General features: G+C 71.2%; 49 protein-coding genes and 2 pseudogenes (1 of these 51 only partly in view). 43 read left to right on the forward strand and 8 right to left on the reverse strand.

Annotated elements, in window-relative coordinates; translation table 11 throughout:
- Positions 1-435 precede the first annotated feature (435 nt).
- Entirely contained in the window at positions 436-2973 is a 2538-nt protein-coding gene (locus tag LMU33_RS08755; protein ID WP_228618873.1) for a RelA/SpoT family protein, read from the forward strand.
- A gap of 89 nt (positions 2974-3062) precedes the next feature.
- Here the strand turns inward: LMU33_RS08755 and LMU33_RS08760 are convergent, their stop codons facing one another.
- Together LMU33_RS08760 and LMU33_RS08765 are read right to left on the reverse strand one after the other, a co-directional pair.
- Entirely contained in the window at positions 3063-4292 is a 1230-nt protein-coding gene (locus LMU33_RS08760) for a DUF349 domain-containing protein (RefSeq protein ID WP_228618874.1), read from the reverse strand.
- A 154-nt stretch (positions 4293-4446) separates the two neighbouring features.
- Positions 4447-5277, reverse strand: a complete 831-nt coding sequence (locus LMU33_RS08765; protein ID WP_228618876.1) for a peptidylprolyl isomerase — start codon at positions 5275-5277, stop codon at positions 4447-4449.
- 170 nt (positions 5278-5447) lie between these two features.
- Between LMU33_RS08765 and LMU33_RS08770 the strand changes: the two genes are divergently transcribed.
- Complete coding sequence (locus LMU33_RS08770; RefSeq protein ID WP_228618878.1) at positions 5448-6155, forward strand: MBL fold metallo-hydrolase; 708 nt, start codon at positions 5448-5450, stop codon at positions 6153-6155.
- Between the two features lie 14 nt (positions 6156-6169).
- Entirely contained in the window at positions 6170-7432 is a 1263-nt protein-coding gene (gene hisS / locus LMU33_RS08775; RefSeq protein ID WP_228618880.1) for a histidine--tRNA ligase, read from the forward strand.
- A gap of 108 nt (positions 7433-7540) precedes the next feature.
- Here hisS and LMU33_RS08780 read toward each other — a convergent pair.
- Positions 7541-8184: pseudogene (locus LMU33_RS08780) on the reverse strand (ABC transporter permease); the annotation flags it as partial.
- Between the two features lie 2 nt (positions 8185-8186).
- Positions 8187-8869 (reverse strand): annotated as a pseudogene (locus LMU33_RS08785) (ABC transporter ATP-binding protein); the annotation flags it as partial.
- A gap of 145 nt (positions 8870-9014) precedes the next feature.
- Between LMU33_RS08785 and LMU33_RS08790 the strand changes: the two are divergent.
- The 3 genes from LMU33_RS08790 to rpsD all read left to right on the forward strand — a co-directional run bounded on the left by LMU33_RS08790 (position 9015) and on the right by rpsD (position 11996).
- Positions 9015-9671, forward strand: a complete 657-nt coding sequence (locus tag LMU33_RS08790; RefSeq protein ID WP_228618881.1) for a vitamin K epoxide reductase family protein — start codon at positions 9015-9017, stop codon at positions 9669-9671.
- Between the two features lie 48 nt (positions 9672-9719).
- Positions 9720-11075 carry a replication-associated recombination protein A gene (locus LMU33_RS08795; RefSeq protein ID WP_228618883.1) on the forward strand — a complete coding sequence of 452 codons (1356 nt, stop codon included), beginning with the start codon at positions 9720-9722 and terminating at the stop codon, positions 11073-11075.
- A 306-nt stretch (positions 11076-11381) separates the two neighbouring features.
- The gene (gene rpsD / locus LMU33_RS08800) at positions 11382-11996 is read left to right on the forward strand and encodes a 30S ribosomal protein S4 (RefSeq protein WP_228618885.1); all 615 of its coding nucleotides are present in this window, start codon (positions 11382-11384) and stop codon (positions 11994-11996) included.
- Between the two features lie 159 nt (positions 11997-12155).
- Here rpsD and LMU33_RS08805 read toward each other — a convergent pair whose 3' ends face one another.
- Entirely contained in the window at positions 12156-14336 is a 2181-nt protein-coding gene (locus LMU33_RS08805; RefSeq protein WP_228618886.1) for an ATP-binding protein, read from the reverse strand.
- A 152-nt stretch (positions 14337-14488) separates the two neighbouring features.
- On the opposite strand from LMU33_RS08805, the gene LMU33_RS08810 reads away from it, so the two are divergent.
- The 13 genes from LMU33_RS08810 (at position 14489) to nusB (ending at position 27396) form a co-directional block, all read left to right on the forward strand.
- Positions 14489-14923, forward strand: coding sequence for a DUF948 domain-containing protein (locus LMU33_RS08810; protein WP_228618888.1), 435 nt, complete (start codon positions 14489-14491; stop codon positions 14921-14923).
- Between the two features lie 16 nt (positions 14924-14939).
- Complete coding sequence (locus tag LMU33_RS08815) at positions 14940-15314, forward strand: hypothetical protein (RefSeq protein WP_228618890.1); 375 nt, start codon at positions 14940-14942, stop codon at positions 15312-15314.
- On the forward strand, positions 15314-17986 hold the full coding sequence (gene alaS / locus LMU33_RS08820; RefSeq protein WP_228618891.1) for an alanine--tRNA ligase: 2673 nt from the start codon (positions 15314-15316) through the stop codon (positions 17984-17986). The genes LMU33_RS08815 and alaS overlap by 1 nt, the downstream gene beginning before the upstream one ends.
- Positions 17987-18035: 49 nt before the next feature.
- Positions 18036-18500 carry a Holliday junction resolvase RuvX gene (gene ruvX / locus LMU33_RS08825; RefSeq protein ID WP_228618893.1) on the forward strand — a complete coding sequence of 155 codons (465 nt, stop codon included), beginning with the start codon at positions 18036-18038 and terminating at the stop codon, positions 18498-18500.
- A 121-nt stretch (positions 18501-18621) separates the two neighbouring features.
- On the forward strand, positions 18622-20286 hold the full coding sequence (mltG, locus tag LMU33_RS08830; protein ID WP_228618894.1) for an endolytic transglycosylase MltG: 1665 nt from the start codon (positions 18622-18624) through the stop codon (positions 20284-20286).
- Positions 20267-21106, forward strand: coding sequence for a shikimate dehydrogenase (locus LMU33_RS08835; RefSeq protein ID WP_228618896.1), 840 nt, complete (start codon positions 20267-20269; stop codon positions 21104-21106). Before mltG ends, LMU33_RS08835 begins: the two co-directional genes overlap by 20 nt.
- 164 nt (positions 21107-21270) lie before the next feature.
- The gene (gene aroC, locus LMU33_RS08840; RefSeq protein WP_228618897.1) at positions 21271-22455 is read left to right on the forward strand and encodes a chorismate synthase; all 1185 of its coding nucleotides are present in this window, start codon (positions 21271-21273) and stop codon (positions 22453-22455) included.
- Between the two features lie 32 nt (positions 22456-22487).
- Positions 22488-22970, forward strand: a complete 483-nt coding sequence (locus LMU33_RS08845; protein WP_228619089.1) for a shikimate kinase — start codon at positions 22488-22490, stop codon at positions 22968-22970.
- A complete protein-coding gene (aroB, locus tag LMU33_RS08850; protein WP_228618898.1) occupies positions 22967-24058 on the forward strand; it encodes a 3-dehydroquinate synthase in 1092 nt (363 codons plus the stop codon). Before LMU33_RS08845 ends, aroB begins: the two co-directional genes overlap by 4 nt.
- A 176-nt stretch (positions 24059-24234) precedes the next feature.
- Positions 24235-25149 carry a Pro-rich N-terminal domain-containing protein gene (locus tag LMU33_RS08855; protein WP_228618900.1) on the forward strand — a complete coding sequence of 305 codons (915 nt, stop codon included), beginning with the start codon at positions 24235-24237 and terminating at the stop codon, positions 25147-25149.
- A 57-nt stretch (positions 25150-25206) separates the two neighbouring features.
- On the forward strand, positions 25207-26343 hold the full coding sequence (locus LMU33_RS08860; protein ID WP_228618902.1) for an aminopeptidase P family protein: 1137 nt from the start codon (positions 25207-25209) through the stop codon (positions 26341-26343).
- Between the two features lie 49 nt (positions 26344-26392).
- The gene (gene efp, locus LMU33_RS08865) at positions 26393-26959 is read left to right on the forward strand and encodes an elongation factor P (RefSeq protein WP_228618903.1); all 567 of its coding nucleotides are present in this window, start codon (positions 26393-26395) and stop codon (positions 26957-26959) included.
- A gap of 2 nt (positions 26960-26961) precedes the next feature.
- Positions 26962-27396 carry a transcription antitermination factor NusB gene (gene nusB, locus LMU33_RS08870; protein ID WP_228618905.1) on the forward strand — a complete coding sequence of 145 codons (435 nt, stop codon included), beginning with the start codon at positions 26962-26964 and terminating at the stop codon, positions 27394-27396.
- Between the two features lie 155 nt (positions 27397-27551).
- Here nusB and bldD read toward each other — a convergent pair whose 3' ends face one another.
- Positions 27552-28055: a transcriptional regulator BldD gene (gene bldD, locus LMU33_RS08875; RefSeq protein ID WP_014671524.1), complete on the reverse strand. Its 504-nt coding sequence runs from the start codon at positions 28053-28055 to the stop codon at positions 27552-27554.
- Between the two features lie 253 nt (positions 28056-28308).
- Here bldD and pyrR point away from each other — a divergent pair, with 253 nt between their 5' ends.
- The 14 genes from pyrR (at position 28309) to LMU33_RS08945 (ending at position 45069) form a co-directional block, all read left to right on the forward strand.
- Entirely contained in the window at positions 28309-28890 is a 582-nt protein-coding gene (pyrR, locus tag LMU33_RS08880; protein WP_228618906.1) for a bifunctional pyr operon transcriptional regulator/uracil phosphoribosyltransferase PyrR, read from the forward strand.
- A gap of 90 nt (positions 28891-28980) precedes the next feature.
- On the forward strand, positions 28981-29958 hold the full coding sequence (locus tag LMU33_RS08885; protein WP_228618908.1) for an aspartate carbamoyltransferase catalytic subunit: 978 nt from the start codon (positions 28981-28983) through the stop codon (positions 29956-29958).
- A 5-nt stretch (positions 29959-29963) separates the two neighbouring features.
- Positions 29964-31250, forward strand: coding sequence for a dihydroorotase (locus tag LMU33_RS08890; protein WP_228618910.1), 1287 nt, complete (start codon positions 29964-29966; stop codon positions 31248-31250).
- The gene (locus tag LMU33_RS08895) at positions 31247-31807 is read left to right on the forward strand and encodes a PH-like domain-containing protein (protein WP_228618912.1); all 561 of its coding nucleotides are present in this window, start codon (positions 31247-31249) and stop codon (positions 31805-31807) included. Before LMU33_RS08890 ends, LMU33_RS08895 begins: the two co-directional genes overlap by 4 nt.
- Positions 31804-32946, forward strand: coding sequence for a glutamine-hydrolyzing carbamoyl-phosphate synthase small subunit (carA, locus tag LMU33_RS08900; RefSeq protein ID WP_228618913.1), 1143 nt, complete (start codon positions 31804-31806; stop codon positions 32944-32946). The genes LMU33_RS08895 and carA overlap by 4 nt, the downstream gene beginning before the upstream one ends.
- Positions 32939-36247 carry a carbamoyl-phosphate synthase large subunit gene (gene carB / locus LMU33_RS08905; RefSeq protein ID WP_228618915.1) on the forward strand — a complete coding sequence of 1103 codons (3309 nt, stop codon included), beginning with the start codon at positions 32939-32941 and terminating at the stop codon, positions 36245-36247. Before carA ends, carB begins: the two co-directional genes overlap by 8 nt.
- A 57-nt stretch (positions 36248-36304) precedes the next feature.
- A complete protein-coding gene (locus tag LMU33_RS08910) occupies positions 36305-37411 on the forward strand; it encodes a quinone-dependent dihydroorotate dehydrogenase (RefSeq protein WP_228618917.1) in 1107 nt (368 codons plus the stop codon).
- Positions 37408-38253: an orotidine-5'-phosphate decarboxylase gene (pyrF, locus tag LMU33_RS08915; RefSeq protein WP_228618918.1), complete on the forward strand. Its 846-nt coding sequence runs from the start codon at positions 37408-37410 to the stop codon at positions 38251-38253. Before LMU33_RS08910 ends, pyrF begins: the two co-directional genes overlap by 4 nt.
- Positions 38254-38520: 267 nt before the next feature.
- Positions 38521-38844: an integration host factor gene (locus tag LMU33_RS08920; protein ID WP_003977346.1), complete on the forward strand. Its 324-nt coding sequence runs from the start codon at positions 38521-38523 to the stop codon at positions 38842-38844.
- A 59-nt stretch (positions 38845-38903) separates the two neighbouring features.
- A complete protein-coding gene (gene gmk, locus LMU33_RS08925) occupies positions 38904-39461 on the forward strand; it encodes a guanylate kinase (RefSeq protein ID WP_153544698.1) in 558 nt (185 codons plus the stop codon).
- Between the two features lie 52 nt (positions 39462-39513).
- Positions 39514-39786, forward strand: a complete 273-nt coding sequence (gene rpoZ, locus LMU33_RS08930) for a DNA-directed RNA polymerase subunit omega (protein ID WP_005319902.1) — start codon at positions 39514-39516, stop codon at positions 39784-39786.
- Positions 39787-39875: 89 nt separating this feature from the next.
- Entirely contained in the window at positions 39876-41078 is a 1203-nt protein-coding gene (gene coaBC / locus LMU33_RS08935) for a bifunctional phosphopantothenoylcysteine decarboxylase/phosphopantothenate--cysteine ligase CoaBC (protein ID WP_228619091.1), read from the forward strand.
- A gap of 240 nt (positions 41079-41318) precedes the next feature.
- Positions 41319-42527, forward strand: a complete 1209-nt coding sequence (gene metK, locus LMU33_RS08940; RefSeq protein WP_228618920.1) for a methionine adenosyltransferase — start codon at positions 41319-41321, stop codon at positions 42525-42527.
- 379 nt (positions 42528-42906) lie between these two features.
- Entirely contained in the window at positions 42907-45069 is a 2163-nt protein-coding gene (locus LMU33_RS08945; protein ID WP_228618922.1) for a primosomal protein N', read from the forward strand.
- Positions 45070-45284: 215 nt separating this feature from the next.
- Here the strand turns inward: LMU33_RS08945 and LMU33_RS08950 are convergent, their stop codons facing one another.
- Positions 45285-45833, reverse strand: coding sequence for a hypothetical protein (locus LMU33_RS08950; protein ID WP_228618923.1), 549 nt, complete (start codon positions 45831-45833; stop codon positions 45285-45287).
- 332 nt (positions 45834-46165) lie between these two features.
- Between LMU33_RS08950 and fmt the strand changes: the two genes are divergently transcribed.
- The 9 genes from fmt (at position 46166) to LMU33_RS08995 (ending at position 56340) form a co-directional block, all read left to right on the forward strand.
- Positions 46166-47098, forward strand: a complete 933-nt coding sequence (fmt, locus tag LMU33_RS08955) for a methionyl-tRNA formyltransferase (RefSeq protein WP_228618925.1) — start codon at positions 46166-46168, stop codon at positions 47096-47098.
- An 80-nt stretch (positions 47099-47178) separates the two neighbouring features.
- A complete protein-coding gene (locus LMU33_RS08960) occupies positions 47179-48597 on the forward strand; it encodes an RsmB/NOP family class I SAM-dependent RNA methyltransferase (protein ID WP_228618927.1) in 1419 nt (472 codons plus the stop codon).
- 136 nt (positions 48598-48733) lie between these two features.
- The gene (gene rpe, locus LMU33_RS08965) at positions 48734-49420 is read left to right on the forward strand and encodes a ribulose-phosphate 3-epimerase (RefSeq protein ID WP_228618929.1); all 687 of its coding nucleotides are present in this window, start codon (positions 48734-48736) and stop codon (positions 49418-49420) included.
- A gap of 90 nt (positions 49421-49510) precedes the next feature.
- On the forward strand, positions 49511-50554 hold the full coding sequence (locus LMU33_RS08970) for a sugar-binding transcriptional regulator (protein WP_228618930.1): 1044 nt from the start codon (positions 49511-49513) through the stop codon (positions 50552-50554).
- Between the two features lie 1109 nt (positions 50555-51663).
- Positions 51664-52119, forward strand: a complete 456-nt coding sequence (locus LMU33_RS08975; RefSeq protein WP_228618932.1) for a guanyl-specific ribonuclease — start codon at positions 51664-51666, stop codon at positions 52117-52119.
- Positions 52116-52430, forward strand: a complete 315-nt coding sequence (locus LMU33_RS08980) for a barstar family protein (protein ID WP_228618933.1) — start codon at positions 52116-52118, stop codon at positions 52428-52430. The genes LMU33_RS08975 and LMU33_RS08980 overlap by 4 nt, the downstream gene beginning before the upstream one ends.
- Before the next feature lie 132 nt (positions 52431-52562).
- Positions 52563-54005, forward strand: a complete 1443-nt coding sequence (locus LMU33_RS08985; protein ID WP_228618935.1) for a GuaB1 family IMP dehydrogenase-related protein — start codon at positions 52563-52565, stop codon at positions 54003-54005.
- Between the two features lie 367 nt (positions 54006-54372).
- Positions 54373-55860 carry an amino acid permease gene (locus LMU33_RS08990; protein WP_228618937.1) on the forward strand — a complete coding sequence of 496 codons (1488 nt, stop codon included), beginning with the start codon at positions 54373-54375 and terminating at the stop codon, positions 55858-55860.
- Positions 55861-55887: 27 nt separating this feature from the next.
- Entirely contained in the window at positions 55888-56340 is a 453-nt protein-coding gene (locus LMU33_RS08995; protein ID WP_031174468.1) for an Lrp/AsnC family transcriptional regulator, read from the forward strand.
- 93 nt (positions 56341-56433) lie between these two features.
- Here the strand turns inward: LMU33_RS08995 and LMU33_RS09000 are convergent, their stop codons facing one another.
- Positions 56434-57174, reverse strand: coding sequence for a GntR family transcriptional regulator (locus tag LMU33_RS09000; RefSeq protein WP_228618938.1), 741 nt, complete (start codon positions 57172-57174; stop codon positions 56434-56436).
- A 205-nt stretch (positions 57175-57379) separates the two neighbouring features.
- On the opposite strand from LMU33_RS09000, the gene LMU33_RS09005 reads away from it, so the two are divergent.
- A protein-coding gene (locus LMU33_RS09005; protein ID WP_228618940.1) for an ABC transporter substrate-binding protein crosses the window boundary here: on the forward strand, positions 57380-57671 show its beginning. The gene runs 869 nt beyond the window's last position; 292 of the gene's 1161 nt are visible here — the first part of the coding sequence; it begins with the start codon at positions 57380-57382; its stop codon lies beyond the right edge, outside the window.

The following is a 57671-nucleotide window of genomic DNA, read 5'->3' on the forward strand; positions in this document are numbered from 1 at the left end:
GCGGCCGCTGTCCCCGTCGGCCGCCGACCACGAAGGCGCTCCACCCAGGGCCACCCGCACGAGGCGACGAAAGCCGCACCGGTCCGGCCGCCGTCAGGCCCCTGACCCCGGCGGGCCGTCGTCGGGTTTCCGGCCCGCCCCTACCGCAGCCGAAGGCGGAGAATGTGCCCCACCAGGGACGAAAGCCGCACAGGTGGTGCGGGTGGGAAACGGAACCAGAACCGGCCGAAGGCGCAGCCGGGGTCACCGTCGGGACACCCCCCGCACGCCCCGCAACCACCCGGAATCCACCTCCCGGAATCCAGCGGTGACCCCCTGCGTTGCACAGGTAGACGGTCCTCACTTCCGCCTGAAGGCGATGACCAGCCGCAGGATCGCTACCATGGGGTCTCCGGAGCCTGACCGGGGGACCCGGATCGCGCACGAGGAGCCCTCTTGCCAGACGAGGCCCAGCACCTGACCGCCGCAAAGCCCGAGTCCGCCTCGGCCGCCGCGGCGAAGCCCGCGCCACACGTGTCCAACGCGAAGAACGACACCCGCGGGCCGATCGAGCACGCCCAGTCCGCGCCCGTCGAGAAGGCTGCCGAGGCCTCACGTCCCAAGCCGGCCCCGACCGAGCGCCCGGCCCAGCCGCCCGTGGTGCGACCGCCCGTCGTCCAGCCGGGCCGCACCGGCTCCTCCAACCGCGTCCGCGCCCGTCTGGCCCGCCTCGGCGTGCAGCGCGCCAACCCCTACAACCCGGTTCTCGAGCCACTACTGCGGATAGTGCGCAGCAATGATCCGAAGATCGAGAACTCGACGCTCCGCCAGATCGAGCGCGCCTATCAGGTCGCCGAGCGCTGGCACCGCGGGCAGAAGCGCAAGAGCGGCGACCCGTACATCACGCACCCGCTCGCCGTGACCACGATCCTCGCCGAGCTGGGCATGGATCCGGCCACGCTCATGGCGGGGCTGCTGCACGACACCGTCGAGGACACCGAGTACGGCCTCGAGCAGCTGCGCCGCGACTTCGGCGACACGGTCGCCCTGCTCGTCGACGGCGTCACCAAGCTGGACAAGGTCAAGTTCGGCGAGGCCGCGCAGGCCGAGACCGTGCGCAAGATGGTCGTGGCGATGGCCAAGGACCCGCGCGTCCTGGTCATCAAGCTCGCCGACCGCCTGCACAACATGCGCACCATGCGCTACCTCAAGCGCGAGAAGCAGGAGAAGAAGGCGCGCGAGACCCTCGAGATCTACGCGCCGCTCGCCCACCGCCTCGGCATGAACACCATCAAGTGGGAGCTGGAGGATCTCGCGTTCGCGATCCTCTACCCCAAGATGTACGACGAGATCGTACGGCTGGTGGCCGAAAGGGCGCCGAAGCGTGACGAGTACCTGGCCATAGTGACCGACGAGGTCCAGGCCGATCTGAGGGCCGCTCGGATCAAGGCGACCGTCACCGGCCGCCCGAAGCACTACTACAGCGTCTACCAGAAGATGATCGTGCGGGGCCGCGACTTCGCCGAGATCTACGACCTGGTGGGCATCCGCGTCCTCGTCGACACCGTCCGCGACTGTTACGCCGCCCTCGGCACCGTGCACGCGCGATGGAACCCGGTCCCCGGCCGGTTCAAGGACTACATCGCGATGCCCAAGTTCAACATGTACCAGTCGCTGCACACGACGGTCATCGGCCCCAACGGCAAGCCGGTCGAGCTGCAGATCCGCACCTTCGACATGCACCGCCGCGCCGAGTACGGCATCGCCGCGCACTGGAAGTACAAGCAGGAGGCCGTCGCCGGCACCTCCAAGGTCCGTACGGACGCGCCCAGGACGTCCGCGAAGGACAAGGACGCCATCAACGACATGGCGTGGCTGCGGCAGCTGCTGGACTGGCAGAAGGAGACCGAGGACCCGGGCGAGTTCCTGGAGTCCCTGCGCTTCGACCTGTCGCGCAACGAGGTCTTCGTCTTCACCCCCAAGGGCGATGTCATCGCCCTGCCCGCCGGGGCCACGCCCGTGGACTTCGCGTACGCCGTCCACACCGAGGTCGGCCACCGCACCATAGGAGCGCGGGTCAACGGCAGGCTCGTACCGCTCGAATCCACGCTGGACAACGGCGACTTGGTGGAGGTCTTCACCTCCAAGGCACCCGGCGCCGGACCGTCCCGCGACTGGCTCGGCTTCGTCAAGTCCCCGCGTGCCCGCAACAAGATCCGGGCCTGGTTCTCCAAGGAGCGCCGGGACGAGGCGATCGAGCAGGGCAAGGACGCGATCGTCCGGGCGATGCGCAAGCAGAACCTGCCGATCCAGCGCATCCTCACCGGCGACTCCCTCGTCACGCTCGCCCACGAGATGCGCTACTCGGACATCTCCGCGCTCTACGCGGCGATCGGCGAGGGGCATGTCTCCGCGCAGAACATCGTGCAGAAGCTCGTCCAGGCCCTGGGCGGCGAGGAAGCCGCCACCGAGGAGATCGACGAGACGGTCCCGCCGTCCCGCAGCCGCGGCCGCAAACGCCGCTCCAGTGCCGACCCGGGTGTCGTGGTCAAGGGCGTCGACGACGTGTGGGTCAAGCTGGCCCGCTGCTGCACGCCCGTACCGGGAGACCCGATTATCGGGTTCGTCACGCGCGGCAGCGGCGTATCGGTTCACCGCAGCGACTGCCTGAACGTCGAGTCGCTGTCCCGTGAGCCGGAGCGGATCCTCGACGTCGAGTGGGCGCCGACCCAGTCCTCGGTCTTCCTGGTCGCGATCCAGGTCGAGGCGCTGGACCGCTCCCGCCTGCTGTCGGACGTCACCCGTGTCCTGTCCGACCAGCACGTCAACATCCTCTCGGCGGCCGTCCAGACCTCCCGCGACCGGGTGGCCACCTCCCGGTTCACCTTCGAGATGGGCGACCCCAAGCACCTCGGCCACGTCCTGAAGGCCGTACGGGGCGTGGAGGGCGTGTACGACGTCTACCGCGTGACCTCGGGACGCACCCGGTCGTAGCCACGCGTCGGCAGAGGCCACCGCGATCAACGCAACTGGCCCCGGTCCAGACGGACCGGGGCCAGAACCGCACCATCTTCAGCTAGCTGCTAGCCGCCGAACTCCTGGAGGCCCTTCAGAGCCTGGTCCAGCAGAGCCTGGCGGCCCTCCAGCTCGCGCTCCAGCTTGTCGGCCTTGGAGGCATTGCCCTGGGCGCGGGCCTGCTCGATCTGCGCCCTCAGCTTGTCCACGGCGGCCTGCAGCTGACCGGTCAGACCCTCGGCACGCGCGCGTGCCTCCGGGTTCGTCCGGCGCCACTCGGCCTCCTCGGCCTCCTGGATCGCCCGCTCCACCGCGTGCATCCGGCCCTCGACCTTGGGACGCGCGTCCCGCGGGACGTGGCCGATGGCCTCCCAGCGCTCGTTGATCGAGCGGAAGGCGGCCCGCGCGGACTTCAGATCGCCGATCGGCAGGAGCTTCTCGGCCTCCCCGGCCAGCTCCTCCTTCAGCTTCAGGTTCTCCGACTGCTCCGCGTCCCGCTCGGCGAACACCGAGCTGCGAGCGGCGAAGAACACGTCCTGGGCGCCCCGGAAGCGGTTCCACAGGTCGTCCTCGTGCTCGCGCTGGGCGCGGCCCGCGGCCTTCCACTGCGCCATCAGCTCGCGGTAGCGGGCCGCCGTCGGGCCCCAGTCCGTCGAACCGGACAGCGCCTCGGCCTCGGCGACCAGCCGCTCCTTGGTCCGGCGTGCCTCCTCGCGCTGCGCGTCCAGCTGCGCGAAGTGCGCCTTGCGCCGCTTGGAGAACGCCGACCGGGCGTGCGAGAAGCGGTGCCACAGCTCGTCGTCCGACTTGCGGTCCAGGCGCGGCAGACCCTTCCAGGTGTCCACCAGCGCCCGCAGCCGCTCACCGGCCGCCCGCCACTGGTCGGACTGCGCCAGCTGCTCCGCCTCGGTGACCAGGTCCTCCTTGGCCCTGCGGGCCTCGTCGGACTGCTTGGCCCGCTGCTGCTTGCGCTCCTCGCGGCGTGCCTCGACGGTCTCCACCAGCTTGTCCAGCCGCTTGCGCAGCGCGTCCAGATCGCCGACCGCGTGGTGCGCGTCCACCTGCTCCCGCAGGTGGTCGATCGCGGCCATGGCGTCCTTCGCCGACAGGTCGGTGGTCTGTACTCGCTTCTCGAGGAGGCCGATCTCGACAACCAGGCCCTCGTACTTGCGCTCGAAGTAGGCCAACGCCTCCTCGGGGGAGCCGGCCGCCCAGGAACCGACGACCTGCTCGCCGTCGGCCGTACGCACGTACACGGTCCCCGTCTCGTCGACGCGGCCCCACGGGTCGCTGCTCACAGCGCCTCCTCCACATGATGCCTGCGGGGGGCCTCGGCACCCCCGGCATCGTCCACAGTTTCGTCACGGCCAACATAGGCGACCAGCGGGTTGCCTGTCCGCATCCAGCGCGACCGAAATTCCGCAGATGGCCGTCTTGGGCTGCAGGTCGCTGTCAGGACTTCGTCACCGTAGCCTTGTTGATCACCACGGTGGCGTTGGGAGCGGTGTTGCCCGAGGTCGGATCGGCAGCCTGGGCACCCGCGGCGGCGATCTTCTGCAGCACCTTCATGCCCGCGTCCGACACCGTGCCGAACGGCGTGTAGCTGGGCGGCAGCGGGCTGTCCTTGTAGACCAGGAAGAACTGGCTGCCGCCGGTGTGCTTCTGACCGGTGTTGGCCATCGCCACCGTGCCCGCCGGGTACGTGTTGCCCTTCAGGCTCTTGTCCTTCAGGTTCTCGTCCGGGAGCGTGTAGCCCGGCCCGCCCATGCCGGTGCCCTGCGGGTCGCCGCACTGGAGCACATAGATGCCGGTCGTGGTCAGCCGGTGGCACTTGGTGTGGTCGAGATAGCCCTGGCCCGCCAGGAAGTCGAACGAGTTCACCGTGTGCGGAGCCGCCGCCGTCTTCAGCGCGATGTCGATGTCACCGCACGTCGTGGCGAGCTTCATCGAGTACTTCGCCGACGTGTCGATCGTCATCGCCGGCTCCTTCTTCCAGCTCAGCTTCTTCACCGAGCCGGCCGCCGGCTTCGCGCACGGGTCCGGGGCCTTGCTGGTCGGCGTGGTGCTGGGCTTGACGTCGGCGGCGGTGTTGGTCTTCTTGCCGTCGCCCTTCAGCACATCGGTCGTGTACAGCACGACACTGCCGATCACGACCACGCCCAGTACCGACGCGATCACGGAGTTGCGCAAGCGGGCCTTGCGGCGCGCCTGCGTACGCCGCTGCTGCTGCCGCAAGAACTTCTCCCGGGCGAGCTGACGCCGCCGCTGCTCCTGGCTGACCACCGGGTTCTCTCCTCATGCGTGTCGTGTGTCGACCGGTACGCGTGCGTGCTCGTGAGCCGACCGCTGTGTGTAGCCCCGTACGGTATATGGGTTCGCTGAGGAAACGGCAGCGCCGGTAGGCTCAGGACCACAGCTTGTGGCCACCCGTATCGACACAACGAAGGACGATCGTGCTCATTGCCGGGTTCCCCGCCGGGGCCTGGGGGACGAACTGTTATCTCGTCGCCCCCGCCGCCGGTGAGGAGTGCGTGATCATCGACCCCGGCCACCAGGCCGCCGAAGGCGTCGAGGAAGCACTGAAGAAGCATCGGCTCAAGCCCGTCGCCGTCGTCCTCACCCACGGGCACATCGATCACGTGGCCTCGGTCGTCCCGGTCTGCGGCGCGCACGACGTGCCGGCCTGGATCCACCCCGAGGACCGCTACATGATGAGCGACCCCGGGAAGGCGCTCGGCCTGTCCGTCGGAACGCCCCTGATGGGCGAGCTGACCGTGGGGGAGCCGGACGACGTCCGCGAGCTGACGAACGGCACCACCCTCGAACTGGCCGGTCTGGAGTTCTCCGTCGCGCACGCGCCGGGCCATACCAAGGGGTCGGTGACCTTCCGGATGCCCGAGACCGCCGACATCCCGTCGGTTTTCTTCTCCGGGGATCTGCTGTTCGCCGGCTCCATCGGACGCACCGACCTGCCGGGCGGATCCATGGAGGACATGCTCGAGTCGCTGGCCCGCGTGTGCCTGCCGCTCGACGACTCCACCGTGGTGCTGTCCGGTCACGGTTCCCAGACGACCATCGGCCAGGAGCGCGCCACCAACCCGTATCTGCGGCAGGTGGCCGCCGGCCTGGGAGCCTCTCAGGCTCCCCGACGAGGAATGTGACGAGAGAGCTTTTCGTGAGTACCTTCCAGGCCCCCAAGGGCACCTACGACCTGATCCCGCCCCGTTCCGCGAAGTTCCTCGCCGTTCGCGAGGCGATCGCGACCCCGCTGCGCAACTCCGGCTACGGCTACATCGAGACCCCCGGATTCGAGAACGTCGAGCTGTTCGCGCGCGGCGTGGGAGAGTCCACCGACATCGTGACCAAGGAGATGTACGCCTTCGAGACCAAGGGCGGCGACAAGCTGGCCCTGCGCCCCGAGGGCACGGCCTCCGTCCTGCGCGCGGCTCTGGAGGCCAATCTGCACCGGCAGGGCAACCTCCCGGTCAAGCTCTGGTACTCGGGCTCGTACTACCGCTACGAGCAGCCGCAGGCGGGCCGCTACAGGCACTTCTCCCAGGTCGGCGCCGAGGCCATCGGTGCGGAGGACCCGGCGCTGGACGCCGAGCTGATCATCCTGGCGGACCAGGCGTACCGCTCGCTGGGGCTGCGTGACTTCCGGATCCTGCTGAACAGCCTCGGCGACAAGGAGTGCCGTCCGGTGTACCGGGCCGCGCTGCAGGAGTTCCTGCGCGGCCTCGACCTGGACGAGGACACCCGCCGGCGCGTCGACATCAACCCGCTGCGGGTCCTCGACGACAAGCGCGAGTCGGTGCAGAAGCAGCTGACCGGCGCCCCGCTGCTGCGCGACTACCTGTGCGACGCCTGCAAGGCGTACCACGAGGAGGTCCGTGAGCTGATCACGGCGGCGGGGGTCTCGTTCGAGGACGACCCGAAGCTGGTCCGCGGCCTGGACTACTACACCCGCACCACCTTCGAGTTCGTGCACGACGGTCTGGGCTCGCAGTCGGCGGTGGGCGGCGGCGGCCGCTACGACGGCCTGTCCGAGATGATCGGCGGCCCCGCGCTGCCGTCGGTCGGCTGGGCCCTCGGCGTCGACCGCACGGTGCTCGCCCTGGAGGCGGAGGGCGTGGAGCTGGACCTCCCGTCCACGACGTCGGTGTACGCCGTCCCCCTCGGCGAGGAGGCCCGCCGGGTGCTGTTCGCGAAGATCACCGAGCTGCGCAAGGTCGGTATCTCGGCGGACTTCTCCTACGGCGGCAAGGGCCTGAAGGGCGCCATGAAGAACGCCAACCGCAGCGGGGCGCGGTACGCGGTCGTGGCCGGCGAGCGCGACCTCGCCGAGGGCGTCGTCCAGCTGAAGGACATGGAGTCCGGCGAGCAGACGGCGATCGGTGTGAACGAGATCGTGGCGGAACTGGAGTCCCGCCTGGGCTGAGTTCAGCGACGACAAGAGGGCGCCGGGTATGTCCGGCGCCCTCTCACTGTTCCCGTGCCCGTACGAGCGAACGGTCCCAGGCGTGCGCTCCGCGGGCGCGGTCGCCCGTCACCCCTCGCACCGGTTCTTCCACCGGAAGGTCAGCAGGCACAGCGCCGATCCTCCGACGCGCCACGCGCCCAGCACCAGCGCGATCCGCCCGAACTCCCAGGCGTGCGCCTGTTCCAGGACCTTCGCCGAGGCGGGCAGGAACACGCCCCGCAGGCCCTGGCAGAGCCACTTCAGCGGGAACAGGGCGCCGATGTCGAGCATCCAGCCGGGAATGGTGTCGACGGCGGTGTAGACCCCGGACAGGAACTGGAGCACCAGGAAGGGCAGGACGACCACGGAGCTCGCGCTCTTCGCCGACTTCGGCACCGAGCTGATCGCGATGCCGAGCAGCGCGCACGCGGTGAGGCCCGGCACGAAGATCCACGCGAAGTCGAACCAGCGCCCTGGGTCGGACGGCAGACGGACGTCGTAGAACGCCGTGCCGGCGGCCGGCGGGATCGCGGTCTCCAGGGCGGCGGTGGACAGAACCAGCCAGATCTTGCCCAGAAGCAGGCCGCGGGCGGCATCGGGGTGCCGCGCAGCCGCCGCGGCACCATCTCGTCCCGTTCGACCGCGATCGAGATGCCGAGCGACCGGAAACTCGTCGGCATGATCCCGGAGGCCGTCATCGCGGGTACGTACAGCTGGGAGGCGGTGATCCCGGTGTGCCCGACGTGGTGCGCAGCTCGTCGTGTGTGCCCCCGGCGACGACCCGTCCCTCGGCGGCGATCGCGAGCCGGTCCGCGAGGGTTTCGGCCTCCTCCAGGTGGTGCGGGGTGAGCAGGATCGTCGTGCCCTCGCCGGCGAGCAGCCGGATCAACTCCCGGAACCGGCGCCGGGCGGCCGGGTCGAAGCCGGCGACCGGCTCGTCCAGGAGCAGCAGCTCGGGGCCGCCGATCACCCCGAGCGCCACGTCGAGGCGGCGCCGCCGGCCGCCGGAGAGCGCCTTGAGCCGGCAGTCCCTCTTCGCCTCGAGGCCGACCAGGCGGACGATCTCCTCGGGATCGCGCGGCCGCGGGTAGTAGCGGGCGAAGTGCCGCACCGTCTCGCCCACCGTCAACTCCGCGGGCGCCGATTCGTCCTGCCGGACGATTCCGACACGCGATCTCCACGCGCGTGTGCGCGTCGCCGGTTCCGCGCCGAGGACCGACACCTCGCCCCGTCCCGGTCCCGGTTGCCCCGAAGGATCTCGACCGTGGTGCTCTTGCCGGCGCCGTTGGGCCCGAGCAGGCCGAACACCTCACCGTGCCGAATGCCGAGATCGAGCCCGTCCACCGCGGTCACGCCCCCGTACCGCTTGCGCAGCCCCCGGACGTACACCGCGAGTTCGTTCGCCTGTGCTGTCATGCCCTCGATCGTCGGCCGGAACCGAACGATCCGTGACCACCGTGCGTACCTTCTTATGTCCGCCGAACGGTGGAGACACACGCGCGTACGGCACAATGAGCCGTGCCCGAAGATGGTCCAACTCTCAAGTGACGGAATCGGCGTGATGAGCAAGACGACAGTCAACGACGTCTCCACGGAGTCGGGTCCCGAACGTACCGCCGACGCCCCGCGCACGGTGGGCGGCAGCCGTGCCTTCGCCCTGCTGATGGTGATCACCGGCGCGGCCGGACTGCTGGCCGCCTGGGTCATCACGCTCGACAAGAACAAGATCCTCGAGGCGAAGCTCGCCGGGAAGACCTTCACGCCGGGCTGCAGCGTCAACCCGATCGTGTCCTGCGGCAGCGTCATGGAGAGCAAGCAGGCGGCGGCCTTCGGCTTCCCGAACCCCTGGCTCGGCCTGGTCTGCTACGGCATCGTGATCTGCGTCGGCATGAGCCTGCTGGCGAGCGCCCGCTTCCCGCGCTGGTACTGGCTGACCTTCAACTTCGGCACGCTCTTCGGCGTCTGCTTCGTCACCTGGCTGCAGTTCGAGTCCCTGTACCGGATCAACGCCCTGTGCCTGTGGTGCTCGCTGGCCTGGGTCGCCACGATCACCATGTTCTGGTACGTGACCTCGTTCAACGTCCGCAACGACTTCCTGCCGGCCCCGCGCTGGCTGAAGTCCTTCTTCGGCGAGTTCACCTGGGTGGTGCCGGTCACGCACTGCGGCATCATCGCCATGCTGATCCTGACCCGCTGGGGCAGCCAGCTCTGGGCCTGAGCCCCGGCCCCGGCCGCGTTGTCAGTGCGGTGATTTAGGGTTTTGGACGTGGAACCCGACCTCTTCACCGCCGCAGCAGAAGAACGCCAGGAGAAGGACCCGGCAGCCAGCCCCCTGGCGGTTCGGATGCGCCCGCGCACCCTCGACGAGGTCGTGGGCCAGCAGCATCTGCTGGGGCCCGGCTCCCCGCTGCGCCGGCTGGTCGGCGAGGGCTCCGGCGGCCCGGCCGGACCCTCCTCGGTGATCCTCTGGGGCCCGCCCGGCACCGGCAAGACCACCCTGGCGTACGTCGTCTCCAAGGCGACGAACAAGCGGTTCGTGGAGCTGTCCGCGATCACCGCGGGCGTCAAGGAGGTCCGCGCGGTCATCGACGGCGCCCGCCGCGCCACCGGCGGCTTCGGCAAGGAGACCGTCCTCTTCCTGGACGAGATCCACCGCTTCAGCAAGGCCCAGCAGGACTCCCTGCTCCCGGCGGTCGAGAACCGCTGGGTGACCCTGATCGCGGCCACCACCGAGAACCCGTACTTCTCGGTGATCTCCCCCCTGCTGTCCCGCTCGCTCCTGCTCACTCTCGAACCGCTCACCGACGGCGACATCCGCGGCCTGCTGGGGCGCGCCCTGGCCGACGAGCGCGGCCTGAAGGACGCCGTCATCCTCCCCGAGGACACCGAGGAGCACCTGGTACGCATCGCCGGCGGCGACGCCCGCCGGGCCCTGACCGCCCTGGAGGCCGCCGCCGGGGCCGCCCTGGACAAGGGCGAGAGCGAGATCAGCCTGCAGACGCTGGAGCAGACGGTCGACCGCGCGGCGGTGAAGTACGACCGCGACGGCGACCAGCACTACGACGTGGCCAGCGCCCTCATCAAGTCCATCCGCGGCTCCGACGTCGACGCCGCCCTGCACTACCTGGCCCGCATGATCGAGGCCGGCGAGGACCCCCGGTTCATCGCCCGCCGCCTGATGATCTCCGCCAGCGAGGACATCGGCCTGGCCGACCCGGGCGCCCTGCCGATCGCGGTCGCCGCGGCCCAGGCCGTCGCGATGATCGGCTTCCCCGAGGCCGCCCTCACCCTCAGCCACGCCACCATCGCCCTCGCGCTCGCCCCCAAGTCCAACTCGGCGACCACCGCCATCGGCGCCGCCATGGAGGACGTACGCAAGGGCCTCGCCGGCCCGGTCCCGCCGCATCTGCGCGACGGGCACTACAAGGGCGCCGCCAAGCTCGGCCACGCCCAGGGCTATGTGTACCCGCACGACCTGCCCGAGGGCATCGCCCAGCAGCAGTACGCCCCGGACGCCCTGAAGGACCGCGAGTACTACACCCCGGGCCGGCACGGCACCGAGGCGCGGTACGCGGACGCGGTGGAGTGGACCCGCAAGCACCTCGGTCGCAGGCGGTCGTGAGCGCCCTGTAGACTTGCCCGAAGTGCTGAGTCCCGTGCTGTCAGAGCGGGACAACCAGCCGGAACCCCATGGCCGCAAGGACACGAGGTTCCAGGAGCGTCGCGCACCGTCGAAGGTGTCGCGGGCAGCCCACCACCACCCGGAGCTCCGGGATGGTCGGTGGGCCACTCGCGTGCTGCACGTATGTGCCCAGACCAGGGAAACGGCTGCCCGGCAGGTCCCGCAAGGACCCGGCGGGTTTTCCCGGCTGCGGATGCGACCTCCCTAAACCCTGACGAGCCGAAGACTACGAAAGAGATTGAGACAGTGGCGAACCAGTCCCGCCCCAAGGTCAAGAAGTCGCGTGCCCTCGGCATCGCGCTGACCCCGAAGGCCGTCAAGTACTTCGAGGCCCGCCCCTACCCGCCGGGTGAGCACGGCCGCGGCCGCAAGCAGAACTCGGACTACAAGGTCCGTCTGCTGGAGAAGCAGCGTCTGCGCGCGCAGTACGACATCTCCGAGCGCCAGCTGGTCCGCGCCTACGAGCGCGCGTCCAAGGTTCAGGGCAAGACCGGTGAGGCCCTGATCGTGGAGCTCGAGCGCCGTCTCGACGCCCTGGTCCTGCGTTCGGGCATCGCCCGCACCATCTACCAGGCCCGTCAGATGGTCGTCCACGGCCACATCCAGGTCAACGGCCAGAAGGTCGACAAGCCGTCCTTCCGTGTCCGCCCGGACGACGTCGTGCAGGTCCGCGACCGCTCCAAGGACAAGACGCTCTTCCAGATCGCCCGCGAGGGTGGCTTCGCCCCCGAGGGTGAGACCCCGCGCTACCTGCAGGTGAACCTCAAGGCCCTGGCGTTCCGCCTGGACCGCGAGCCGAACCGCAAGGAAGTTCCGGTCATCTGCGACGAGCAGCTCGTCGTCGAGTACTACGCCCGCTGACCCCAGCCCCGGCGTAGCACCTCAGCCCGCCGTCTCTCCGCCCGGCCCTGCCGGGAGAGAGACGGCGGGTCTTTTCGTCTGCGGTCGTCCGGACAGCGCGGGCCGCAGGGGCAGGGCCCGGCCACGCGGCGGAGCCGCACGTCGATACGGCCCGACGCCCTACGGCGCGTGTGAACCCCGCGCGGAGTCGGCGGCGCGCCCGGTCGCCTCGGTGCGATGCGCGCCCCCGCCGCCCCGCGGCACCGGTCCCCGTGGACTCGGCAGCGCGCCCAGCGGACGTACCGCGTTCCGCCGCAGCGCCCGGTTCACGGCCGCCTCCCGGTCCAGCAGGCCCCCCTCCCGCACGCGCTCCTCGTAGCCGGCGTCCCCCAGCGCCTGCCGGGCGAGCGCCTCGCAGCGTTCGTGCGGGGCGTTGTAGTACGCCGAGCCGAACAGGGGCAGCCCCACGGAGGGCCACACCCGGCCCGCCGCACCCTGCAGGAGCGCCGCCTCGGCCGGATCGCCCTGGGCGGCCGTCACCAGTGCCAGCAACTCCAGCACCAGCACGGAACCCAGCAGGTCGTGGAAGGCGTGGGCGTTGCGCAGACAGTCCGCGAGCAGCTCCCGCGCGCCGTCCAGGGCGCCCTCCTGCCAGGCCGCGTACGCCAGCACGTACAGCGCGTAACTGCGGGCCCAGCGCTCCCCGTGGTCCTCGCAGACCCGGCGCACGTCCTCGCACAGCCGCACCGCGTCCGGCAGGTCCCCCTGGAAGGCCCGTGCCATCGCCAGCTCCACCTGGCCCATCAGCACATTGCTGTTGAGTTCGCCGATCTCCTGATAGCGGTCCAGCGCCGACCGCAGCAGTGTTTCTGCACGGGCCATGTCATCGGTGACCAGCGCCAGACAGCCGGTGCGGTGCTCGGCGTACGCCACCGCCGTCGGATCCGCGACCCGCTCGGCCTGCTCCCGGCACTCGCGCAGCACCGTCAGCGCAGGCACGGTGTCGCCCTGGAGGATGGCCACATAGCCGAGCACCCACAGCGCCTTCAGCCGCGACTGGTCGTACGCCGACTCCAGTTCCACGCTGCGCGCCAGCCAGCGGCGGCCCTCCGCGAGCCGCCCGCAGCCGACCCAGCAGAACCACAGCGACCCGGCGAGGTACTGGCCGAGATGCGCCTCCTCCGGCTCCGTCAGACAGCACTCCAGTGCCGCCCGCAGATTGGGCAGCTCCGCCTCGACCCGAGCGGCGACCTCGCCCTGCCGGGATGAGAACCAGTCCAGCTCGCACCAGGTCGCCAGGCCCAGGTACCAGTCCCGGTGCCGTCTGCGCAGCCGGCCCGCGTCCCCGATCCCCTCCAGCCACTCGGCGCCGTAGGCCCTGACCGTGTCCAGCATCCGGTAGCGCGGGCCGGCCGGGCTCTCCTCGCGGGTCACGACCGACTGGGCCACCAGCTCCGACAGCACGTCCAGGACGTCCTCGGCGGGCAGCCCGTCCCCGCTGCACACGTACTCGGCCGCCTCCAGGTCGAAGGTCTGCGCGAACACCGACAGCCGCGCCCACAACAGCCGCTCGGCGGGCGTGCACAGCTCGTGGCTCCAGCCGATCGCGGTGCGCAGCGTCTGGTGGCGCGCCGGGGGTCCCCCCGGGACGGAATGCGGGCCGGAGCCCGTCGTCAGCAGCCGGAACCGGTCGTCCAGCCGCTGCAGCAGCTGCGCCGGGGACAGCGCCCGCAGCCGCCCGGCCGCCAGCTCCAGCGCCAGCGGGATCCCCTCCAGCCGCCGGCACAGCTCGCGCACCCCGGGGCCGTCGGACACATCCAGGCCCTGCTCCCGGGCCCGGTCCGTGAACAGCTCCACCGCCTCGTCCTCGCCGAGCGGCGCCAGCGGGAACAGCCGCTCGCCCGCCAGCCCCAGCGGACGCCGGCCCACGGCCAGCACCCGCAGCTCCGGCAGCTTCCGCAGCAGCTCCGCCGTCAACTCCACGCAGGCGTCCAGCAGATGCTCGAAGCCGTCCAGCACCAGCAGGGCCGGACGGCCGGCGAGATGCTCCAGCAGCGTCTGCCGGGGCAGCCGGGCGGTGTGGTCGGTCAGCCCCAGCGCCTCCGCCACCGCGTACTCCACGAACTGCGGATCGCGCACCGGCGCCAGCTCGACCCGCCCGGCCCCGGACTCCCACCCGGTGGCGACCCGCGCGGCCAGCCGGGACTTGCCGACACCGCCGACCCCGGTCACGGTCACCAGCCGCGCCCGGCCGAGCGCGTCCCTCAGCTCGGCGAGTTCGGCCGAGCGCCCGACGAACGTGGTCAGTTCCAGGGGCGGATCGCCGTCGGAGAAGGGATCCGGGGGCTGAGAACCTCGCATGGGACACGGAGCGTACTGAACCGTGTTCACTGCGTACAATCGCTTCCCGCAACTCCGTACGCGCCGCCCGGTAATCCGGTACGGAGCCCCGGCCGTGGCGCGATAGGCTCGGACACGACTTTTTCGATGGTGAGGGACGTTTCAGGGAGCGGGTGCGCACAGTGTCCGGTGGAGAGGTGGCCGGGATCCTGGTGGCCGTCTTCTGGGCGATCCTGGTCTCCTTCCTCGCGGTGGCACTCGCGAGGCTGGCCCAGACGCTCAAGGCGACCACCAAGCTGGTGGCGGACGTGACCGACCAGGCCGTCCCGCTGCTCGCGGACGCCTCCGCCGCCGTGCGTTCCGCGCAGACCCAGATCGACCGCGTCGACGCGATCGCCTCCGACGTCCAGGAGGTCACCTCGAACGCCTCCGCGCTGTCGACCACGGTCGCCTCCACCTTCGGCGGCCCGCTGGTCAAGGTCGCGGCGTTCGGCTACGGCGTCCGGCGGGCGCTGGGCGGCCGCAAGGAGGACGTGCCCGCGAAGGCCCCCCGGCGTACCGTGATCGTGGGCCGCGCGGTCCCTGCCGCACGACGCAAGCGGAAGTAAGGACTGAGACCGAGCGATGTTCCGCCGTACGTTCTGGTTCACCACCGGTGTCGCCGCTGGTGTGTGGGCGACCACCAAGGTCAACCGCAAGCTCAGGCAGCTGACCCCGGAGAGCCTCGCCGCAACGGCGGCGAACAAGGCCCTGGAGACCGGTCACCGCCTGAAGGACCGCGCGGTGGGCTTCGCGCTCGACGTCCGCGACAACATGGCCCAGCGGGAGGCCGAGCTGGAGGAGGCCCTCGGGATCCACGAGAACCCCGAACTCCCCGCACCGAGGCGGCAGGCCGCCATCGGGGCCAACCCCAGCGACAACAGCAGCACACCGAAGTACATCGAAACGTCGTTTTCTTCGCAAGCGAAGCACTCGTACAACCGGAATGAGGACCACTGATGGAGTCGGCCGAGATTCGCCGCCGCTGGCTGAGCTTCTTCGAGGAGCGCGGGCACACCGTCGTCCCTTCGGCGTCGCTCATCGCGGACGACCCGACTCTGCTCCTCGTCCCCGCCGGCATGGTGCCCTTCAAGCCCTACTTCCTGGGTGAGGTCAAGCCGCCGTTCCCGCGCGCCACCAGCGTGCAGAAGTGCGTGCGCACGCCCGACATCGAAGAGGTCGGCAAGACCACGCGCCACGGCACGTTCTTCCAGATGTGCGGCAACTTCTCCTTCGGCGACTACTTCAAGGAAGGCGCCATCAAGTACGCCTGGGAGCTGCTCACCACGCCCCAGGACAAGGGCGGTTACGGCCTCGAGCCCGAGCGCCTGTGGATCACCGTCTACAAGGACGACGACGAGGCCGAGCGCATCTGGCACGAGGTCGTCGGCGTGCCCAAGGAGCGCATCCAGCGCCTCGGCATGAAGGACAACTACTGGTCCATGGGCGTCCCCGGCCCGTGCGGCCCCTGCTCCGAGATCAACTACGACCGCGGCCCCGAGTTCGGCGTCGAGGGCGGCCCGGCCGTCAACGACGAGCGGTACGTGGAGATCTGGAACCTCGTCTTCATGCAGTACGAGCGCGGCGAGGGCACCGGCAAGGACAACTTCGAGATCCTCGGGGACCTGCCGAGCAAGAACATCGACACGGGCCTCGGCATGGAGCGGCTCGCCATGATTCTGCAGGGCGTGCAGAACATGTACGAGATCGACACCTCCATGGCCGTGATCAACAAGGCCACCGAGCTGACCGGCGTGCGCTACGGCGACGCCCACGACTCGGACGTGTCCCTCCGCGTGGTCACCGACCACATGCGTACGGCCACGATGCTGATCGGCGACGGCGTCACCCCCGGCAACGAGGGCCGCGGATACGTCCTGCGGCGCATCATGCGCCGCGCCATCCGCAACATGCGCCTGCTGGGCGCCACCGGTCCGGTGGTCAAGGACCTCCTCGACACCGTGATCCAGATGATGGGTCAGCAGTACCCCGAGCTGGTCACCGACCGCGAGCGCATCGAGAAGGTCGCCATCGCGGAGGAGAACGCCTTCCTCAAGACGCTGAAGGCCGGCACCAACATCCTCGACACCGCCGTCACCGAGACCAAGCAGGCCGGCGGCAAGGTCCTCTCCGGCGACAAGGCCTTCCTGCTCCACGACACCTGGGGCTTCCCGATCGACCTCACCCTCGAGATGGCCGCCGAGCAGGGCCTGAGCGTGGACGAGGAGGGCTTCCGCCGCCTGATGAAGGAGCAGCGGGAGCGCGCCAAGGCCGACGCCCAGGCCAAGAAGACCGGCCACGCCGACATGGGCGCCTACCGCGAGATCGCCGACACCGCCGGCGAGACCGACTTCATCGGCTACAGCGACACCGAGGGCGAGAGCACGATCGTCGGCATCCTGGTCGACGGCGTGTCCTCCCCGGCCGCCACCGAGGGCGACGAGGTCGAGATCGTCCTCGACCGCACCCCGTTCTACGCCGAGGGCGGCGGCCAGATCGGCGACACCGGCCGGATCAAGGCCGACTCCGGTGCCGTCATCGAGATCCGCGACTGCCAGAAGCCGGTCCCGGGCGTGTACGTCCACAAGGGCGTCGTCCAGGTCGGCGAGGTGACCGTCGGTGCCAAGGCCCACGCCTCCATCGACAACCGCCGCCGCAAGGCCATCGCCCGCGCCCACTCGGCCACCCACCTGACCCACCAGGCCCTGCGCGACGCCCTCGGCCCGACGGCCGCCCAGGCCGGTTCCGAGAACCAGCCCGGCCGCTTCCGCTTCGACTTCGGCTCCCCGTCCGCCGTTCCGACGGCCGTGATGACCGACGTCGAGCAGAAGATCAACGAGGTGCTCGCCCGCGACCTGGACGTGCACGCCGAGATCATGGGGATCGACGAGGCCAAGAAGCAGGGCGCCATTGCCGAGTTCGGCGAGAAGTACGGCGAGCGGGTCCGCGTGGTGACCATCGGCGACTTCTCCAAGGAGCTGTGCGGCGGCACGCACGTGCACAACACCGCCCAGCTGGGCCTGGTGAAGCTGCTCGGCGAGTCCTCCATCGGCTCCGGCGTCCGTCGTATCGAGGCCCTGGTCGGCGTGGACGCCTACAACTTCCTCGCCCGTGAGCACACGGTCGTCAACCAGCTGACCGAGCTGCTCAAGGGCCGCCCGGAGGAGCTGCCGGAGAAGGTCTCCTCGATGCTCGGCAAGCTGAAGGACGCCGAGAAGGAGATCGAGAAGTTCCGCGCCGAGAAGGTGCTCCAGGCCGCCGCCGGTCTCGCCGAGTCCGCCAAGGACGTGCGCGGTGTGGCCGTCGTCACCGGCCGGGTCCCGGACGGCACGACCCCCGACGACCTGCGCAAGCTGGTCCTCGACGTGCGCGGCCGTATCCAGGGCGGACGCGCCGCGGTCGTCGCCCTCTTCACCGTCAACAACGGCAAGCCGCTGACGGTCATCGCCACCAACGAGGCCGCCCGCGAGCGCGGCCTGAAGGCCGGTGACCTGGTGCGCACCGCCGCCAAGACCCTCGGCGGCGGCGGTGGCGGCAAGCCCGACGTGGCCCAGGGCGGCGGCCAGAACCCGGCCGCCGTCGGCGAGGCCGTCGACGCCGTCGAGCGCCTCGTCGCCGACACTGCCAAGTGACGGCGAAATCGACGGCGAAGAAGACGGCGAAGTAAGGAAACGGTCGGAAATGCGCAGAGGACGTCGACTCGCGATCGACGTCGGGGACGCCCGGATCGGGGTCGCCTCGTGCGACCCCGATGGGATCCTCGCCACACCGGTGGAGACCGTCCCCGGCCGGGACATCCCCGCCGCCCACCGCCGGTTGCGTCAACTGGTGGAGGAGTACGAGCCGATCGAGGTCGTCGTCGGACTCCCTCGCTCCCTCAAGGGGGGCGAGGGCCCGGCCGCCGTCAAGGTCCGCGCCTTCGCCCAGGAGCTGGCCAGGGGCATCAAGCCGGTGCCGGTGCGCCTGGTGGACGAGCGGATGACGACCGTGACGGCCAGTCAGGGACTGCGCGCCTCCGGCGTGAAATCGAAGAAGGGCCGCGCGGTCATCGACCAGGCGGCGGCCGTCATCATCCTCCAGCAAGCCCTCGAATCCGAACGAGTGTCAGGTAAAGCACCCGGCGAGGGCGTCGAAGTGGTCATCTGATCGCGATACGGTAACGTTCCGCGCGATGTGCCGGTGTTCGAACAGCCGGCACACAGCAAGAGGCGGAACGGAAGCGGGCCCACCGGCCGCGTGACCGGTCGGCCGCGGCTCTAGGGGATCGATGACTGAGTATGGCCGGGGCCCAGGCCCCGAACCGTGGCATCCGCAGGACCCGTTGTACGGGGACGGCGGATGGGAAGGGCAGCAGGCTCACATCGGCCAGCAGCCTGCCTACGGCGGCCAGCCGCAGCAGCAGTACCCGCAGCAGCCGCAGTACGGCGACTGGAACCAGCAGCAGCACCCGGGGTACGGCCACGAGCAGTACCCCTACTACGACGAACAGGGTCATCAGCAGTACGCCGGCCACACCCAGCAGCAGTACCAGCAGCAGGGCGGCTGGAACACGGCCGGCTCCCCTGGCCAGATGCCGTACACCCCCGATCCCGGTGACCCGTACGGCCAGCAGCCCATTGCCTACGGCGGGGAGCAGCCCGACTTCTACGGCACCGAGGACGCCTACCCGCCGCCGGTGCCGCCCGGCCGCAGGCGCCCCGAGCCGGAACCCGAGGCCGTGCCCGACGAGGAGGAGCAGCACCCCTTCTTCACGGGAGGCGGCGACGACGATGACGACGAGGAGCACGAGCTCCAGAGCCGCCGCGACCGGCGCGGCGGCAAGAAGCCCGCCAAGAAGGGCAAGAAACGGCGCAACGGCTGCGCCTGCATGGTCGTCGTCCTGGTCTTCGGAGGCGGCGTCGGCACGGCGGGTTACTTCGGCTACAAGTTCTACCAAAATCGTTTCGCCCCGGCGCCCGACTACACGGGCGACGGGATCAACGAGACGGTGACCGTCGAGATCCCCAAGGGTGCGGGCGGCTGGGACATCGGCAACCGCTTGAAGCAGGCCGGGGTCGTCAAGAGCGCCGAAGCCTTCGTGCACGCGCAGAGCACGATCCCCGGCGGGGACAGCATCCAGGCCGGCGCGTATCTCCTGAAAAAGGAGATGTCCGCCGCCAGCGCCGTGAAAATGATGATGGACCCGAAGAGCCAGAACATCGTCATGGTGACTCCGGGCGAGCGGAATGCCGGCGTCTACCAGGCGATCGACAAAAAACTCGAACTCTCCGCCGGCACCACCGAGAAGGTCGCCAGGCAGAAGTACAAGACCCTGGGTCTGCCGGCCTGGGCGCAGAACACGGCGAACAGCGGCGAGATCAAGGACCCGCTGGAGGGCTTCCTCTTCCCCGGTAACTATCCGGCCGCCAAGGGCATGAAGCCGGACGCGATCCTGAAGCAGATGGTCGCCGATGCCAAGTCCAAGTACGACGCCTACGGTCTCACCTCGAAGGCCCGGGCGCTGGGCCTGAACAACGCGTTCGAGCTGGTCACGGTCGCGAGCCTGGTGCAGGCGGAGGGCAAGACGAACGACGACTTCCGCAAGATGGCCGAGGTGGTCTACAACCGTCTCAAGCCCACCAACACCGAGACGAACCAGTTGCTGCAGTTCGACTCCACGTACAACTACCTCAAGGGCACCAGCAACATCCATATCTCCCTCAAGGAGATCAACGGCAACCTCAGCCCGTACAACACCTACCGGCACAAGGGTCTCCCGCCCGGTCCGATCGGCAACCCCGGCGAGGCCGCGATCATGGCGGCCCTGAACCCGACGCACGACGGGTGGTTGTATTTCGTGGCGACCGACGGAGTGAACAACACCGAATTCGCCAAGACCCTCGCCGAATTCCAGCGCCTCAAGGACAAGTTCAATGCCAGCTCGGGCAACTGACGCCCGCCGCGCCGCCGTGCTCGGTAAGCCCATCGCCCACTCCCTGTCCCCGGTGCTGCACCGGGCCGCGTACGACGAGCTCGGGCTCACCCGCTGGTCGTACGAGCGCTTCGAGGTGGACGAGGCCGGGCTGCCCGGCTTCTTCGAGGAACTGGGGCCGGAGTGGGCTGGGCTGTCCCTGACCATGCCGCTGAAGCGGGCGGTCATCCCGCTCGTGGACGAGATCAGCGAGACGGCCGCCTCCGTCGACGCGGTCAACACGGTCGTCCTCACCGAGGACGGCCGCCGTCTCGGCGACAACACCGACATTCCGGGCATGGTGGCCGCGCTGTGCGAGCACGGCATCGAGCAGGTCGACTCCGCCGCGATCCTCGGCGCCGGAGCCACCGCCTCCTCCGCGCTCGCCGCCCTCGCCCGGATCTGCACCGGCGAGGTCGTCGCCTACGTCCGCAGCGAGGCCCGCGCCGCCGAGATGCGGCAGTGGGGCGAGCGGCTCGACGTGGACGTGCGTACGGCGGACTGGGCGGACGCCGAGCAGGCGCTGCGCGCCCCGCTGGTGATCGCCACCACACCCGCCGGCACCACCGACGCCCTCGCCGCCGCCGTACCCGAGCGCCCCGTCACCCTCTTCGACGTGCTCTACGACCCCTGGCCCACCGAGCTGGCGGCCCGCTGGTCCATGTTCGGCGGAGCGGTGGTCAGCGGGCTCGACCTGCTGGTCCACCAGGCCGTCCTGCAGGTCGAGCAGATGACCGGCCGGTCCCCTGCGCCCCTGGAGGCCATGCGCCGCGCCGGCGAGAAGGCACTCGCCGCCCGCTGATCGCTTCCCCACGTCCGACTTGTGGACCGGCGACCGGATTCCGGCCCCGGACGTGGGAGGATCGGAGGTGGCGGGGCCGGGGTCGCGCACCCGGTCGCGCCGTCGCCGTACGCGAGCACGCGTGTACGCCGGGCAGTACCGGGCGCGAACACTGAGGAGCACCGTTGAGCAGGCTGCGTTGGCTGACCGCGGGGGAGTCCCACGGTCCCGCACTTGTCGCGACGCTGGAGGGGCTTCCCGCCGGCGTGCCGATCACCACGGAGATGGTGGCGGACCACCTGGCGCGGCGGCGGCTCGGCTATGGCCGCGGTGCGCGGATGAAGTTCGAGCGCGACGAGGTCACCTTCCTCGGTGGCGTCCGGCACGGTCTGACGCTGGGCTCCCCGGTCGCGATCATGGTGGGCAACACCGAGTGGCCGAAGTGGGAGCAGGTGATGGCCGCCGACCCGGTCGACCCGGAGATCCTCGCAGGTCTGGCCCGTAACGCGCCGCTGACCCGGCCGCGGCCCGGTCACGCCGACCTGGCCGGCATGCAGAAGTACGGCTTCGACGAGGCCCGCCCCATCCTGGAGCGCGCCTCCGCCCGTGAGACGGCGGCCCGGGTGGCGCTGGGCGCGGTGGCGCGGTCGTACCTGAAGGAGACCACGGGCATCGAGATCGTCTCGCACGTCGTCGAGCTGTGCTCCGTGAAGGCCCCGCGGGGTGTGTACCCCACGCCGGCCGACGTCGAGAAGCTGGACGCCGACCCGCTGCGCTGCCTCGACGCGGACGCCTCGAAGGCGATGGTCGCGGAGGTCGACCAGGCCCACAAGGACGGTGACACGCTCGGCGGCGTGGTCGAGGTGCTGGCGTACGGCGTCCCGGTCGGGCTCGGTTCGCACGTGCACTGGGACCGCAAGCTGGACGCGCGTCTCGCCGGGGCCCTGATGGGCATCCAGGCGATCAAGGGCGTCGAGCTCGGTGACGGCTTCGAGCTGGCCCGGGTGCCCGGCACCAAGGCGCACGACGAGATCGTCAGCACGCCCGAGGGCATCAAGCGCGTCTCCGACCATGCCGGCGGCACCGAGGGCGGTCTGAGCACCGGCGAGCTGCTGCGGGTGCGGGCCGCGATGAAGCCGATCGCGACCGTGCCGCGCGCCCTGCAGACCGTGGACGTCACCACCGGCGAGGCAGCCCAGGCCCACCACCAGCGCTCCGACGTCTCCGCGGTGCCCGCCGCGGGCATCGTCGCCGAGGCGATGGTCGCGCTCGTGCTCGCGGACGCGGTCGCCGAGAAGTTCGGCGGCGACTCCGTGGCCGAGACCCGGCGCAACGTGCAGTCGTACCTCGACAACCTGCGGATCCGGTGAGCACCGTGCCCGCCGTCGTACTGGTCGGTCCGATGGGCGTGGGCAAGTCCACCGTCGGCCGGCTGCTCGCCGAGCGCCTCGGGCTCGGCTACCGGGACACCGACGAGGACATCGTCGCCGGCGAGGGCCGCACCATCGCCGAGATCTTCGTCGACGAGGGCGAGCCCGTCTTCCGCGCGATCGAGAAGCAGGCCGTCCACCTCGCGCTCGCCGAGCACGAGGGGGTTCTCGCGCTCGGCGGCGGGGCCGTCCTGGACGCCGACACGCGCGCGCTGCTCGCCGGACACCGGGTGGTCTACCTCTCCATGGACGTCGAGGAGGCCGTCAAACGCACCGGTCTGAACGTGGCCCGGCCGCTGCTCGCGGTCAACCCGCGCAAGCAGTGGCGCGAGCTGATGGAGGCCCGGCGGCACCTGTACGAGGAGGTCGCCACCGCCGTGGTGGCGACCGACGGCCGTACCCCCGAAGAGGTCACCCAAGCAGCGATGGACGCACTGGAGTTGAAGGAAGCATGAGCGAGGCAGTCACCCGGATCCAGGTCGCCGGCACCGCGGGCACCGACCCCTACGAGGTGCTGGTCGGGCGCCAACTGCTCGGTGAGCTGGGCGGGTTGATCGGTCCCAAGGCCAAGCGGGTCGCGGTGATCCACCCCGAGGCGCTGGCCGAGACCGGTGACGCGCTGCGCGCCGACCTGGCCGAGCAGGGCTACGAGGCGATCGCCATCCAGGTGCCGAACGCCGAGGAGGCCAAGACCGCCGAGGTCGCCGCCTACTGCTGGAAGGCACTCGGCCAGTCGGGCTTCACCCGCTCCGACGTCGTCGTCGGCGTGGGCGGCGGCGCGACCACGGACCTCGCCGGTTTCGTCGCCGCGACCTGGCTGCGCGGGGTGCGCTGGATCGCCGTGCCGACCACCGTGCTCGCCATGGTGGACGCGGCGGTCGGCGGCAAGACCGGCATCAACACGGCCGAGGGCAAGAACCTCGTCGGCGCCTTCCACCCGCCGGCCGGCGTCCTGTGCGACCTGGCCGCGCTGGACTCCCTGGCGGTCAACGACTACGTCTCCGGACTCGCCGAGGTCATCAAGGCCGGCTTCATCGCCGACCCGGTGATCCTCGACCTGATCGAGTCCGACCCGGAGGCCGCCCGGACCCCCGAGGGCCCGCACACGGCCGAGCTGATCGAGCGCTCGATCCGGGTGAAGGCGGAGGTCGTCTCGTCGGACCTGAAGGAGTCGGGCCTGCGCGAGATCCTCAACTACGGCCACACGCTCGGCCACGCGATCGAGAAGAACGAGCGCTACCAGTGGCGGCACGGCGCGGCGGTCGCGGTCGGCATGCACTTCGCCGCCGAACTGGGCCGTCTGGCGGGCCGGTTGGACGATGCGACGGCGGACCGCCACCGCGCGGTCCTGGAAGCGGTGGGCCTCCCGCTGCACTACCGCTACGACCAGTGGCCCAAGCTGCTGGAGACGATGAAGATCGACAAGAAGTCCCGGGGCGACCTGCTGCGCTTCATCGTCCTCGACGGCCTGGCCAAGCCGACCGTCCTGGAGGGCCCGGACCCGGCCGTCCTGCTCGCCGCGTACGGAGAAGTGGGCCAGTAAGTCCCCCGCTGTTCCGTCCGCCCGATTCCCTGTCTCGACTTCCTTTGCGGAACGGGCACTTCGGGCCGCCCCCGGCCGTTTCACCAAACGACGGCGGGGGACGGTACCGTTCGGTAGGCAGCGGGGTCAGCCCCGCTGCCAGCACGAACTGCTTGCACGAGACGGAGTGGCAACGGATGCAGCACGCAGTGGGGTCTCCGCTGCCGCCGCCCCACCAGCCGGGGCAGGTGCCGCACGCCGGCTGGGCGTCGGCCGCACACCACCCGGGCCCGCACCCGGCAGCCTCCCAGGGGCCCGGCCCCGTGCCCCCGCCGCCGGGCTTCCCGGCCCCCACCGGCGCCGTCCCGCCGACACCCCCGCAACCTCCTGTGCCTCAGGGCCCGCCCCCGCAACCGGCCGCGCCCCAGCCCCCGGCACAGCAGCCCGCGGCCCCGCCGGCCCCCGATACCACCGGTCACGTCCCGCTGCCGCCCGGCGGCCCCGTCGGCCTGCCCACGGCGCCCCCGGCTCCCGCTCCGGCCCCCGACCCGACGACCACCACCCTGGCCGTCCTGCTGATCGGCCCGGCCGGCGCGGGCAAGACCAGCGTCGCCAAGTACTGGGCGGACCACCGCCGCGTGCCCACCGCCCACATCAGCCTGGACGACGTCCGCGAATGGGTCCGCTCCGGCTTCGCCGACCCCCAGTCCGGCTGGAACGACAACTCCGAGGCCCAGTACCGCCTGGCCCGCCGCACCTGCGGCTTCGCCGCGCGCAACTTCCTCGCCAACGGCATCTCCTGTGTCCTGGACGACGCGGTCTTCCCGGACCGCCCGGTCGTCGGCCTCGGCGGCTGGAAGCGCCACGTCGGCCCCGGCCTGCTCCCGGTCGTCCTCCTGCCCGGCCTGGACATCGTCCTGGAGCGCAACGCGGAACGCACCGGCAACCGCCGCCTCACCGACGAGGAGGTCGCCCGCATCCACGGCCGCATGGCCGGCTGGTACGGCTCGGGCCTGCCGATCATCGACAACTCCCAGCTGGACATCCCCGGGACGGCCCGTGTGCTGGACGAGGTGCTGGCGAGAGCGATAGCAAGCCCGCCGAGCTGGTAAGCCCCACTCGGCCCCTAAAAATCGGCACAACCCGGTCAAAACTCCTACGCTCATCTCATGTCAGAGGTGTACGCGACCCGCCGATCCCGGCTGAGGGACCACTTCACCGCGGCCGGCACCGCGGCAGCGCTCGTCACTCGTCCAGCCAACGTGCGCTACCTCGCCGCCGCGGCCCCGCAGGGCTCCGCGCTGCTGCTCGGCAAACGCGAGGACCTCCTCGTATGCGTCGGCCAGCCCGACGACCGCCCCGCCGAGGGCCGCCCGGACGAGAACCTGCGCCTGCACGTCCTCCCGCCGAACGGCGTCGGCGCCTGCGGGGCCGTCGGCGCAGGTGGCGAAGCCGTGGTCGCGGCGGCCGAGCTGGCCGTGGCCCAGGCGGCCGACTCCCTGGCCGTCGAGGAACACCACCTCACGGTCACCCGGCACCGAGCGATCGCCTCCGCGGCCCCCGCACTCCGCCTAGGCGATCTCGGCGGAGCCGTGGAACAGCTCAGGGTGGTCAAGGACGAGGAGGAGATCTCCTGTCTGCGCATCGGCGCCGAGATCGCCGACCAGGCCCTCGGCGAGCTGCTGGAGTCCATCCTGGTCGGCCGTACCGAACGGCACCTCGCCCTGGAGCTGGAGCGCCGTCTGGTCGACCACGGTGCCGACGGCCCGGCCTTTGCCACCTCGGTCGCCACCGGGCCGAACTCCGGCCGTCGCGGGCACCGCCCCACCGACCGGCGGGTGGAGGAGGGCGACTTCCTCACCGTGTGCCTGGGCGCGACCTACCGCGGCTACCGCTGCGAGATCGGCCGTACCTTCGTGATCGGCACCTCGCCCGCCGACTGGCAGGTCGAGCTGTACGACCTGGTCTTCGCCGCTCAGCGCGCCGGACGGGAGTCCCTGGCGCCCGGCGCGGGCTACGGCGATGTGGACCGCGCGGCCCGCCAGGTACTGGACTCCGCCGGCTATGCGGAGGCACTCCCACCGCTGACCGGACACGGCGTCGGACTCGAAATCGACGAGGACCCTCAGTTGGCGCCCGCGGCCATGGGTAAACTGGACGCTTGCGTGCCGGTCACCGTCGAACCGGGGGTCCACCTCCCGGGCCGGGGCGGTGTCCGGATCGATGACACGCTCGTCGTGCGCCCCGAGGCGGACGGCGGACCCGAGCTACTCACCATCACGACCAAGGAGCTGCTCGCCCTCTAGGCAGTGGCGTGCGCCGGGGTCGTACGTCAGTCCAGGAGATTCCGCAACCGTGGCTTCCACGAACGACCTCAAGAACGGCATGGTGCTCAAGCTCGAAGGCGGCCAGCTCTGGTCCGTCGTCGAGTTCCAGCACGTCAAGCCCGGCAAGGGCCCGGCCTTCGTGCGCACCAAGCTGAAGAACGTGCTGTCCGGCAAGGTGGTCGACAAGACCTTCAACGCCGGCGTCAAGGTCGAGACCGCCACTGTCGACAAGCGCGACATGCAGTTCTCGTACATGGACGGCGACTACTTCGTCTTCATGGACATGGAGACCTACGACCAGCTGCACATCGACCGGAAGGCCGTCGGCGACGCCGCGAACTTCCTGATCGAGGGCTTCACCGCGACCGTCGCCCAGCACGAGGGCGAGGTGCTCTTCGTCGAGCTGCCGGCCGCCGTCGAGCTGACGATCCAGGAGACCGAGCCCGGCGTCCAGGGCGACCGCTCCACCGGCGGCACCAAGCCCGCCATCCTGGAGACCGGCCACCAGATCCAGGTCCCGCTCTTCATCACCACCGGTGAGAAGATCAAGGTCGACACCCGCACCAGCGACTACCTCGGCCGGGTGAACAGCTAACCGTGGCTGCCCGCAACACGGCCCGCAAGCGCGCCTTCCAGATCCTCTTCGAGGGCGACCAGCGCGGCGCCGACGTCCTGACGGTCCTCGCGGACTGGATCCGGCTGTCCCGGTCCGACACCCGGCAGCCGCCGGTCAGCGAGTACACCATGCAGCTGGTCGAGGGCTACGCCGAGCGTGCGAGGCGGATCGACGAGCTGATCGCCCAGTACGCGGTCGGCTGGACGCTCGACCGGATGCCGGTCGTGGACCGCAACATCCTGCGGCTGGGCGCGTACGAGCTGATCTGGGTCGACGAGACCCCGGACGCCGTCGTCCTGGACGAGATGGTGCAGCTGGCGAAGGAGTTCTCCACGGACGAGTCGCCCTCGTTCGTGAACGGCCTGCTGGGCCGCTTGAAGGAGCTCAAGCCGTCCCTGCGCCGGGACCAGGCGTAGCCGCCCGGCACGCCAACGCCTGAGGGCCCGCAGCACGCTCGTGCTGCGGGCCCTCAGGCGTTCTTCCGATGACCGTGAAAACGCCGCCGGGGTGGCCGGAAACGCAGGGTTCCGGCCACCCCGGCGGCACGTTTCTGCTGAGGTGTTTGAAGGGGTTACGCCTCTTCGTGCGTGGCCACGGCGCGGCGCGCGTCCGCGTCCAGCACACCCCAGCTGATCAGCTGCTCGGTGAGGACCGAGGGGGACTGGTCGTAGATGACGGCCAGTGTGCGCAGGTCATCCTGGCGGATGGAGAGCACCTTGCCGTTGTAGTCACCGCGCTGGGACTGGATCGTGGCCGCGTAGCGCTGCAGGGGGCCCGCCTTCTCGGCCGGCACGGTGGCCAGCCGCTCCAGGTCCAGGACCAGCTTCGGCGGCGGCTCGGCGGCGCCGCCCGGCGTGGTGCCCGGCAGCAGCTCCTGCACCGGAACGCCATAGAAATCGGCCAGCTCGGCAAGCCGCTGCACGGTCACCGCACGGTCGCCACGCTCGTAGGACCCGACCACCACGGCCTTCCAGCGCCCCTGGGACTTCTCCTCGACACCGTGGAGGGAAAGGCCCTGCTGGGTGCGGATGGCCCGGAGCTTGGCCCCGAGCTGTTTGGCGTATTCGCTGGACATATAGCTCCCCGGACACTGTGTCGACGCGGCCGGACTGGGTTCCCGCCGCGCGGCTGGTAACTCACTGTGAGGTTACGCAGCGTGACTCTCCTGCGTCAAGCCGAATGGTCCACCCCGACTCTTCCGTGGTAGTGGCGACGCATTGGGCCAGGGGGGTGATCAGGGGCCTCCGCGCGACCTGCTAGGGTGGATGGCGCAAATCAGACGTCCTTTAAGGTCCGTCCCGTGAGGCGGAGAAGGAGGTCCTTTCCGTATGGACAAGCAGGACTCGCACGCCACCCCGCAGGCGTCCGATGCGCGGCCCGTTCTCGAGGGCCCCGACATCGCGCGCGTGCTGACCCGTATCGCCCACGAGATCGTCGAGCGCGCCAAGGGCGCCGACGACGTGGTGCTCCTCGGCATTCCGACCCGGGGCGTCTTCCTCGCCCAGCGGCTCGCCGTGAAGCTGGAGCAGATCACCGACCGCAAGATCCCGGTCGGCTCGCTCGACATCACCATGTACCGCGACGACCTGCGCATGCACCCGCCGCGTGCGCTGGCCCGCACCGACATCCCCGGTGACGGCATCGACGGCAAGCTGGTCGTCCTCGTCGACGACGTGCTCTTCTCCGGCCGCACCATCCGCGCCGCCCTCGACGCCCTGAACGACATCGGACGCCCCCGCGCGGTCCAGCTCGCGGTCCTGGTCGACCGCGGCCACCGTGAACTGCCCATCCGCGCCGACTACGTCGGCAAGAACCTCCCCACGTCGCTGCGGGAGACGGTCAAGGTCCAGCTCGCCGAGGAGGACGGTCGCGACACCGTGCTGCTCGGTGTGAAGCAGACCGGCCACTAGCAGATCCGGCGTACGGCCGCTTCGGCGTGCCCGCCCACGCACCGGATTGCCTGAATTCTCCCGATTGAACTGCCTTACGGAGCCTGACAGATGCAGCGTCATCTCATCTCGGCCGCCGACCTCACCCGCGACGACGCCGTCCTGATCCTCGACACCGCCGAGGAGATGGCCCGGGTCGCCGACCGGCCGATCAAGAAGCTGCCGACCCTGCGCGGCCGCACGATCGTCAACCTCTTCTTCGAGGACTCAACGCGCACGCGGATCTCCTTCGAGGCCGCCGAGAAGCGCCTGTCCGCCGACGTCATCAACTTCTCCGCCAAGGGATCGAGCGTCTCCAAGGGCGAGTCGCTGAAGGACACCGCCCAGACGCTGGAGGCCATGGGCGTCGACGCCGTCGTCATCCGGCACGGCGCCTCCGGAGCCCCGTACCGCCTGGCGAACTCCGGCTGGATCGACGCGGCGGTCATCAACGCCGGCGACGGCACCCACCAGCACCCCACCCAGGCCCTGCTGGACGCCTTCACCATGCGCCGCCGCCTGATCGGCCGGGACGCCGGCCTCGGCCAGGACCTGTCCGGCAGGCGGATCACCGTCGTCGGCGACGTCCTGCACAGCCGCGTCGCCCGCTCCAACGTGGACCTGCTGCACACCCTCGGCGCCGAGGTCACCCTGGTCGCCCCGCCCACCCTGGTGCCGGTCGGCGTCGAGACCTGGCCGTGCGAGGTGTCGTACGACCTCGACAGCACGCTGCCCAAGTGTGACGCCGTGATGATGCTCCGGGTCCAGCGCGAGCGGATGAACGCCGCCTTCTTCCCGACCGAGCGCGAGTACTCCCGCCGCTACGGCCTCGACGGCGACCGCATGGCCAGGCTCCCCGAGCACGCCATCGTGATGCACCCCGGCCCGATGGTGCGCGGCATGGAGATCACCGCCGAGGTCGCCGACTCCGACCGCTGCACCGCCGTCGAGCAGGTCGCCAACGGCGTCTCCATCCGGATGGCCGTCCTGTACCTGCTGCTCGGTGGCAACGAGCCCGCCGTCACCCACTCTCGTACCGAGGAGAAGTAAGACCCATGAGCAAGATCCTGATCCGTGGTGCGAAGGTGCTCGGCGGCGAGCCGCAGGACGTGCTGATCGACGGCGAGGTGATCGAGGCGGTCGGCACGGGGCTGTCCGCCGAGGGCGCCGAGGTCGTGGAGGCCGCCGGCAAGGTGCTGCTGCCGGGCCTGGTCGACCTGCACACCCACCTGCGCGAGCCGGGCCGCGAGGACTCCGAGACCGTGCTGACCGGCACGCGCGCGGCGGCGACCGGCGGCTTCACGGCCGTCTTCGCCATGGCCAACACCTTCCCGGTCGCCGACACCGCCGGTGTGGTCGAGCAGGTCTGGCGGCTCGGCAGGGAGCACGGCTACTGCGACGTGCAGCCCATCGGTGCCGTCACCGTCGGCCTGGAGGGCAAGAAGCTCGCCGAGCTGGGCGCCATGCACGAGTCGGCCGCAGGGGTCACCGTCTTCTCCGACGACGGCAAGTGCGTGGACGACGCGGTGATCATGCGCCGCGCGCTGGAGTACGTGAAGGCCTTCGGCGGTGTCGTCGCCCAGCACGCGCAGGAGCCGCGCCTGACCGAGGGCGCCCAGATGAACGAGGGCGTCGTCTCCGCCGAACTGGGCCTGGGCGGCTGGCCGGCCGTCGCCGAGGAGTCGATCATCGCGCGGGACGTGCTGCTCGCCGAGCACGTCGGCTCCCGCGTCCACATCTGCCACCTGTCGACCGCGGGCTCCGTGGAGATCGTCCGCTGGGCCAAGTCGCGCGGCATCGACGTCACCGCCGAGGTCACCCCGCACCACCTGCTCCTCACCGACGAGTTGGTGCGCACCTACAACCCGGTCTACAAGGTCAACCCGCCGCTGCGCACCGAGCGCGATGTGCACGCCCTGCGCGAGGCCCTGGCGGACGGCACGATCGACATCGTCGCCACCGACCACGCCCCGCACCCGCACGAGGACAAGGACTGCGAGTGGGCCGCGGCCGCCATGGGCATGGTGGGTCTGGAGACCGCGTTGTCAGTGGTCCAGGAGACCATGGTCGACACGGGCCTGCTGGACTGGGCCGGCGTCGCCGACCGGATGTCCGTCAAGCCCGCGCAGATCGGACAGGCCACCGGGCACGGCCGTCCCGTCTCGGCTGGTGAGCCCGCCAACCTCACCCTCGTCGACACGGAATACCGTGGCCAGGTGGACCCCGCGGGCTTCGCCTCGCGCAGCCGCAACACCCCCTACCAGGGGCGTGAGCTGCCGGGCCGTGTGACGCACACGTGGCTGCGGGGCAAGGCCACGCTCGTCGACGGGAAGCTTTCGTGACACCTGTAATCCTGCTGGCAGAGGCCAAGAGGTCGGCCGAGGTCACCGACTGGCCGGCCCGCATCGGCTGGCTCGTCGGACTCGCCCTGTTCATCGCGCTCGTCTACTGGCTGATGCGCGAGGGCTGGAAGTGGCGCGGCACCCTCCAGAGCGACCTGCCCGCGCCGCCCAGCGCGCCGGAGGAGACCGGCCCGGTGAAACTTGAGCTGAGCGGCCGCTACCACGGCTCCACCACTGCAGGACAGTGGCTGGATCGGATCGTGGCCCACGGCCTGGGCACCCGCAGCCGGGCCGAGCTCACCCTGACCGGCCAAGGGCTGGAGGTCGAGCGTCCCGGAGCGAGCGACTTCTTCGTCCCGACCGCCGCGCTGCGCGGCGCCCGGCTGGACAAGGGCATCGCCGGCAAGGTCCTCACCGAGGGCGGACTGCTGGTGGTGACCTGGGAGCTCGGCGACAAGCTGATCGACTCCGGCTTCCGCTCGGACCACGCGGCCGAGCACACCGAGTGGGTCGACACCCTGAACCACATGATCAACGACACGGAAGGCGCACGATGACGACCTCCACAAGGGGAGCCGCCAGGGTTCCCGCCGTACTCGTCCTGGAGGACGGCCGCATCTTCCGCGGCCGTGCCTACGGGGCGGTGGGGGAGACCTTCGGCGAGGCCGTGTTCTCCACCGGTATGACCGGTTACCAGGAGACCCTCACCGACCCGTCGTACGACCGGCAGATCGTCGTCGCGACCGCCCCGCAGATCGGCAACACCGGCTGGAACGACGAGGACGACGAGTCCAGCCGCATCTGGGTCTCGGGCTACGTCGTGCGCGACCCCGCGCGCGTGCCGTCCAACTGGCGGGCCAAGCGCTCCCTGGACGACGAGCTGGAGCGGCAGGGCGTGGTCGGCATCTCCGGCATCGACACCCGCGCCCTCACCCGCCACCTGCGCGAGCGCGGCTCGATGCGCGCCGGCATCTTCTCCGGCGAGGCGATCACGGCCGAGACCGAACTCCTCGCGCGCGTGCTGGCCCAGCCGCACATGAAGGGCGCGAGCCTCTACGAGGAGGTCGCGACCAAGGAGGCGTACGTCGTCCCGGCGATCGGCGAGAAGAAGTTCACCGTCGCCGCGATCGACCTCGGCATCAAGGGCATGACCCCGCAGCGGATGGCCGAGCGCGGCATCGAGGTGCACGTGCTGCCCGCCACCGCCACCGCCGACGAGGTCTACGCCGTCGGCCCCGACGGTGTGTTCTTCTCCAACGGTCCCGGCGACCCGGCGACCGCCGACGGCCCGGTGGCCCTGATGACCGCCGTCCTGGAGCGGAGGACGCCGCTGTTCGGCATCTGCTTCGGCAACCAGATCCTCGGCCGCGCCCTCGGCTTCGGCACCTACAAGCTGAAGTACGGCCACCGGGGCATCAACCAGCCGGTCCAGGACCGTACGACCGGCAAGGTCGAGGTCACCGCGCACAACCACGGCTTCGCCGTGGACGCGCCGCTGGACAAGGTCAGCGAGACCAGGTTCGGCCGCGCCGAGGTCTCGCACGTCTGCCTGAACGACGACGTCGTGGAGGGGCTGCAGCTGCTCGACCAGCCGGCCTTCTCCGTCCAGTACCACCCCGAAGCGGCAGCGGGCCCGCACGACGCCGCCTACCTCTTCGACCGCTTCGTCTCCCTGATGGAGGGCCAGCGTGCCTAAGCGCACCGATATCCAGTCCGTCCTGGTCATCGGCTCCGGCCCGATCGTCATCGGCCAGGCCGCCGAGTTCGACTACTCCGGCACCCAGGCGTGCCGCGTGCTCAAGGCCGAAGGCCTGCGCGTCGTCCTCGTCAACTCCAACCCGGCGACGATCATGACCGACCCGGAGATCGCCGACGCCACCTACGTCGAGCCGATCACCCCGGACTTCGTCGAGAAGATCATCGCCAAGGAGCGCCCCGACGCCCTGCTGCCCACCCTCGGCGGCCAGACGGCCCTGAACACCGCCATCTCGCTGCACGAGAACGGCGTCCTGGCCAAGTACGGCGTGGAGCTGATCGGCGCCAAGCCCGAGGCGATCCACAAGGGCGAGGACCGCGACCTGTTCAAGGACGTCGTGGAGGAGGTCCGCCGCAGGACCGGCCACGGCGAGTCCGCCCGCTCGGTCATCTGCCACTCCATGGACGACGTCCTCAAGGGCGTCGAGACCCTCGGCGGCTACCCGGTCGTCGTGCGCCCGTCCTTCACCATGGGCGGCGCCGGCTCCGGCTTCGCGCACGACGAGGAGGAGCTGCGCCGCATCGCCGGGCAGGGCCTCACGCTCTCCCCGACCACCGAGGTGCTCCTGGAGGAGTCCATCCTCGGCTGGAAGGAGTACGAGCTGGAGCTGATGCGCGACAAGCACGACAACGTCGTGGTCGTCTGCTCCATCGAGAACTTCGACCCCATGGGCGTGCACACCGGTGACTCGATCACCGTCGCGCCCGCGATGACGCTGACCGACCGCGAGTACCAGATCCTGCGCGACATCGGCATCGCCGTCATCCGCGAGGTCGGCGTCGACACCGGCGGCTGCAACATCCAGTTCGCGGTGAACCCCGAGGACGGTCGCGTGATCGTCATCGAGATGAACCCGCGCGTGTCGCGTTCCTCCGCCCTCGCCTCCAAGGCGACCGGCTTCCCGATCGCCAAGATCGCCGCCAAGCTGGCCGTCGGCTACACGCTCGACGAGATCCCGAACGACATCACGCAGGAGACCCCGGCCTCCTTCGAGCCCACGCTCGACTACGTGGTCGTCAAGGCCCCGCGGTTCGCCTTCGAGAAGTTCCCGCAGGCCGACTCCACGCTGACCACCACCATGAAGTCGGTCGGCGAGGCCATGGCCATCGGGCGCAACTTCCCCGAGGCGTTCCAGAAGGCGCTGCGCTCGCTGGAGAAGAAGGGCAGCCAGTTCGCCTTCACCGGCGTCCCCGGGGACAAGTCGCTGCTCCTGGAGGAGTCCCGCCGTCCCACCGACGGCCGGATCAACACGGTCATGCAGGCCATCCGCGCGGGCGCCACCCCCCAGGAGATCTTCGAGTACACGAAGATCGACCCGTGGTTCGTGGACCAGCTGTTCTTGATCAAGGAGATCGCGGACGAGCTGGCCGAGGCGCCCGAACTGACCCCCGACCTGATCGCCGAGGCCAAGCGGCACGGCTTCTCCGACCAGCAGATCGGCGAGATCCGCGGCCTGCGCGAGGACGTCGTCCGCGAGGTCCGGCACGCGCTCGGCATCCGCCCGGTCTACAAGACGGTCGACACCTGCGCCGCCGAGTTCGCCGCGAAGACGCCGTACTTCTACTCCTCCTACGACGAGGAGACCGAGGTCGCCCGGCGCGAGAAGCCGGCCGTCATCATCCTGGGCTCGGGCCCGAACCGCATCGGCCAGGGCATCGAGTTCGACTACTCCTGCGTCCACGCCTCCTTCGCGCTGTCCGACGCCGGGTACGAGACCGTGATGGTCAACTGCAACCCGGAGACCGTCTCCACCGACTACGACACCTCCGACCGGCTGTACTTCGAGCCGCTGACGCTGGAGGACGTGCTGGAGATCGTCCACGCCGAGCAGCAGGCCGGGCCGGTCGCGGGCGTGATCGTGCAGCTGGGCGGCCAGACCCCGCTCGGCCTGTCGCAGGCCCTGAAGGACAACGGCGTGCCGGTCGTGGGCACCTCGCCCGAGGCCATCCACGCGGCCGAGGACCGCGGTGCCTTCGGGCGCGTCCTCGCCGAGGCGGGCCTGCCGGCCCCGAAGCACGGCACGGCCACCACCTTCGAGGAGGCCAAGGCCATCGCCGACGAGATCGGCTACCCGGTCCTGGTCCGGCCGTCGTACGTCCTCGGCGGGCGCGGCATGGAGATCGTCTACGACGAGACCCGCCTTGCCGCCTACATCGCCGAGTCGACCGAGATCAGCCCCTCCCGGCCGGTCCTGGTCGACCGCTTCCTGGACGACGCCATCGAGATCGACGTCGACGCGCTCTACGACGGCGAGGAGCTGTACCTCGGCGGCGTGATGGAGCACATCGAGGAGGCCGGCATCCACTCCGGCGACTCGGCGTGCGCGCTGCCCCCGATCACCCTCGGCGGCTTCGACATCAAGCGGCTGCGCGCCTCCACCGAGGCCATCGCCAAGGGCGTCGGCGTGCGCGGCCTGATCAACATCCAGTTCGCGATGGCCGGGGACATCCTCTACGTCCTGGAGGCCAACCCGCGCGCCTCCCGCACGGTCCCCTTCACCTCGAAGGCGACCGCGGTGCCGCTGGCCAAGGCCGCCGCCCGGATCTCGCTGGGCGCGACCATCGCCGAGCTGCGCGCCGAGGGCCTGCTGCCGAGGACGGGCGACGGCGGCGAGCTGCCGCTGGACGCACCGATCTCGGTCAAGGAGGCCGTCATGCCGTGGTCGCGCTTCCGCGACATCCACGGCCGCGGCGTGGACACCGTCCTCGGCCCGGAGATGCGCTCCACCGGCGAGGTCATGGGCATCGACTCCGTCTTCGGCACGGCGTACGCCAAGTCGCAGGCGGGCGCCTACGGCCCGCTGCCCACCAAGGGCCGCGCGTTCTTCTCGGTCGCCAACCGCGACAAGCGCTCGATGATCTTCCCGGCGCGCGAGCTGGTCGCCCACGGCTTCGAGCTGTTCGCCACCTCCGGCACCGCCGAGGTCCTCAAGCGCAATGGCATCAACGCCACGGTCGTCCGCAAGCAGTCGGAGGGCACGGGCCCGAACGGCGAGAAGACGATCGTCCAGCTGATCCACGACGGCGAGGTGGACCTCATCGTCAACACCCCGTACGGCACCGGCGGCCGCCTCGACGGCTACGACATCCGTACGGCGGCCGTGGCCCGCTCGGTCCCGTGCCTGACGACCGTCCAGGCGCTCGCCGCGGCCGTCCAGGGCATCGACGCCCTCAACCACGGTGACGTGGGCGTCCGCTCGCTCCAGGAACACGCGGAACACCTGACCGCGGCCCGCGACTAGCAGCCCTGAGGGGGACACCGGAAACGGTGTCCCCCTCTGTATGAGGACTCACCTGAGATGTACAAGCTTTTCTTCCGTCTGGTTTTCAAACGGATGGACGCCGAGAAGGCCCACCACCTGGCCTTCCGCTGGATCCGCCTCGCCGTCCGCATCCCGGTGCTGCGCACCTTCGTCGCGGCCGCCCTCGCGCCCCGCTACAAGGAGCTGCGCACTGAGGCCTTCGGGCTGCGCATGCACGGTCCCTTCGGGCTCGCCGCCGGCTTCGACAAGAACGCCGTCGCGATCGACGGCATGTCGATGCTGGGCTTCGACCACGTCGAGATCGGCACGGTCACCGGCGAGCCGCAGCCCGGCAACCCCAAGAAGCGGCTGTTCCGCCTCGTCGCGGACCGCGCGCTGATCAACCGCATGGGCTTCAACAACGACGGCTCGCTGGCCGTCGCGGCCCGCCTGGCGACCCGTGAGCCGGTCTTCAGGACCGTCGTGGGCGTCAACATCGGCAAGACCAAGGTCGTCCCGGAGGCGGAGGCCGTCGGCGACTACGTGAAGTCGGCCGAGCGCCTCGCGCCGTACGCGGACTACCTGGTCGTCAACGTCTCCTCGCCGAACACGCCCGGCCTGCGCAACCTCCAGGCGGTGGACCACCTGCGCCCGCTGCTGACCGCCGTCCGCGAGGCGGCCGACCGCATGGTGGCCGACCGGCGCGTCCCGCTGCTGGTGAAGATCGCCCCGGACCTCGCCGACGAGGACGTCGACGCGGTCGCCGACCTGGCCGTGGAGCTGGGCCTGGACGGCATCATCGCGACCAACACCACGATCGCGCGCGAGGGACTCGGCCTGAGATCCGCACCCTCCGTGGTGAAGGAGACCGGCGGCCTGTCCGGCGCCCCGCTCAAGGCGCGCTCGCTGGAGGTGCTGCGCCGCCTGTACGCGCGCGTGGGCGACCGGATCACGCTCGTGGGCGTGGGCGGCATCGAGACCGCCGAGGACGCCTGGCAGCGCATCCTGGCCGGTGCCACGCTGGTGCAGGGCTACAGCGCCTTCATCTACGAGGGCCCCTTCTGGTCCCGCTCGATCCACAAGGGCCTCGCCGCGCGCCTGCGCACCAGCCCGTACGCCACCCTCGCCGACGCGGTCGGCGCCGACGTGAGGAAGCCCGCATGACCTCGTACGAGCCCTTCGGTGCCCGGCTGCGTCGCGCCATGGACGAGCGCGGCCCGCTGTGCGTCGGCATCGACCCGCACGCCTCCCTGCTCGCCGAGTGGGGCCTGAACGACGACGTGGCCGGTCTGGAGCGGTTCAGCCGCACGGTCGTCGAGGCGGTGGCCGACCGGGTCGCGGTGATGAAGCCGCAGAGCGCCTTCTTCGAGCGCTTCGGCTCCCGTGGTGTCGCCGTGCTGGAGAAGGTCGTCCAGGAGGCCCGCGCGGCCGGCACCCTCGTCGTGATGGACGCCAAGCGCGGCGACATCGGCTCCACCATGGCCGGGTACGCCGAGGCCTACCTGCACAAGGACGCCCCGCTGTTCTGCGACGCCCTGACCGTCTCGCCGTACCTCGGCTACGGCTCGCTCAGCCCGGCCGTCGCGCTGGCCCGGGAGAGCGGTGCCGGCCTGTTCGTGCTGGCGCTGACCTCCAACCCGGAGGGCCCCGAGGTCCAGCACGCGGTCCGCGCCGACGGCCGCAGCGTGGGCGCGACCATGCTGGCCCACCTGGCCGCCGAGAACGCGGGGGAGGAGCCGCTGGGCTCCTTCGGCGCCGTCGTCGGTGCCACGGTCGGCGACCTGTCGTCGTACGACCTCGCGATCAACGGCCCGCTCCTCGCGCCCGGGGTCGGCGCGCAGGGTGCGACGCCGGCCGACCTTCCGAAGGTGTTCGGACGGGCACTGCGCAACGTCGTGCCGAACGTCAGCCGGGGTGTGCTGCGGCACGGTCCCGAGGTGGGGGCCCTGCGGGCGTCCGCGGAGCGCTTCGCGCAGGAGATCCAGGACGCCGTGGCGGGTGCCTGAGACCTCCGAAGGGGCTTCGGAGAGCGGCGTCGCGGCGACTTGAGTGTGAATACATCCTCAAATCGGGGGCATTATGTCTGAAATGTCCGACCTGGCGGAGGCTGACCAGGACTTTTCCGCTGTTCTCGCTGACTCTGGCGGACTTGACCGCTAGTCTCCGAGCAGAGTGAACGGGCAAAGCGTGTTGCTCGTAGCTCCCCAGGTGTGGGGCGACTAGGTTCCTCACCGGTCCGTATCCGACAGTTCGACATCCGAGGTGACGTAGGCGTGGCTCTTCCGCCCCTTACCCCCGAACAGCGCGCAGCCGCGCTCGAAAAGGCCGCCGCGGCTCGCCGGGAGCGGGCCGAGGTCAAGAATCGACTCAAGCACTCCGGCGCCTCCCTGCACGAGGTCATCAAGCAGGGCCAGGAGAACGACGTCATCGGCAAGATGAAGGTCTCCGCACTGCTCGAGTCGCTGCCGGGCGTGGGCAAGGTCCGCGCCAAGCAGATCATGGAGCGTCTGGGCATCTCCGAGAGCCGCCGAGTGCGCGGTCTCGGTTCCAACCAGATCGCTTCCCTGGAGCGTGAGTTCGGCAGTACCGGCTCCTGAGTCCGGGCCCCGCCGGACCGGAGTCCCGGGCACTCCGGGATTGCTGGAATAATCGCTGCATGAGTGAACGTCCGCGGCTGACCGTGCTCTCCGGCCCCTCGGGGGTCGGCAAGAGCACGGTCGTCGCCCATATGCGCAAGGAACACCCCGAGGTCTGGCTCTCGGTGTCGGCCACCACCCGCAGGCCGCGCCCCGGCGAGAAGCACGGAGTCCACTACTTCTTCGTCACCGACGAGGAGATGGACAAGCTGATCGCCAACGGCGAGCTGCTGGAGTGGGCCGAGTTCGCCGGCAACCGCTACGGCACGCCCCGCGCGGCCGTGCTGGAGCGGCTGGAGAAGGGCGAGCCGGTCCTGCTGGAGATCGATCTCCAGGGTGCCAGGCAGGTGCGGGAGTCGATGTCCGACGCCCGTCTGGTGTTCCTGGCTCCCCCCTCCTGGGAGGAGCTGGTGCGCAGGCTGACCGGCCGGGGCACCGAGCCGCCCGAGGTCATCGAGCGCCGCCTGGAGGCGGCCAGGACCGAGCTGGCGGCCGAGCCGGAGTTCGACACGACCTTGGTCAACACCTCCGTCGAGGACGTGGCGCGCGAGCTGCTAGCCTTGATGGATGTTGTGTGATCACGAGTGTGTGATCACAAATGATCTTTTCCCACCCATCGGAAGGTAGAGCGTGTCCTCTTCCATCACCGCGCCCGAGGGCATCATCAACCCGCCGATCGACGAGCTTCTCGAGGCCACCGACTCGAAGTACAGCCTCGTGATCTACGCGGCCAAGCGTGCCCGCCAGATCAACGCGTACTACTCGCAGCTCGGCGAGGGCCTCCTCGAGTACGTCGGTCCGCTCGTCGACACCCACGTCCACGAGAAGCCGCTCTCGATCGCCCTGCGTGAGATCAACGCGGGTCTGCTGACGTCGGAGGCCATCGAGGGTCCCGCGCAGTAACCGTTCGTTTTCGCATGACAGGCCCGGCGGCGCGACTGCCGGGCCTGTGGTGTGTCATGGAGGCGTAGGTTCAACGAATGGGAGTCCCGGTGGACAAGCCGAGGGTCGTTCTGGGCGTCAGCGGCGGCATCGCCGCCTACAAGGCCTGTGAGCTGCTGAGAAGGTTCACGGAGTCGGGCCACGACGTCCGCGTGGTGCCCACCGCCTCCACGCTGCACTTCGTCGGCGCCGCCACCTGGTCCGCCCTGTCCGGCAACCCCGTCTCGACGGAGGTCTGGGACGACGTCCACGAGGTCCCGCACGTTCGCATCGGCCAGCACGCCGACCTCGTCGTGGTGGCTCCCGCGACGGCCGACATGCTCGCCAAGGCCGCCCACGGCCTCGCCGACGACCTGCTGACCAACACCCTCCTCACCGCCCGCTGCCCGGTCGTCTTCGCGCCCGCCATGCACACCGAGATGTGGGAGCACCCGGCCACCCAGGAGAACGTGGCCACGCTTCGCCGCCGCGGCGCCGTCGTCGTCGAGCCCGCGGTCGGCCGGCTCACCGGCGTCGACACCGGCAAGGGCCGGCTGCCCGACCCGGCGGAGATCTTCGAGGTCTGCCGCCGCGTGCTGGCCCGCGGCACCACCGAGCCCGACCTCGCGGGGCGGCACGTCGTCGTCTCCGCCGGCGGCACCCGCGAGCCCCTCGACCCGGTCCGCTTCCTCGGCAACCGCTCCTCCGGCAAGCAGGGCTACGCCCTCGCCCGCACCGCCGCCGCCCGCGGCGCCCGGGTCACGCTGATCGCGGCCAACACCGGCCTGCCCGACCCGGCGGGCGTGGACGTCGTGCCGGTCGGCACCGCCGTCCAGCTGCGCGAGGCCGTCCTGAAGGCGGCGGCGGACGCCGACGCCGTCGTCATGGCCGCCGCCGTCGCCGACTTCCGCCCCGCGGCCTACGCCACCGGCAAGATCAAGAAGAAGGACGGCCAGGACCCCGACCCGATCGTCCTGGTGCGCAATCCGGACGTCCTCGCGGAGATCTCGGCCGAGCGCGCCCGCCCCGGCCAGGTGATCGTCGGCTTCGCCGCCGAGACCGACGACGTCCTTGCCAACGGCCGCACCAAGCTCGCTCGCAAGGGCTGTGACCTGCTCGTGGTCAACGAGGTGGGGGAGCGCAAGACCTTCGGTTCCGAGGAGAACGAGGCCGTGGTGCTGGGTGCCGACGGCAGCGAGACCCCCGTGCCGTACGGCCCCAAGGAAGCCCTGGCCGACACCGTCTGGGACCTCGTCGCACAGCGCTTGAGCTGACGTCCAGGCGGGCTCGACGGCGGGTTCACGCCACACCGAAATCGGGTGTGGCGTCCCTGGCCAAGGCCGCCCGGCATTGTGCAGAATGCCCGTGCCGCAGGTCACAGCGCTCCCGAGAGGCGAGACACGTGCCCCATCGGAGGAGTGCGACCGATAAACTGTTCACGGTCGACGCCGGGCGCAGCCCCGCGCGTCGCCGCAAATGATCAGCCAGCAGCCGCTGCAACCACAGGGAGCGTTGTGTCCCGTCGCCTGTTCACCTCGGAGTCCGTGACCGAGGGTCACCCCGACAAGATCGCTGACCAGATCAGCGACACCATTCTCGACGCGCTTCTGCGCGAGGACCCGACCTCCCGGGTCGCCGTCGAGACGCTGATCACCACCGGCCTGGTGCACGTGGCCGGCGAGGTGACGACCAAGGCCTACGCGGACATCGCGACCCTGGTCCGCAACAAGATCCTCGAGATCGGCTACGACTCCTCCAAGAAGGGCTTCGACGGCGCCTCCTGCGGCGTGTCGGTTTCGATCGGCGCGCAGTCCCCGGACATCGCGCAGGGCGTGGACGCGGCGTACGAGACCCGGGTCGAGGGCGACGACGACGAGCTGGACAAGCAGGGCGCCGGTGACCAGGGCCTGATGTTCGGCTACGCGTCCGACGAGACGCCGACCCTCATGCCGCTGCCGATCTTCCTGGCGCACCGCCTGTCGAAGCGCCTGTCCGAGGTGCGCAAGAACGGCACCATCCCCTACCTGCGCCCGGACGGCAAGACGCAGGTCACCATCGAGTACGACGGCGACAAGGCCGTCCGCCTCGACACGGTGGTCGTCTCCTCGCAGCACGCCTCCGACATCGACCTGGAGTCGCTGCTGGCGCCCGACATCCGCGAGTTCGTCGTGGAGCCGGAGCTGAAGGCGCTGCTGGACGAGGGCATCAAGCTGGAGACCGACGGCTACCGCCTGCTGGTCAACCCGACCGGCCGCTTCGAGATCGGCGGCCCGATGGGCGACGCCGGCCTGACCGGCCGCAAGATCATCATCGACACCTACGGCGGCATGGCCCGCCACGGCGGCGGCGCGTTCTCCGGCAAGGACCCGTCCAAGGTGGACCGCTCGGCCGCGTACGCGATGCGCTGGGTCGCCAAGAACGTCGTGGCGGCGGGCCTGGCCTCCCGCTGCGAGGTCCAGGTCGCCTACGCGATCGGCAAGGCCGAGCCGGTCGGTCTGTTCGTGGAGACCTTCGGCACCAACAAGGTCGAGACCGAGAAGATCGAGAAGGCGATCGACCAGGTCTTCGACCTCCGCCCGGCCGCGATCATCCGGGACCTCGACCTGCTCCGCCCGATCTACGCCCAGACGGCGGCCTACGGCCACTTCGGCCGCGAGCTGCCCGACTTCACCTGGGAGCGCACGGACCGCGTGGACGCCCTGCGCGCCGCCGTGGGCCTGTAAGCCCCGACCGCTGTTCTCACCGAGGCCCGGTTCCCCTTCTTCGGGAGCCGGGCCTCGGCGCGCACGAAGCGTCGAAGGGAAGGGGTGGGGAGGGCGAAGGGGAGGGCCCTGAGGGAGACGACCACTTCCCCCTGGCCCGTGCCGGGCGGGCTCCCCGTCGAGTCCGACCACCGTGCCGTACCTCCCGGCACCCGAATTGACTGGCGGGCCCGGCCGGGCGGTATCTACTCTGTCGCCGTCGACACCGCCCGGTGCGAAGGTCGCGGATACTTCGTGGAGCGCGCCTTCCGGGGCGTGCGGTGAAGCCGAATCCGTACCGCTGCCGATCCGGATCTCGGGCGGACGTCGGTTGTCAGTGCCGTTTGGTAAGAATGCAAGCGTGAGCAGCGAGAACGGGACGCCCCGGGCAGAAGGGGACGGCGGGGCCGAAGGGGCGCCGCCGGAGCAGCTCGCGCTCATCCGGGAGAGCGTGCGCAAGGCGAAGGTGCCGCGGGCCAAGCCGCGGACCTGGCGGGGAGCCGCACTCGCCCCGCAGCTGCCCGTCGCCCGCGTGCTGGTCGACAAGGGCGTGCTGCATCTCGACCGGTACTTCGACTACGCCGTGCCCGCGGACCTGGACGAGCAGGCGCAGCCCGGAGTGCGCGTCCGGGTGCGGTTCGGGGCCGGGCGGGGCCGCGTGCGGGAAGGCCGCCGGGAGGGCGGCGGACTCATCGACGGGTTCCTCGTCGAGCGGCGGGACGAGTCCGACTACGCCGGGCCGCTGGCCGCCCTCGCCCAGGTCGTGTCGCCGGAACCGGTGCTGAGCGAGGAGCTGCTGAGCCTCGCGCGGGCCGTGGCCGACCGGTACGCCGGAAGCCTCGCCGACGTGCTCCAGCTGGCCGTGCCGCCGCGCAGCGCCCGGGCGGAGCAGCGACCCTCCCCCGAGCCCCTGCCCCCGCCTACAGCGCCGGAGACGGCCTCCTGGGGCCGGTACGAGCACGGGGGCGCATTCCTCCAGGCCCTGGCCTCCGGCGGGTCCCCCAGAGCCGTCTGGAACGCGCTCCCGGGCCCGCTGTGGAGCGAGGAACTGGCCCGTGCCGTCGCCGCCACGCTCGCCTCCGGCCGCGGCGCCCTCGTCGTCGTACCGGACGGGCGGGCCGCCGCGCGGGTCGACGCCGCGCTCACCGCGCTGCTCGGCACGGGCCGGCACGCGCTGCTCACGGCCGAGGCGGGGCCCGAGAAGCGGTACGCGCAGTGGCTCGCGGTGCGCCGGGGGTCCGTGCGGGCCGTGGTGGGGACCCGGGCCGCCATGTTCGCGCCCGTCCGGGACCTGGGGCTCGTCGCCGTCTGGGACGACGGCGACGACAGCCACAGCGAGCAGCACGCCCCGCAGCCGCACGCGCGGGATGTGCTGTTGTTGCGGGCCGCCCTGGACAAGTGCGCGTTCCTGCTGGGGAGTTGGAGCTGCACCGTGGAGGCCGCCCAGCTCGTGGAGAACGGCTGGGCCCGGCCGCTGGTCGCCGGGCGGGAGCAGGTGCGCCGAGCCGTCCCCCTGGTCCGGACGGTCGGGGACGGCGACCTCGCCCGCGACGAGGCCGCCCGCGCCGCCCGGCTGCCGACGCTCGCCTGGCAGGCGGCCCGCGACGGGCTGCGGCACGGGCCGGTGCTCGTGCAGGTGCCGCGGCGCGGCTACGCGCCCAGCATGGCCTGTGCGCAGTGCCGGGCGCCCGCCCGGTGCCGGCACTGCTCCGGGCCGCTCCAGGGACAGGACGCCGCGGTCCTGCGGTGCGGCTGGTGCGGGCGCGAGGAGAGCGCCTGGCACTGCCCGGAGTGCGGCGGTTTCCGGCTGCGCGCCCAGGTCGTGGGTGCCCGGCGGACGGCCGAGGAACTGGGGCGCGCCTTTCCCGCCGTCCCGGTGCGCACCTCGGGGCGGGAACACGTGCTGGACACGGTGCCGGGCACGCCCGCGCTCGTAGTGAGCACACCGGGAGCCGAACCGGTCGCCGAGGGCGGCTACGCGGCGGCCCTCCTGCTGGACGGCTGGGCCATGCTCGTACGCCCCGACCTGCGGGCCGGCGAGGACGCGCTGCGCCGGTGGATCGCGGCGAGCGCGCTGGTACGGCCGCAGAGCGAAGGGGGCGCGGTGGTCGTGGTGGCCGAGCCGACCCTGCGGCCGGTGCAGGCCCTGGTGCGCTGGGATCCCGTCGGGCACGCGGTGCGGGAACTGGGCGAGCGGGCCGAGCTGGGCTTCCCGCCGGTGTCGCGGATGGCGGCCGTGTCCGGGACGCCCACGGCCGTCGCCGAGTTCCTGGCCTCGGTCGAACTGCCGCCGGACGCGGAGGTGCTGGGGCCGGTGCCGATGCCGCCGGCGCCGCCCGGCCGGCCCCGCAGGCCCGGAGCGCCGCCGCCGGGTGAGCACTGGGACCGGGCGCTGGTCCGGGTGCCGCCGGGGAGCGGGGCCGCGCTGGCTGCCGCGCTGAAGACCGCCCAGGCTGCTCGTATGGCACGGGGGAGCGGGGAGGCGGCGGTGCGGGTGCGGATCGATCCGCCGGACATCGGGTGACGGCGGCGGTGTCCGGTGTTCCGGGTGGCGGTCCGCCCGTCTCCGGTCGGTCGAGAGGCCGGACGACGTGTGGCGGTTGCTCGCCGTCGGTGGCCGTCTGGTGGGGCCGGTGGGGTCGGTGGTGTCGAACTGTTCGGACGGGTGCGGGCCCGTGGATGCCCTCCCGGATGGGGCCGGGAGGGCAGGGGGGTCGTCAGCCGCTGCTCAGGTGTTGTTCAGCCGTTGCGCGGGGCGGGGAAGGCCGTCGGGCGGGCGTCGTCGCGGTCGCGCAGGGCCGGGCTGCCCGCGGTCGGCTGTGTGGGCATCGAACGGGCCGCGGGGACCGTCGGAACCGTGGGCAGGGCGGTGTTCGCACTGAGCGCGCGGGTGCCGGACGGCTCCGTGGCCCGCTCGGCCTCGGCGGCCGCCTGGGCCGCGGCGCGGCGGGCTCCGTAACGGCGGTGCACGGCCTGTTTGGTCACGCCGAGCGCCGAGCCCACCGCGTCCCACGAGAAGCCGAGTGAGCGGTCGAAGTCCACGGCGGCGGTGACCAGGGTTTCGACACTGTCCCGGAGTTCCTGGGCAAGGCGCACCGTCGGGGCGGGGGCGCGTCCGTAGACGACGAAGCCCGTGGAGGGGCCGGAGCGGCGCGGGCGGTAGACGTTGCCCAGCTGGGCGGTGAGCGTGCGCAGTGCGTCCACCTGCCGGCGGACTCGCTCGATGTCCCGCACCAGCAAGTGCAGGCTGGCCCGGGCCTGGGCGTCGTGGGTTGCGTGGTCGGCCATGAACAAGCCTCTCGAACCGGCGTTGAAAGGAATTGGGCCGCTATGGCGGCCCTATGTGGTCAACTCTTTCTTGACCAACGCGTGTGCGCTCCGCTGGTCACGGGGTGGGGGCGTACGGGCATATGCGTACGCCGGTGGTCCGGGCGTGCGCCGTGGGTGGTTCGGGTTTTTTGTTCTCCCGCCCGCGCACCGCCCGTTTCCAGTCGGTCGAGAGGCTGGACGACCTGCGGGGGTTGCTCGCCGGGTCCGTGGGCATGGCTTGTGCCTGGTTCCTTGGTCATAGACTGGTGTGCTGCCCGTCCCACCCCCGCCCGAGAGGCCCGATCCCGCCCATGAAGCTCGTCTTCGCCGGTACCCCCGAGGTCGCCGTTCCCGCTCTGGACGCTCTGATCGCCTCCGGGCGGCACGAGGTGGCCGCCGTCGTCACCCGGCCCGACGCGCCGGCCGGGCGTGGGCGCAGGCTGGTCGCGTCGCCCGTGGCCGAGCGGGCGGAGGAGGCCGGGATCGAGGTGCTGAAGCCGGTCAGGCCGCGGGACCCGGAGTTCCTGGAGCGGCTGACGGAGATCGCGCCGGACTGCTGTCCCGTCGTCGCCTACGGCGCCCTGCTGCCCCGCGTGGCCCTCGACATCCCCGCCCACGGCTGGGTCAACCTGCACTTCTCGCTGCTGCCCGCCTGGCGCGGAGCCGCTCCCGTGCAGCACTCCATCATGGCGGGCGACGAGATCACCGGCGCGTCGACGTTCCTCATCGAGGAGGGACTCGACTCCGGGCCCGTCTACGGCACCGTGACCGAGGAGATCCGGCCCGCGGACACCAGCGGTGACCTGCTCACCCGTCTCGCCTTCGCGGGCGCGGGGCTGCTCGCCGCGACCATGGACGGCATCGAGGACGGCAGCCTGAAGGCCGTACCGCAGCCGGCCGAGGGCGTCACCCTCGCGCCGAAGATCACCGTCGAGGACGCCAGGGTCGACTGGACGACGCCCGCGCTGCGCGTCGACCGGGTCGTGCGCGGCTGCACCCCGGCGCCCGGCGCCTGGACCGTCTTCCGCGGCGAGCGGCTCAAGCTCATCCAGGTCACCCCCGTGCCCCAGCGCACCGACCTCGCGCCGGGGCGGATGGCCGTCGGAAAGAACAGCGTGCACGTGGGCACCGGTTCGTACGCCGTCGAGCTGCTCTGGGTGCAGGCGCAGGGCAAGAAGCCGATGCGGGCGGCCGACTGGGCGCGCGGTGTGCGCATCGCCGAGGGCGAGACGCTGGGCGGCTGACGCCCCGGGCGGCGGGGGTGACGGTCCGTCGACGTACGCTGGACACGGCACCCCTTCTTCACATCCGGAGCACCTTTTTCGTGAGCGAGCAGTCCCGGCGGCCGCGCAGGCCCGCCAAGCCCTACCGCCGTCCGCAGAAGGACCCCGTCCGCATGCTGGCCTTCGAGGCCCTGCGCGCGGTCGACGAGCGGGACGCGTACGCCAACCTCGTGCTGCCTCCGCTGCTCCGCAAGGCGCGCGGGCAGGGCGACTTCGACGCGCGGGACGCCGCCCTCGCCACCGAGCTGGTCTACGGCACGCTGCGCCGGCAGGGGACGTACGACGCGGTGATCGCCGCCTGTGTCGACCGGCCGCTGCGCGAGGTCGACCCGCCGGTGCTCGACGTGCTCAGCCTCGGTGTGCACCAGCTGCTCGGGACGCGGATCCCGACGCACGCCGCCGTCTCCTCCTCCGTGGAGCTCGCGCGGGTCGTGCTCGGCGACGGGCGCGCCAAGTTCGTCAACGCCGTGCTGCGGAAGGTGGCCCAGGACGACCTCCACGGGTGGCTGGAGAAGGTCGCGCCGCCGTACGACGAGGACCCGGAGGATCACCTCGCCGTCGTGCACTCGCATCCCCGGTGGATCGTCTCCGCGCTCTGGGACTCCCTCGGCGGCGGGCGTGCCGGTATCGAGGACCTGCTGGAGGCCGACAACGACCGGCCCGAGGTGACCCTGGTCGCGCGCCCGGGGCGGGCCACCACCGAGGAGCTGCTGCGCGAGGACGCCGCCGTAGCGGGACGCTGGTCCCCGTACGCCGTGCGGCTCGCCGAGGGCGGGGAGCCGGGCGCCGTGCAGGCCGTGCACGAGGGGCGGGCCGGAGTGCAGGACGAGGGCAGCCAGCTGGTCGCCCTCGCGCTCGCCAACGCGCCCCTCGAAGGCTCCGACAGCAAGTGGCTGGACGGCTGCGCCGGGCCCGGCGGCAAGGCCGCACTGCTGGCCGCGCTCGCCGCCGGGCGCGGGGCCACGCTCCTCGCCTCCGAGAAGCAGCCGCACCGGGCGGGTCTCGTCGCCAAGGCGCTGGCCGGCAACCCGGGGCCGTACCAGGTGATCGCCGCCGACGGCACCCGGCCGCCGTGGCGTCCCGGCACCTTCGACCGCGTGCTGATGGACGTGCCGTGCACCGGGCTCGGCGCGCTGCGCCGGCGTCCCGAGGCCCGCTGGCGGCGGCGTCCGGAGGACCTGGACAACTTCGCGCCCCTCCAGCGCGCCCTGCTGCGCACCGCGCTCGACTCGGTGCGGGTCGGCGGTGTCGTCGGCTACGCGACCTGCTCGCCGCACCTTGCCGAGACCCGCGCGGTCGTCGCCGACGTCCTCAAGCAGCACCCGGAGGCGGAACTGTTCGACGCCCGTCCGCTGCTGCCCGGTGTACCCGCGCTGGGCGACGGCCCCGACGTACAGCTCTGGCCCCACCTGCACGGCACGGACGCGATGTACCTGGCCTTGATCCGCAGAACCGCCTGACCGCCGCCGGGGCGGGGGCCGTATCGAGGTGCGGCTCCGCCGCGGGGCGCGAGCAACCCCCGCCGACCCGCGGACAAACCACAACCGCAATGGACCGCCGTTACAGCCAAGCGCAGCGGCATGGGAGGCTTGGGGCATGGCCGTGCAGATCAACCCCAGCATCCTGTCCGCCGACTTCGCCCGCCTCGCGGAGGAGGCCAAGGCGGTCCAGGGCGCCGACTGGCTCCACGTCGACGTCATGGACAACCACTTCGTCCCGAACCTCACGCTCGGCGTGCCGGTCGTGGAGTCCCTGGCGCGTGCCACGGACACCCCGCTGGACTGCCATCTGATGATCGAGGACCCCGACCGCTGGGCGCCCCAGTACGTCGAGGCGGGGGCCTCCTCCGTCACGTTCCACGTGGAGGCGGCCGCGGCCCCGGTGCGGCTCGCCCGGGAGATCCGTGCCAAGGGGGCCCGCGCCTCCATGGCCCTGAAGCCCGCGACGCCGATCGAGCCGTTCGAGGACCTTCTCCCCGAGCTCGACATGCTCCTGATCATGACGGTCGAGCCCGGCTTCGGCGGCCAGGCGTTCCTCGACATCATGCTGCCGAAGATCCGCCGCACCCGTGAGCTGATCGGCAAGCACGGCCTGCAGCTGTGGCTCCAGGTGGACGGCGGCGTCTCGGCCTCGACGATCGAGCGGTGCGCGGACGCGGGAGCGGACGTGTTCGTGGCAGGCTCGGCCGTGTACGGGGCGAAGGACCCCGAGGAGGCGGTCCGTGCCCTGCGCGCGCAGGCCGAGTCGGCCGCCGCCAAGGCGTCCTGGGCATGCGACCACTGAGCCACAGGAACGTGAACGGTTAAGTGAACGGCGCCCTTCAGGGCGGATCCGCCGCGCCGAATCTGCAAGGATGAACGGCGAATCCAGAGTGTGAACAGCAGTGAGGAGATCGCCGTGTCGGGTATGTCGGCGGGCCGGTCAGCCATGCGGATGGGACCCGCTGAGCTGGTGCAGGCGGCGGCCATGGCCCGCCGCTTCTACCTCGAGGGCAAATCCAAGATCCAGATCGCGGAGGAGTTCGGCGTCAGCCGCTTCAAGGTGGCCAGGGTCCTGGAGACGGCTCTCGAACGGGATCTCGTACGCATCGAGATCCGTGTCCCGGCCGAGCTGGACGCCGAGCGCTCCGACGCGCTCCGCGCCCGCTACGGCCTGCGGCACGCAGTCGTGGTCGAGTCCCCGGCCGAGGCCGAGGAGACCCCCGACCCCGAGAACCTCGGTGAGGTGGCCGCCGACCTGCTCGGCGAGCTCGTCAACGAGGGGGACGTGCTCGGGCTGGCCTGGGGCCGGTCCACGATCCACATGGCGGCCGCGCTCGACCGGCTGCCGCCGTGCACGGTGGTGCAGCTGACGGGCGTGTACGACGCCGGTACCTCGGAGCGCGGCTCGGTCGAGGCCGTGCGGCGCGCCGCCCAGGTGTCGGGCGGCGACGCCCACCCCATCTACGCGCCGATGCTGCTGCCGGACGCGGCCACCGCGGCCGCGCTGCGCAACCAGACGGGGATCGCCCGGGCCTTCGAGTACTTCGACAAGGTCACGGTCGCGTGCGTCTCCATCGGCTCGTGGGAGCCGGGCATCTCGACCGTGCACGACATGCTCAGCGACGAGGAGCGCGCGCACTACGCCTCGCTCGGCGTCGCCGCCGAGATGGCCGCGCACCTCTTCGACGCCGAGGGGCGCCGGATCGGGCGGGACCTGGGGGAGCGGTGCATCACGGTCAAGGCCGACCAGCTGCGCCGTATCCCGGAGGTCGTGGCGATCGCCGGCGGTCAGCGCAAGGCGGCCGCGATCGACGCGGTGCTGCGGTCGGGGCTGGTTACGAGCCTGGTCACGGACACGTCCGCCGCGGACTACCTGATGACGGCCGGGCCCACGCCGAAGCCGACGCTCGGCCGCACGGACCCCGACGGGCACTGAAGGCTCCGCCGGGGGCGCGGGAGTTCGCGAGAGCCAGAGGGCGGTCACACGGGGAGCCGGGGAGACTGCGTGCGTCGGCTCTCATGGTGTTCCGTGGGCGGGGCGCGCGGGTCGTGGCCCGTGGAGGCCGGCCCGGCGGCCGGTGCCGGTCAGCGTATCCCCGGCCGCCGGCTGGCCCGCCCGTCGCGCGGGAGTGAGCGAGGACCGGCTGCTCATGGCGTGGCGTGGTGTGTCGCGTCCCTGGCGGGTCGCGTCAGCCTGGGAGCGGGACGGCCGTGGCAGCATCAACGGCATGTTGCCGCGGTTCGTCCCTCACATGCCCAGAGGCCCCGGGCCCGTGGAGGCCGACCCGGCGGCCGGTGCCGGTCAGCGTATCCCCGGCCGCCGGCCGGCCCGCCCGTCGCGCGGGAGTGAGCGAGGACCGGCTGCTCATGGCGTGGCGTGGTGTGTCGCGTCCCTGGCGGGTCGCGTCAGCCTGGGAGCGGGACGGCCGTGGCAGCATCAACGGCATGTTGCCGCGGTTCGTCCCCCACATGCCCAGAGGCCCCCTGACACAGCCCCGGTCGACGGGAGGGCCGTGGGCGCCACCCCACGTGCCCGGACGGTCCCCGATGCCGCCCCGCACGGCTGGAGAGTCCGGGCGGCCGCGTCGCACGCGTGGCCGGTCATCGGCGCCGCCCCGCACGCTGGGAGGGCCCGTGGCGTTGTCCCGCAGGGCTGGAACCCCGCCACGCGCGTCTGCACGGTCGTCGACGGCGCCCCAGGCGGCCGGAGGGCCCGTGACGGCACTCGGCGGCACGCCCGGACGATCCACCGCGCCGGTCCACACGGCCGGGGCGCTCTTGACGCGGCGCGGCAGCTCCGGACGGCCCGCGGCGTCCCCCCGCACGGCCGGGGCGTTCCCGATGCCGCCCCGCACGCCTCGGCGGCCCGCGACGCCTCCCCACGCGGCGAGGGAATTCTCGACGCCGCCCCCCACGCCCGGGGTGTCCTCGACGCCGCCCCCCACGTTCGGTCGGGCCGCGGCGCCGTCCTCCACGCCGCGACGTTCCCCCACGTGGGCCCGCGGGCGGTGCTGGACGTCGGCCGGCGGAAGGGCCCGCACGTCGGTGGGCGGACGGACCCGGGCACCGGCCCGCCTGCTGCTGGGGCTGCTGGCCTTCCTCGTGTCCGTTCTGCTGGCGGGATGCTCGTCCGGGGCGAGCTCGCATCCCGGTTCCGGTGCCGGGGTGGGTTCGGGTGTGCGGGCGTCCGGCGGGAGCGTGTCCGTGCCGGCGTGGGCGCACGGCATGGGCACGGTCGCGGCGGCCCAGCTGCCGGCCGAGGCGCGCAGGACGCTCGCGCTGATCGACAAGGGCGGGCCGTTCCCGTACGCCAGGGACGGCGTCGTGTTCGGGAACTTCGAGGGGCATCTGCCGAGGCAGCAGCGCGGCTACTACCACGAGTACACGGTCAGGACGCCCGGCTCGCAGGATCGCGGGGCCCGGCGCATCGTCACGGGTCGGGGCGGGGAGATCTACTACACCGATGATCACTACAACTCGTTCCGGGCGGTGCTGAGATGACGGAAGTCGTGGTGACGCTGGACCTCGGCGGTGTCGCCGACAAGGCCGGCCTCATGGACCGTGCCGCACGCGCCCTCGCGCTGCCCGGCTGGTTCGGCCGCAACTGGGACGCCCTGGCCGACTCCCTCGGTGACCACACCGTGTGGCCCGAGGAGGCGGTCGAGCGGGGACTGCTGATCGTCGTGCGGAACTGGCGGCCGTACGCCGAGGCCCGGCCGGACGAGTGGCGGATCGCGCAGGAGGTGTTCGCCGAGGCCGCGGACCACACGCCCGCCCTGTCCGTCGCCCTCGCCCTTGGAGGATCCTCCTAGGTGATCGGCGCCCACCCTGGATGTTCCGTGGGGGCGTGATTGCGGCGCCGACATGGGACAATGAAGTACGTGCTCTTTCCCCCTGGCGCACCCGTCGGGGGGTCACCTCTGATCGACTGGGATGTGCAGCACGTGCGTTTCCTCAATGACATCCAGCCCGCGTACGACCTGACGTACGACGACGTGTTCATGGTGCCGAGCCGCTCCGCGGTGGGCTCGCGTCAGGGCGTGGACCTCGCCTCGCCGGACGGCACGGGCACCACCATCCCGCTCGTCGTGGCCAACATGACCGCCATCGCCGGCCGCCGCATGGCCGAGACGATGGCCCGCCGCGGCGGTCTGGTGGTCATCCCGCAGGACATCCCGATCGACGTCGTCACCGACGTCGTCTCCTGGGTGAAGAGCCGCCACCTGGTGCTCGACACGCCGATCGTGCTGGCCCCGCACCAGACCGTCGCCGACGCACTGGCGCTGCTGCCCAAGCGCGCCCACAACGCCGGTGTGGTCGTGGACGAGGACCAGCGGCCCGTCGGTGTCGTCACCGACGCGGACCTCACCGGCGTCGACCGCTTCACCCAGCTCGAAGTGGTCATGTCCAAGGACCTGCTGCTCCTGGACGCGGACATCGACCCCCGCGAGGCGTTCAACCGGCTGGACGCGGCCAACCGCCGCTACGCCCCGGCCGTCGACAAGGACGGCAAGCTGGCCGGCATCCTGACCCGCAAGGGCGCCCTGCGCGCCACGCTGTACACGCCGGCCGTCGACGCGCACGGCAAGCTGCGCATCGCCGCCGCCGTCGGCATCAACGGCGATGTGGCGGGCAAGGCCAAGCAGCTGCTCGACGCCGGCGTGGACACGCTCGTCATCGACACCGCGCACGGCCACCAGGAGTCGATGATCAGCGCCATCAAGCTGGTGCGGGCCCTCGACCCGCAGGTGCCGATCGTCGCGGGCAACATCGTCTCCGCCGAGGGCGTGAAGGACCTGATCGACGCCGGCGCGGACATCATCAAGGTCGGTGTGGGCCCCGGCGCCATGTGCACCACCCGGATGATGACCGGCGTGGGCCGGCCGCAGTTCTCCGCGGTGCTGGAGTGCGCCGCCGAGGCGAAGAAGTACGGCAAGCACGTGTGGGCCGACGGCGGTGTCCGCCACCCGCGCGACGTGGCGATGGCCCTGGCGGCCGGTGCGTCCAACGTGATGGTCGGCTCGTGGTTCGCGGGTACCTACGAGTCGCCGGGCGACCTCCAGCACGACGCCGACGGGCGCGCCTACAAGGAGTCCTTCGGCATGGCCTCCGCGCGCGCGGTGCGCAACCGCACCTCGGAGGAGTCGGCGTACGACCGTGCCCGCAAGGCGCTGTTCGAGGAGGGCATCTCCACCTCGCGCATGTTCCTCGACCCGGCCCGCCCGGGCGTCGAGGACCTGATCGACTCGATCATCGCGGGCGTCCGCTCCTCGTGCACCTACGCCGGTGCCGCCTCCCTGGAGGAGTTCGCCGAGAAGGCCATCGTCGGCATCCAGAGCGCCGCGGGCTACGCCGAGGGCAAGCCGCTGCACGCCAGCTGGAACTGACCGGCGGAACACGCCGCGACGGCCCCCGTCCTTCCCGTGTCAGGGAGGGACGGGGGCCGTCTGCGTATCCGGAGGCTTCGGCTCCACGGGGCCGGAAGGCCGGTACTCACTTGTGGGGGCGAAGGCGCACATGAGACTCGCTCCGCAACGGTCGGCAGCCCGCGCGCAACGATTTGTCATTCCGGTCCGATGAACGCAATGATCATCCGGGGACGCGCATGGTTGCTGCATTACGCCCGTGAAGGCCCGCCTCATAGGGTGCTCGTCTGTACGTGGCGTGGCGGGGACCCCGCTCGGCGGGTTCCTGCCCTCGCAGGGCTCCGCCGGTCCCCGAACGCAATGACCGGCAGCATTAAGGAGCCAGCGCGTGCTCGACCAAGGCGCACCCCCGCACGACCGCACAGCGACCGCCCCCGCAGCCCAGGGCCTCGCCGCGCGCCTCATGCGGCGCAAGCCAGTGGAACGCCTGGTCGCGGAGGGCGGCCAGGGTGAGGGAGGCTCGCTTCGGCGCTCCCTCGGCCTGTGGCAGCTGACCATGATCAGCATCGGTGCCACCCTCGGCACCGGCATCTTCGTCGTCCTCGGCGAGGCCGTCCCCAAGGCGGGCCCGGCGGTCACCCTGTCCTTCGTGATCGCCGGTCTCACCGCGCTGTTCTCCGCCCTGTCCTACGCCGAGCTGGCGGGCACCATCCCGGTCTCCGGCTCCTCGTACTCGTACGCATACGCAACGATGGGCGAACTGATCGCCTGGGTCTGCGGCTGGTGCCTGCTGCTGGAGTACGGCGTCTCGGTCGCCGCCGTGGCCGTCGGCTGGGGCGAGTACCTGAACGAGCTGCTGGACGGCACCATCGGCGTGACCATCCCGACGGTCCTGTCGGCTCCGCCCGGCCAGGGCGGAATCTTCAACCTGCCCGCCCTGATCGTCGTCATGCTCGGCATGGTGTTCCTGCTCGGCGGCGCCAAGGAGTCGGCGCGGGCCAACACCATCATGGTGTCCGTGAAGATCGCCGCGCTGATCCTCTTCTGCGCCATCGGCTTCATGGGCTTCAAGTCCGGCAACTACTCCCACTTCATGCCGCTCGGCATGGCGGGCGTCAGCGCGGCCGGCGCCACGCTGTTCTTCTCGTACATCGGCTTCGACGCCGCCTCCACCGCCGGTGAGGAGGCCAAGAACGCCCAGCGCGACCTGCCCCGCGCGATCATGCTGTCCCTGGTCATCGTGACGGCGCTGTACGTCCTCGTCGCGGCCGTGGCCGTGGGTGCCTGGCCGTGGCGGAAGTTCAAGGACTCCGAGGCCGCGCTCGCGCAGATCATGACGGACGTCACCGGGCAGAGCTTCTGGGGCACGCTGCTCGCGTTCTGCGCGGTCATCGCCATCGCGAGCGTCGTCCTGACCGTGCTCTACGGCCAGACCCGCATCCTGTTCGCCATGTCCCGCGACGGCCTGGTGCCCAAGATCTTCGCCAGGGTCCACCCGAAGACCGGCGCCCCGCGCGCCAACACGGTCATCGTCTCGGTGTTCTGCGGTGTCCTCGCCGCCGCGATCCCGCTGGGCCAGCTCGCGGACGCCACCAGCATCGGCACGCTGTTCGCCTTCGCTCTGGTCAACGTGGCCGTCGTGGTGCTGCGCCGGACCCGACCCGCCATGCACCGCTCCTTCCGGGTCCCGCTGTCGCCGGTGCTGCCCGCGCTGGGCTTCGCGTTCTGCCTGTGGATGATGGGCAGCCTGTCCACCGTCACCTGGATCGTGTTCGGTGTCTGGATGGCCGTCGGGCTCGTGTTCTACTTCGTATACGGCTACCGCCGTTCCCGTCTCGCGACCGGTGACGACCTCGCGGTGACGGCAGAGAAGTGACCGAACCGAAGAAGTGAACCACCCCCTGTGCTGAACGATCTCGACGAACGCATCGTGCACGCCCTCGCCGAGGACGCCCGCCGCTCGTACGCGGACATCGGGCAGATGGTCGGCCTGTCCGCGCCCGCGGTGAAGCGGCGCGTGGACCGGCTGCGGGCCACCGGAGCGATCACCGGATTCACCGTGCGGGTGGATCCGGCGGCGCTCGGCTGGGAGACCGAGGGGTACATCGAGATCTACTGCCGGCGGAACACCTCGCCGGACACCATCCAGCGGGGTCTGGAGCGGTATCAGGAGGTCGTGGCCGCGTCGACCGTCACCGGCGACGCGGACGCGATCGCCCAGGTCTTCGCCTCCGACATGCGGCACTTCGAGCGAGTGCTGGAGCGCATCGCCGGGGAGCCGTTCGTGGAGCGGACCAAGTCGGTGCTGGTGCTGTCGCCGTTGCTGCGCCGCTTCTCCTCCGGGGCGCCGGGCTAGGGGCGGATCACGGCTCGGGGCGCGCTGTGGTGAGCCGGCCGCGGGACCGTCGTTGTCTGCCGCGCAGTTCCCCGCGGCCCTTCCGGGGCGCCTCTACTCCGCCGTCTTGCGGGCCAGCGCGTTGTTGTCGATCGAGTTGCGCACGCTGAAACTCACCGCGTCCGACCGGTAGCGGTCGTCCGACCACTCCACGGGCCGCCCCTCGCGCGTCGTCGTCACGCGCCGCACCCGCAGCAGCGGACTCGTGCGGCGAACCCCCAGCAACTCGGCGTCCTGCGCCCCGGCGGAGACAGCGTCGATCACATGCTCCCCGTACGCGAACACGAGCCCCGTGTCGTCGTACAGCCGCTGCGTGACCGAGGGACAGTCCGGCTCGATCGACTCGACCGCCGGGGAGATCCAGTCGGCGTACACCGTCCGCTCCAGCAGCACCGGCTCGCCGTCCAGGCCGCGCACCCGGAGCACGTGCAACACCCGTGTGCCGAGGGGAAGCTGGAGGCGTACGGCGTCCTCGTGGGTCGCCGTGCGGTACTCCTGGGACACCACCCGGCCCGTGGCCTCACGGCCCATCGCGCGGGCCCACTGGGCGAAGCTGCGCAGTTCCTCGAAGCTCTGGCTGCGGCGGCTGGCGAGCACGACGCGCCGGGCGCCCTGGCGGGAGCCGATCAGGCCCTCGGCGGTCAGGGCCGCGACGGCCTGGCGGACCGTGCCGCGTGAGACGCCGTATGTCCCGGCGAGCTCCGACTCCGAGGGCAGCCGGCTGCCGACCGTGTACTCCTCGCGGTCGATCGCGCGCCGCAGCTCGTCGGCGATCTCCTCGTGTCGCGCCGTCATGCTTCCCCTCTGCTCAGGCCGCTGTGCACAGCGTGACCAGCCTAATCGAGACCTGAGCGTGATCTGCAACGGTCTGGATTGTGCAGCCAAGCAGGGTCCAAAGTTTCGTTCCCGTTTACAGACAGGACACCGTGACCGGGCGTACTGTGACGCAACTTGTTCAGACAAGTTCTCCGCAACCCTCATGCGTCCCCCTGGAGAGACCGTGACCGTGTCCCTGCCGAGAAACGCCGTCCTCGGCGGCTCCCTCGCCGTCGTCGCCGCGCTCGCGCTGAGCGCCTGCGGCGCCGCCCCCGACAAGGCGTCGACCACCACCAAGGACGGCAAGAGCGCCGCCACCGCCACCTCCGCGGCCGACTTCGGCGGCATGGACGCCCTGGTCAAGGCGGCCAAGAAGGAGGGCACGCTGCACATCATCGCGGTGCCCCGCGACTGGGCCAACTACGGCGCCCTCATCGACGGATTCCAGAAGAAGTACGGCATCAAGATCCAGGACG

The sequence above is a fragment of the Streptomyces barringtoniae genome (assembly GCF_020819595.1).
Lineage (GTDB): Bacteria > Actinomycetota > Actinomycetes > Streptomycetales > Streptomycetaceae > Streptomyces > Streptomyces barringtoniae.

Excerpts from the sequence above, each read along its gene's own strand:
- LMU33_RS08860 (WP_228618902.1), top strand. The coding sequence starts at position 25,207 with ATGTCAGAGGTGTACGCGACCCGCCGATCCCGGCTGAGGGACCACTTC.
- LMU33_RS08910 (WP_228618917.1), top strand. The coding sequence starts at position 36,305 with ATGTACAAGCTTTTCTTCCGTCTGGTTTTCAAACGGATGGACGCCGAG.
- bldD (WP_014671524.1), bottom strand. The coding sequence starts at position 28,055 with ATGTCCAGCGAATACGCCAAACAGCTCGGGGCCAAGCTCCGGGCCATC.
- LMU33_RS08805 (WP_228618886.1), bottom strand. The coding sequence starts at position 14,336 with ATGCGAGGTTCTCAGCCCCCGGATCCCTTCTCCGACGGCGATCCGCCC.
- ruvX (WP_228618893.1), top strand. The coding sequence starts at position 18,036 with ATGCGCAGAGGACGTCGACTCGCGATCGACGTCGGGGACGCCCGGATC.
- pyrF (WP_228618918.1), top strand. The coding sequence starts at position 37,408 with ATGACCTCGTACGAGCCCTTCGGTGCCCGGCTGCGTCGCGCCATGGAC.
- pyrR (WP_228618906.1), top strand. The coding sequence starts at position 28,309 with ATGGACAAGCAGGACTCGCACGCCACCCCGCAGGCGTCCGATGCGCGG.
- LMU33_RS08845 (WP_228619089.1), top strand. The coding sequence starts at position 22,488 with ATGGGCGTGGGCAAGTCCACCGTCGGCCGGCTGCTCGCCGAGCGCCTC.
- LMU33_RS08980 (WP_228618933.1), top strand. The coding sequence starts at position 52,116 with ATGACGGAAGTCGTGGTGACGCTGGACCTCGGCGGTGTCGCCGACAAG.
- LMU33_RS08790 (WP_228618881.1), top strand. The coding sequence starts at position 9,015 with ATGAGCAAGACGACAGTCAACGACGTCTCCACGGAGTCGGGTCCCGAA.
- rpe (WP_228618929.1), top strand. The coding sequence starts at position 48,734 with ATGGCCGTGCAGATCAACCCCAGCATCCTGTCCGCCGACTTCGCCCGC.
- mltG (WP_228618894.1), top strand. The coding sequence starts at position 18,622 with ATGACTGAGTATGGCCGGGGCCCAGGCCCCGAACCGTGGCATCCGCAG.
- carA (WP_228618913.1), top strand. The coding sequence starts at position 31,804 with ATGACGACCTCCACAAGGGGAGCCGCCAGGGTTCCCGCCGTACTCGTC.
- gmk (WP_153544698.1), top strand. The coding sequence starts at position 38,904 with ATGAGTGAACGTCCGCGGCTGACCGTGCTCTCCGGCCCCTCGGGGGTC.
- fmt (WP_228618925.1), top strand. The coding sequence starts at position 46,166 with ATGAAGCTCGTCTTCGCCGGTACCCCCGAGGTCGCCGTTCCCGCTCTG.
- LMU33_RS09000 (WP_228618938.1), bottom strand. The coding sequence starts at position 57,174 with ATGACGGCGCGACACGAGGAGATCGCCGACGAGCTGCGGCGCGCGATC.
- aroB (WP_228618898.1), top strand. The coding sequence starts at position 22,967 with ATGAGCGAGGCAGTCACCCGGATCCAGGTCGCCGGCACCGCGGGCACC.
- LMU33_RS08835 (WP_228618896.1), top strand. The coding sequence starts at position 20,267 with ATGCCAGCTCGGGCAACTGACGCCCGCCGCGCCGCCGTGCTCGGTAAG.
- LMU33_RS08950 (WP_228618923.1), bottom strand. The coding sequence starts at position 45,833 with ATGGCCGACCACGCAACCCACGACGCCCAGGCCCGGGCCAGCCTGCAC.
- LMU33_RS08815 (WP_228618890.1), top strand. The coding sequence starts at position 14,940 with ATGTTCCGCCGTACGTTCTGGTTCACCACCGGTGTCGCCGCTGGTGTG.
- LMU33_RS08855 (WP_228618900.1), top strand. The coding sequence starts at position 24,235 with ATGCAGCACGCAGTGGGGTCTCCGCTGCCGCCGCCCCACCAGCCGGGG.
- LMU33_RS08890 (WP_228618910.1), top strand. The coding sequence starts at position 29,964 with ATGAGCAAGATCCTGATCCGTGGTGCGAAGGTGCTCGGCGGCGAGCCG.
- alaS (WP_228618891.1), top strand. The coding sequence starts at position 15,314 with ATGGAGTCGGCCGAGATTCGCCGCCGCTGGCTGAGCTTCTTCGAGGAG.
- LMU33_RS08885 (WP_228618908.1), top strand. The coding sequence starts at position 28,981 with ATGCAGCGTCATCTCATCTCGGCCGCCGACCTCACCCGCGACGACGCC.